Annotated in this window: 51 protein-coding genes and 1 pseudogene (2 of these 52 cut by a window edge); 27 read left to right on the top strand and 25 right to left on the bottom strand. The window is 65.6% G+C overall.

The genetic code is table 11. The features are described from left to right. Window positions 1-1,265, top strand: partial view of an efflux transporter outer membrane subunit gene (locus QM685_RS09635; RefSeq protein ID WP_415115119.1) — the 3' portion only. 250 nt of this gene lie to the left of the window's left edge; the window shows 1,265 of its 1,515 coding nt (coding positions 251-1,515); its start codon lies off the left edge, out of view; the stop codon is at window positions 1,263-1,265. 238 nt (window positions 1,266-1,503) lie between these two features. Here QM685_RS09635 and QM685_RS09630 read toward each other — a convergent pair whose 3' ends face one another. Further along, complete coding sequence (locus QM685_RS09630) at window positions 1,504-2,913, bottom strand: nucleobase:cation symporter-2 family protein (protein WP_415115117.1); 1,410 nt, start codon at window positions 2,911-2,913, stop codon at window positions 1,504-1,506. Between the two features lie 449 nt (window positions 2,914-3,362). Here QM685_RS09630 and QM685_RS09625 point away from each other — a divergent pair, with 449 nt between their 5' ends. After that, the gene (locus QM685_RS09625; RefSeq protein ID WP_415115115.1) at window positions 3,363-4,841 is read left to right on the top strand and encodes a xylulokinase; all 1,479 of its coding nucleotides are present in this window, start codon (window positions 3,363-3,365) and stop codon (window positions 4,839-4,841) included. A 104-nt stretch (window positions 4,842-4,945) separates the two neighbouring features. Then, window positions 4,946-5,797 (top strand): S-formylglutathione hydrolase, encoded by an 852-nt coding sequence (fghA, locus tag QM685_RS09620; RefSeq protein ID WP_415115113.1) that lies wholly within the window; start codon window positions 4,946-4,948, stop codon window positions 5,795-5,797. Window positions 5,798-5,887: 90 nt separating this feature from the next. On the opposite strand, the gene QM685_RS09615 is transcribed toward fghA, so the two are convergent. Genes QM685_RS09615 through QM685_RS09605 form a run of 3 tightly spaced genes read right to left on the bottom strand, consistent with a single transcriptional unit; the run spans window position 5,888 to window position 8,569 of the window. Continuing rightward, window positions 5,888-6,670, bottom strand: coding sequence for a metal ABC transporter permease (locus QM685_RS09615; RefSeq protein WP_415115111.1), 783 nt, complete (start codon window positions 6,668-6,670; stop codon window positions 5,888-5,890). Continuing rightward, window positions 6,663-7,610, bottom strand: coding sequence for an ABC transporter ATP-binding protein (locus QM685_RS09610; RefSeq protein WP_415115109.1), 948 nt, complete (start codon window positions 7,608-7,610; stop codon window positions 6,663-6,665). Before QM685_RS09610 ends, QM685_RS09615 begins: the two co-directional genes overlap by 8 nt. Further along, window positions 7,607-8,569: a metal ABC transporter solute-binding protein gene (locus QM685_RS09605; protein ID WP_415115107.1), complete on the bottom strand. Its 963-nt coding sequence runs from the start codon at window positions 8,567-8,569 to the stop codon at window positions 7,607-7,609. The genes QM685_RS09610 and QM685_RS09605 overlap by 4 nt, the downstream gene beginning before the upstream one ends. Window positions 8,570-8,896: 327 nt before the next feature. Here QM685_RS09605 and QM685_RS09600 point away from each other — a divergent pair, with 327 nt between their 5' ends. The 6 genes from QM685_RS09600 to QM685_RS09575 all read left to right on the top strand — a co-directional run bounded on the left by QM685_RS09600 (window position 8,897) and on the right by QM685_RS09575 (window position 15,132). After that, complete coding sequence (locus tag QM685_RS09600) at window positions 8,897-9,679, top strand: L-iditol 2-dehydrogenase (RefSeq protein ID WP_415115105.1); 783 nt, start codon at window positions 8,897-8,899, stop codon at window positions 9,677-9,679. Window positions 9,680-9,788: 109 nt separating this feature from the next. Then, entirely contained in the window at window positions 9,789-11,111 is a 1,323-nt protein-coding gene (locus tag QM685_RS09595) for an ABC transporter substrate-binding protein (protein WP_415115399.1), read from the top strand. 287 nt (window positions 11,112-11,398) lie between these two features. Next, window positions 11,399-12,334 carry a carbohydrate ABC transporter permease gene (locus tag QM685_RS09590; RefSeq protein ID WP_415115103.1) on the top strand — a complete coding sequence of 312 codons (936 nt, stop codon included), beginning with the start codon at window positions 11,399-11,401 and terminating at the stop codon, window positions 12,332-12,334. Beyond that, window positions 12,331-13,206 carry a carbohydrate ABC transporter permease gene (locus tag QM685_RS09585; protein WP_415115101.1) on the top strand — a complete coding sequence of 292 codons (876 nt, stop codon included), beginning with the start codon at window positions 12,331-12,333 and terminating at the stop codon, window positions 13,204-13,206. Before QM685_RS09590 ends, QM685_RS09585 begins: the two co-directional genes overlap by 4 nt. Beyond that, window positions 13,203-13,916, top strand: a complete 714-nt coding sequence (locus tag QM685_RS09580) for an HAD family hydrolase (protein ID WP_415115099.1) — start codon at window positions 13,203-13,205, stop codon at window positions 13,914-13,916. Before QM685_RS09585 ends, QM685_RS09580 begins: the two co-directional genes overlap by 4 nt. A gap of 106 nt (window positions 13,917-14,022) precedes the next feature. Then, window positions 14,023-15,132 (top strand): ABC transporter ATP-binding protein, encoded by a 1,110-nt coding sequence (locus QM685_RS09575; RefSeq protein ID WP_415115097.1) that lies wholly within the window; start codon window positions 14,023-14,025, stop codon window positions 15,130-15,132. 112 nt (window positions 15,133-15,244) lie between these two features. Here the strand turns inward: QM685_RS09575 and QM685_RS09570 are convergent, their stop codons facing one another. From QM685_RS09570 to dalD, 3 genes are all read right to left on the bottom strand, one after another. Continuing rightward, window positions 15,245-16,192, bottom strand: a complete 948-nt coding sequence (locus QM685_RS09570; protein ID WP_415115095.1) for a sugar-binding transcriptional regulator — start codon at window positions 16,190-16,192, stop codon at window positions 15,245-15,247. A gap of 88 nt (window positions 16,193-16,280) precedes the next feature. Beyond that, on the bottom strand, window positions 16,281-17,762 hold the full coding sequence (xylB, locus tag QM685_RS09565) for a xylulokinase (protein ID WP_415115093.1): 1,482 nt from the start codon (window positions 17,760-17,762) through the stop codon (window positions 16,281-16,283). Between the two features lie 114 nt (window positions 17,763-17,876). Continuing rightward, window positions 17,877-19,289, bottom strand: a complete 1,413-nt coding sequence (gene dalD / locus QM685_RS09560; RefSeq protein WP_415115091.1) for a D-arabinitol 4-dehydrogenase — start codon at window positions 19,287-19,289, stop codon at window positions 17,877-17,879. A 386-nt stretch (window positions 19,290-19,675) separates the two neighbouring features. On the opposite strand from dalD, the gene QM685_RS09555 reads away from it, so the two are divergent. The 7 genes from QM685_RS09555 (at window position 19,676) to QM685_RS09525 (ending at window position 27,770) form a co-directional block, all read left to right on the top strand. Next, window positions 19,676-20,653 (top strand): AraC family transcriptional regulator, encoded by a 978-nt coding sequence (locus tag QM685_RS09555; RefSeq protein WP_415115089.1) that lies wholly within the window; start codon window positions 19,676-19,678, stop codon window positions 20,651-20,653. A 105-nt stretch (window positions 20,654-20,758) separates the two neighbouring features. Continuing rightward, entirely contained in the window at window positions 20,759-21,730 is a 972-nt protein-coding gene (locus QM685_RS09550) for an ABC transporter substrate-binding protein (protein WP_415115087.1), read from the top strand. Between the two features lie 62 nt (window positions 21,731-21,792). Further along, window positions 21,793-23,313 carry a sugar ABC transporter ATP-binding protein gene (locus QM685_RS09545; RefSeq protein WP_415115085.1) on the top strand — a complete coding sequence of 507 codons (1,521 nt, stop codon included), beginning with the start codon at window positions 21,793-21,795 and terminating at the stop codon, window positions 23,311-23,313. Continuing rightward, window positions 23,300-24,304, top strand: a complete 1,005-nt coding sequence (locus QM685_RS09540) for an ABC transporter permease (RefSeq protein ID WP_415115083.1) — start codon at window positions 23,300-23,302, stop codon at window positions 24,302-24,304. Before QM685_RS09545 ends, QM685_RS09540 begins: the two co-directional genes overlap by 14 nt. Before the next feature lie 43 nt (window positions 24,305-24,347). After that, on the top strand, window positions 24,348-25,445 hold the full coding sequence (locus tag QM685_RS09535; protein ID WP_415115081.1) for an alcohol dehydrogenase catalytic domain-containing protein: 1,098 nt from the start codon (window positions 24,348-24,350) through the stop codon (window positions 25,443-25,445). 46 nt (window positions 25,446-25,491) lie between these two features. Next, on the top strand, window positions 25,492-27,036 hold the full coding sequence (locus QM685_RS09530) for an FGGY-family carbohydrate kinase (protein ID WP_415115079.1): 1,545 nt from the start codon (window positions 25,492-25,494) through the stop codon (window positions 27,034-27,036). Continuing rightward, window positions 27,033-27,770 carry an SDR family oxidoreductase gene (locus QM685_RS09525; protein ID WP_415115077.1) on the top strand — a complete coding sequence of 246 codons (738 nt, stop codon included), beginning with the start codon at window positions 27,033-27,035 and terminating at the stop codon, window positions 27,768-27,770. The genes QM685_RS09530 and QM685_RS09525 overlap by 4 nt, the downstream gene beginning before the upstream one ends. A gap of 70 nt (window positions 27,771-27,840) precedes the next feature. On the opposite strand, the gene QM685_RS09520 is transcribed toward QM685_RS09525, so the two are convergent. The 5 genes and pseudogenes from QM685_RS09520 to kynB all read right to left on the bottom strand — a co-directional run bounded on the left by QM685_RS09520 (window position 27,841) and on the right by kynB (window position 32,215). Further along, on the bottom strand, window positions 27,841-28,125 hold the full coding sequence (locus QM685_RS09520) for a contact-dependent growth inhibition system immunity protein (RefSeq protein WP_415115075.1): 285 nt from the start codon (window positions 28,123-28,125) through the stop codon (window positions 27,841-27,843). A gap of 20 nt (window positions 28,126-28,145) precedes the next feature. Beyond that, window positions 28,146-28,975, bottom strand: a pseudogene (locus QM685_RS09515) (RNase A-like domain-containing protein). A gap of 284 nt (window positions 28,976-29,259) precedes the next feature. Then, window positions 29,260-30,210, bottom strand: coding sequence for a tryptophan 2,3-dioxygenase (gene kynA, locus QM685_RS09510; RefSeq protein WP_415115073.1), 951 nt, complete (start codon window positions 30,208-30,210; stop codon window positions 29,260-29,262). Between the two features lie 10 nt (window positions 30,211-30,220). Continuing rightward, complete coding sequence (kynU, locus tag QM685_RS09505; RefSeq protein WP_415115071.1) at window positions 30,221-31,471, bottom strand: kynureninase; 1,251 nt, start codon at window positions 31,469-31,471, stop codon at window positions 30,221-30,223. A gap of 93 nt (window positions 31,472-31,564) precedes the next feature. Beyond that, a complete protein-coding gene (kynB, locus tag QM685_RS09500; RefSeq protein ID WP_415115069.1) occupies window positions 31,565-32,215 on the bottom strand; it encodes an arylformamidase in 651 nt (216 codons plus the stop codon). Window positions 32,216-32,345: 130 nt separating this feature from the next. Between kynB and QM685_RS09495 the strand changes: the two genes are divergently transcribed. Continuing rightward, window positions 32,346-32,858 carry an Lrp/AsnC family transcriptional regulator gene (locus tag QM685_RS09495; RefSeq protein ID WP_415115067.1) on the top strand — a complete coding sequence of 171 codons (513 nt, stop codon included), beginning with the start codon at window positions 32,346-32,348 and terminating at the stop codon, window positions 32,856-32,858. Window positions 32,859-32,918: 60 nt separating this feature from the next. On the opposite strand, the gene QM685_RS09490 is transcribed toward QM685_RS09495, so the two are convergent. The 3 genes from QM685_RS09490 to QM685_RS09480 all read right to left on the bottom strand — a co-directional run bounded on the left by QM685_RS09490 (window position 32,919) and on the right by QM685_RS09480 (window position 35,998). Beyond that, entirely contained in the window at window positions 32,919-33,428 is a 510-nt protein-coding gene (locus tag QM685_RS09490; protein WP_415115065.1) for a flavin reductase family protein, read from the bottom strand. 215 nt (window positions 33,429-33,643) lie between these two features. Next, the gene (locus tag QM685_RS09485) at window positions 33,644-34,606 is read right to left on the bottom strand and encodes a PDR/VanB family oxidoreductase (RefSeq protein WP_415115063.1); all 963 of its coding nucleotides are present in this window, start codon (window positions 34,604-34,606) and stop codon (window positions 33,644-33,646) included. Between the two features lie 6 nt (window positions 34,607-34,612). Next, a complete protein-coding gene (locus QM685_RS09480) occupies window positions 34,613-35,998 on the bottom strand; it encodes a Rieske 2Fe-2S domain-containing protein (RefSeq protein WP_415115061.1) in 1,386 nt (461 codons plus the stop codon). Window positions 35,999-36,420: 422 nt separating this feature from the next. Between QM685_RS09480 and msrA the strand changes: the two genes are divergently transcribed. Further along, window positions 36,421-36,960, top strand: a complete 540-nt coding sequence (gene msrA, locus QM685_RS09475; RefSeq protein WP_415115059.1) for a peptide-methionine (S)-S-oxide reductase MsrA — start codon at window positions 36,421-36,423, stop codon at window positions 36,958-36,960. Here the strand turns inward: msrA and QM685_RS09470 are convergent. The 3 genes from QM685_RS09470 to pdxH form a co-directional block, all read right to left on the bottom strand. After that, window positions 36,947-38,119 (bottom strand): DUF72 domain-containing protein, encoded by a 1,173-nt coding sequence (locus tag QM685_RS09470; RefSeq protein ID WP_415115057.1) that lies wholly within the window; start codon window positions 38,117-38,119, stop codon window positions 36,947-36,949. The genes msrA and QM685_RS09470 overlap by 14 nt on opposite strands. A gap of 70 nt (window positions 38,120-38,189) precedes the next feature. Beyond that, on the bottom strand, window positions 38,190-39,404 hold the full coding sequence (locus tag QM685_RS09465) for a class I SAM-dependent methyltransferase (protein ID WP_415115055.1): 1,215 nt from the start codon (window positions 39,402-39,404) through the stop codon (window positions 38,190-38,192). A gap of 138 nt (window positions 39,405-39,542) precedes the next feature. Then, the gene (gene pdxH, locus QM685_RS09460; protein WP_415115053.1) at window positions 39,543-40,184 is read right to left on the bottom strand and encodes a pyridoxamine 5'-phosphate oxidase; all 642 of its coding nucleotides are present in this window, start codon (window positions 40,182-40,184) and stop codon (window positions 39,543-39,545) included. Between the two features lie 322 nt (window positions 40,185-40,506). Here pdxH and tcdA point away from each other — a divergent pair, with 322 nt between their 5' ends. Beyond that, on the top strand, window positions 40,507-41,364 hold the full coding sequence (tcdA, locus tag QM685_RS09455) for a tRNA cyclic N6-threonylcarbamoyladenosine(37) synthase TcdA (RefSeq protein ID WP_415115051.1): 858 nt from the start codon (window positions 40,507-40,509) through the stop codon (window positions 41,362-41,364). 190 nt (window positions 41,365-41,554) lie between these two features. On the opposite strand, the gene trxA is transcribed toward tcdA, so the two are convergent. Then, window positions 41,555-42,403 (bottom strand): thioredoxin, encoded by an 849-nt coding sequence (trxA, locus tag QM685_RS09450; protein ID WP_415115049.1) that lies wholly within the window; start codon window positions 42,401-42,403, stop codon window positions 41,555-41,557. A gap of 170 nt (window positions 42,404-42,573) precedes the next feature. After that, complete coding sequence (locus QM685_RS09445) at window positions 42,574-43,449, bottom strand: pirin family protein (RefSeq protein ID WP_415115047.1); 876 nt, start codon at window positions 43,447-43,449, stop codon at window positions 42,574-42,576. 246 nt (window positions 43,450-43,695) lie between these two features. Here QM685_RS09445 and QM685_RS09440 point away from each other — a divergent pair, with 246 nt between their 5' ends. Further along, the gene (locus tag QM685_RS09440) at window positions 43,696-44,577 is read left to right on the top strand and encodes an EamA family transporter (protein ID WP_415115045.1); all 882 of its coding nucleotides are present in this window, start codon (window positions 43,696-43,698) and stop codon (window positions 44,575-44,577) included. Between the two features lie 93 nt (window positions 44,578-44,670). Here QM685_RS09440 and QM685_RS09435 read toward each other — a convergent pair whose 3' ends face one another. Both QM685_RS09435 and tsaE read right to left on the bottom strand, forming a co-directional pair. Then, window positions 44,671-46,263: an N-acetylmuramoyl-L-alanine amidase gene (locus tag QM685_RS09435; RefSeq protein WP_415115043.1), complete on the bottom strand. Its 1,593-nt coding sequence runs from the start codon at window positions 46,261-46,263 to the stop codon at window positions 44,671-44,673. Continuing rightward, entirely contained in the window at window positions 46,245-46,829 is a 585-nt protein-coding gene (gene tsaE, locus QM685_RS09430) for a tRNA (adenosine(37)-N6)-threonylcarbamoyltransferase complex ATPase subunit type 1 TsaE (RefSeq protein ID WP_415115041.1), read from the bottom strand. Before tsaE ends, QM685_RS09435 begins: the two co-directional genes overlap by 19 nt. A gap of 17 nt (window positions 46,830-46,846) precedes the next feature. Between tsaE and queG the strand changes: the two genes are divergently transcribed. From queG to xerD, 3 genes are all read left to right on the top strand, one after another. Next, on the top strand, window positions 46,847-48,112 hold the full coding sequence (queG, locus tag QM685_RS09425) for a tRNA epoxyqueuosine(34) reductase QueG (protein WP_415115039.1): 1,266 nt from the start codon (window positions 46,847-46,849) through the stop codon (window positions 48,110-48,112). A 132-nt stretch (window positions 48,113-48,244) separates the two neighbouring features. Next, the gene (locus QM685_RS09420; RefSeq protein ID WP_415115397.1) at window positions 48,245-48,715 is read left to right on the top strand and encodes a methylated-DNA--[protein]-cysteine S-methyltransferase; all 471 of its coding nucleotides are present in this window, start codon (window positions 48,245-48,247) and stop codon (window positions 48,713-48,715) included. Between the two features lie 2 nt (window positions 48,716-48,717). Then, window positions 48,718-49,677 carry a site-specific tyrosine recombinase XerD gene (gene xerD, locus QM685_RS09415; protein ID WP_415115395.1) on the top strand — a complete coding sequence of 320 codons (960 nt, stop codon included), beginning with the start codon at window positions 48,718-48,720 and terminating at the stop codon, window positions 49,675-49,677. Window positions 49,678-49,710: 33 nt separating this feature from the next. On the opposite strand, the gene QM685_RS09410 is transcribed toward xerD, so the two are convergent. Further along, window positions 49,711-51,312: a class I adenylate-forming enzyme family protein gene (locus QM685_RS09410; protein WP_415115037.1), complete on the bottom strand. Its 1,602-nt coding sequence runs from the start codon at window positions 51,310-51,312 to the stop codon at window positions 49,711-49,713. A 99-nt stretch (window positions 51,313-51,411) separates the two neighbouring features. On the opposite strand from QM685_RS09410, the gene ybaK reads away from it, so the two are divergent. Both ybaK and plsY read left to right on the top strand, forming a co-directional pair. Next, window positions 51,412-51,903 (top strand): Cys-tRNA(Pro) deacylase, encoded by a 492-nt coding sequence (gene ybaK, locus QM685_RS09405; RefSeq protein WP_415115035.1) that lies wholly within the window; start codon window positions 51,412-51,414, stop codon window positions 51,901-51,903. 180 nt (window positions 51,904-52,083) lie between these two features. Continuing rightward, window positions 52,084-52,719, top strand: coding sequence for a glycerol-3-phosphate 1-O-acyltransferase PlsY (plsY, locus tag QM685_RS09400; protein ID WP_415115033.1), 636 nt, complete (start codon window positions 52,084-52,086; stop codon window positions 52,717-52,719). A gap of 54 nt (window positions 52,720-52,773) precedes the next feature. Here the strand turns inward: plsY and QM685_RS09395 are convergent, their stop codons facing one another. Further along, entirely contained in the window at window positions 52,774-53,259 is a 486-nt protein-coding gene (locus tag QM685_RS09395; protein ID WP_415115031.1) for a YajQ family cyclic di-GMP-binding protein, read from the bottom strand. A 227-nt stretch (window positions 53,260-53,486) separates the two neighbouring features. On the opposite strand from QM685_RS09395, the gene murB reads away from it, so the two are divergent. Next, complete coding sequence (murB, locus tag QM685_RS09390) at window positions 53,487-54,608, top strand: UDP-N-acetylmuramate dehydrogenase (protein WP_415115029.1); 1,122 nt, start codon at window positions 53,487-53,489, stop codon at window positions 54,606-54,608. Between the two features lie 152 nt (window positions 54,609-54,760). On the opposite strand, the gene argF is transcribed toward murB, so the two are convergent. Beyond that, entirely contained in the window at window positions 54,761-55,690 is a 930-nt protein-coding gene (gene argF, locus QM685_RS09385) for an ornithine carbamoyltransferase (protein ID WP_415115027.1), read from the bottom strand. A 484-nt stretch (window positions 55,691-56,174) separates the two neighbouring features. Between argF and QM685_RS09380 the strand changes: the two genes are divergently transcribed. Then, window positions 56,175-56,240, top strand: partial view of a DUF3579 domain-containing protein gene (locus QM685_RS09380; RefSeq protein WP_415115025.1) — the beginning only. The gene runs 282 nt beyond the window's last position; the window shows 66 of its 348 coding nt (coding positions 1-66); the start codon lies at window positions 56,175-56,177; its stop codon lies beyond the right edge, outside the window.

Genomic DNA, 56,240 nt, shown 5'->3' with positions numbered 1-56,240 from the left:
GCGATCTGCGTGTGTCGGTGCTGAACATGCAGGCGTCGGCGGCGCAGTACCGGATCGTGCGCGCGGGTCTGTTCCCGACGCTCGACGCCGCGGCTTCGCAAAGCAAGTCGCGCACGCCGAAAGACCTGACGTACTTCGGCCAGACGATCTCCAACACGTATTCGGTGGGCTTGAACGCGTCGTGGGAAATCGACTTCTTCGGGCGGATCCAGAGCCTGAAGGATCAGGCGTTGGCGACCTACCTGGGCACCGCGCAGGCGCGCAAGGCCGCGGAAATCTCGCTGGTCTCGCAGGTCGCGAACCAGTACCTGACGCTGCTCGAGCTCGACGACCTGCTGAAGGTCACGCAGGACACATTGACGAATGCGCAGGAGTCGTACCGGATCACGAAGCTCCAGTTCGACAACGGCACGGGCTCGGAGCTCGATCTGCGCCAGGCGCAAACGGTCGTCGAGACCGCCAGCGCGAACCTGCAGGCGCAGGCGCGCTTGCGGGCCCAGGCCGTGAACGCGCTGGTGCTGCTGATCGGCGAGCCGCTGCCCGACGATCTGCCGAACGGTCTGCCGCTGAACGACCAGAACCTGCTCACCGACATTCCGGCGGGTCTGCCGGCCGATCTGCTGACGCGCCGTCCCGACATCATGGAGGCCGAGGAAAATCTGCTCGCGGCCAACGCGAACATCGGCGCGGCGCGCGCGGCGTTCTTCCCGAAGGTCACGCTGACCGGCAGCGCCGGCACGCTGAGTCCGACGCTCGGCGGGCTGTTCAAGCCGGGTTCGGCGGCGTGGAGCTTCGCGCCGTCGATCACGCTGCCGATCTTCGAGGGCGGCCAGAACATCGCCAACCTGAATCTCGCCAACATCGAGAAGAACGTGCAGATCGCCACGTATGAAAAGGCGATCCAGACGGCCTTCCGCGAAGTGGCGGACGGGCTCGCCGCGCGCGGCACTTACGATCAGCAGATCCAGGCGCTCGAGCGCAATACGTCGGCCGAGCAGCGCCGGCTCGATCTGTCGAACCTGCGCTACAAGAACGGCGTCGACAGCTATCTGTCGGTGCTGACCGCGCAGACCGATCTGTACTCGTCGCAGCAATCGCTGATCACCGCGCGCATGCAGCGCCTGCAGAACCTGGTCACGCTGTACCAGGCGCTCGGCGGCGGCTGGATCGAGCACACCGGCGAGCAGCCGCGTCCCGCCGACGCGCCGGTCGACTATGGCGCGGCGAGCGCGCCGGTCGCGGCTTCGGCGGCGACGGCGGGGTAAGCGCGCGAAGTCGATGAAGCGCCGGCTGCGGCGCTCGTGTGAGGCGGCTTCCGGTCGTTCGGGAAAGCTCGCTGCCAGCGCAAGCGCCGCACCGGCGCTGAAATAAACAGAAACGCCACGGCATGCCGTGGCGTTTTTTGTTGAGGCGCGGTGTTCGATGCCGCGCGAACCTGAGTGAACCTTGCGGCACCTTCGTATGAGCGGTGTCGCTCGCCGCATCGACGGCGCCTGAAGAAGCTCAGTGCATATCCGCCGCGCGCAGCATCTCGTTGTGCTGCGGCTCGCTGCCGCCACTTTTATCGAGATCATGCCCGGCACGGCGAATTTCGCGCCGTGCCTTCCTCTCGCTCTTCACGCCGTTGAAGATCAGGTTCAGCACGACCGCCGACACCGACGCGAGCAGAATCCCGCTATGCAGCAGCGGCGACAGCGCCGGCGGCAGTTGCGCGAAGAAGCGCGGCGACACGACCGGCACGAGCCCGAGTCCGATGCTCACCGCGACGATGAACAGGTTGTGGTGATTGCGCACGAAGTCGACTCGCGACAGGACCTTGATGCCGTTCGCCGCCACCATGCCGAACATCACGATACCGGCGCCGCCGAGCACGAACGCCGGTACCGACGCGACCACCTGCGCCATCTTCGGGAACAGGCCGAGCAGCACGAGGATCACGCCGCCCGTCGCGCAGACGAAGCGGCTCTTCACGCCGGTCACGCCGATCAGCCCGACGTTCTGCGAGAACGAGGTATGCGGAAACGAGTTGAAGATGCCGCCGATCAGCGTGCCGAGCCCATCGACGCGCAAGCCGCGCACCAGCGTCTTCTGATCGACCGGACGATCGACCATGTCGCCGACCGCGAGGAACATGCCGGTCGATTCGATGAAGGTGACGAACATCACGGTGACCATCGTCGCGATCGACAGCGGATCGAAGTGCGGCAGGCCGAAGTGGAACGGCATCACGATGCCGACCCACGGCGCGTGCGTGACGCCGTCCATGTTGACGCGGCCGAGCATCAGCGCGATCACGAAGCCCGCGACGATGCCGAGCAGCACCGAGATGTTGGCGATAAAACCTTTCGCAAACTTGTTGATGAGCAGGATCAGCGTGAGCACGACGAGCGACAGACCGAGATAGACCGGATTGCCGTAGTCGGGATTGCCGACGCCGCCGGCCGCCCAGTTGATGCCGACTTCCATCAGCGAGAGGCCGATGACCGAGATCACCACGCCGATCACGACCGGCGGGAAAAAGCGCAGCAGCTTGCCGACCATCGGCGCGAGCAGAATGCCGATCACGCCGGCCGCGATCGTCGAGCCGAAGATATCGAGGATGCCGAGCGAAGGATTGGTGCCGATCGCGACCATCGGGCCGACCGCCGCGAACGTGCAGCCCATGATGACGGGCAGCCGGATGCCGAAGATCCACAGCCCGAGGGTCTGGATCAAGGTGGCGATGCCGCATGAAAACAGATCGGCGCTGATCAGGAACGCGATCTGGTCTTTCGGCAGCTTGAGCGCCGCGCCGATGATCAGCGGTACCGCGACCGCGCCGGCGTACATGACCAGCACGTGCTGGATGCCGAGTGTGAGCAACTGGCCCGCGGGTAGGCGTTCGTCGCACGGGTGAACCGTGTTCGCTTGCATATCGTCTCTCTCCACCATCTCGTTTTGGGATGACTCCAAGGTATCGGGGACGAAAAGGTGCAACAAGACCACTGGAGGCTATTCCGGCATTCCCGGCGACGATATACGGGCGCGCTTTTTGAAAGGCAGATTAAAGGTGCGCGCGCGGCCGATCCCGCCCGGACCGGCGGCGAGCCCCGTGGGGTGGCGAGTGCGGGCGGCGGGCGGCGCGCGTGTCGCGGGTGCGTCGCGCGCGGGGATATGTGTGAGAATCAATAACGTGTATCACGCCTCACGCATAGTCCTGTTTTGGCGCCACTCGCGACATGGCGGGGTTAACCCGCGAATCGGCGTTTTTGGGAACCGTTTGCGAACCGTTCGCGGGCTGTCCGACCGGTTGTGACGCGCCCCTGCTTTTAGCCTCTTTTCTCAAGCTCGTTCCCCCTCCTCATTTCGACGTCCCGGCACCCATGAGTTTTCTCGGCATCGACCTCGGCACCGGCTCCCTGAAAGCGGCAATCGTCGACGAAGATGGCCGCGAGCAGGCGGTGTCGGGCGTCGCTTATGCGCTCGATACGCCGCACGCGGGCTGGGCCGAGATCGACGTGCAAACGTGGTGGCGCGCACTCGTCGATGCGCTGGCGCGTCTGCCGCGCGACTTGCGCGACGGCGTGCGCGCGATCGGCTTGTCCGGGCAGATGCACGGCGTCGTGTTGATCGATGCGTCAGGCGAAGCGGTGCGGCCCGCGATGCTGTGGCCCGATTCGCGCGCGCTCGATCTTCTCGATGCATGGCCCGAACCGCAGCCGAATCCGGTCGCGCCCGGCATGGCCGGTCCGCTGCTGCGCTGGATCGTGCGGCATGAACCGCGGACGGCGCGTCGCACGCGCTGGGCGCTGCAGCCGAAGGACTGGCTGCGCGTCGCGCTCGGCGGCGCGCTGGTGACGGATGCATCCGATGCGTGCGCGACCGCGCTCGCCGATCCCGCTGGCGTGTGGGACACGGTGCTGCTCGAACGGCTCGACATTCCGCGCGAGTGGTTTGCGCCGTTGGCGCCGTCGTATGCGGCGGCGGGCGCGCTATCGCAGCAGGCCGCGCGGGCGCTCGGCCTGCGCGCCGGCACCCTGCTCGCGACCGGCGCGGCGGACACCCCGTGCGCGGCGCTCGGCAGCGGCCTCGCGCACGATGGCGACGCGTTGCTCACCACCGGCACCGGCGGGCAGATCGTCGTGCTTGCCAGCGAGGAGCCGGCGGCGCTGAAAGGCCTGCATCGCTATCGCGCGGCGAGCGATCACTGGTATCGGATGGCGGCGATGCAGAACGTCGGCATTGCGCTGGAGCGGGTGCGCGGGTGGCTGTCGTATGAATGGGCGGATGCTTATCGGGAAGCGTTTGGCGATGCAGCCGGCAAGGCGGGCAACAATGCAACTCACGTAATGCTCAACCCGTCTTCGGGCCTGACCTTTCTCCCCTACCTGAGCGGCGAGCGCACGCCGTGGCTCAACCCGCAAGCGCGCGGCGGCTGGCTGGGTCTGTCGCTCGAACACACGCGTGGCGCGATGATGCGCGCCGCGTTCGAAGGCGTCGCGTTTTCGCTGCGCGCGGGGCTCGACGCGATTCGCGCGAGCGGCGCGCCGGTGGCCGCGCTCAAGCTCGCGGGCGGTGGTTCCGTCGACGCACGCTGGCGACAACTGCTCGCCGATGCGCTCGACGTCGAACTGCACGCGGTCGACTGTCCGAACGCGGCGCCGCGCGGCGCGGCGATACTCGGCGGTCTCGCGTGCGGTCATTGGCAGGCGCGCGATCTCGCCGTGCTGGCGCCCGGCACGACGCGCGTCGCGGGTCCGCGCGGCGATGCGGCGCTAGCCGGACGCTATGCGCGCTTCGTCGATCTGTATGGCCGTGTCGAGCCGTGGTTCGGCGGCACGATGCACCGCGAAGCGCGGTAGCAGGCGCGAGGCGCGGCCACTGTGGACGCCCCGGTCACATACTTTGCAATACCATTCACAACAACCATCTCAACATCGACGATCCGATACAGGAGCCTTTGACGATGCTCGAACTACTTTCGTCGCATGCCTGCCACGGCGGCGAGCAGCGCTTCTACCGGCACGAGTCGCGCACGATCGGCCTGCCGATGCGCTTCTCGGTCTATCTGCCGCCGCAGGCGCTGCAAGGGAATACGAAGGTGCCCGCGCTGTTCTATCTCGCGGGCCTGACCTGCACCGAAGAGACGTTCGCGATCAAGGCCGGCGCGCAGCGTTTTGCCGCACAGCACGGCATCGCGCTGATTTCGCCGGACACGAGCCCGCGCGGCGCGGACGTGCCCGGCGAAAGCGATGCGTGGGACTTCGGCGTCGGCGCGGGCTTTTACATCGACGCGACGCGGCAGCCGTGGGCGAAGCATTACCGCATGTACTCGTACGTGCGCGACGAGCTGCGCGACACGGTGCTCGCGGACCTGCCGGTCGATGGCGCGCGCCTCGGCGTGTTCGGTCATTCGATGGGGGGGCACGGCGCGCTGATGCTCGCGCTGCGCAATCCGGAGATCTATCGGTCGGTGTCGGCGTTCGCGCCGATTGCGGCGCCGATGCGTTGTCCGTGGGGCGAGAAGGCGTTCAGCGGCTATCTCGGCGACGACCGTGAGGCGTGGAAGCAGTACGACGCGAGCGAGCTGGTCGCGCATGCGTCGCGCAAGTTCACGCAAGGGATTCTCGTCGATCAGGGACTCGCGGATCAGTTTCTCGCCGTGCAACTGAATCCGGATGTATTCGAAGCCGCGTGCAAGGCCGCGGGGCAGCCGCTGACGCTGCGCCGTCATGCGGGCTACGACCACGGCTATTACTTCATCTCGACGTTCATCGAGGATCACCTCGCGCATCATGCGAAGGTGTTGCTCGCGTGAAAACGTCGCGGGACGCGAAATGAAAAACGGCGGCACATCAATATGCCGCCGTTTTCACTGGATGAGCGCGTTGAGGTTGGCCGACGCCGCTCAATGCCGCCTGAGCAGACTCCCGCCATACACCAGCGCCGACAGCACGGTAATCCAGAAGCTGGTCGGCCAGTCGGTATAGAACGCGAGCGTCAGACCGAGCCATGCCTGCATGAGCGCGAACACCGCGGCCAGCACCAGGCCGGTGGAGAGCCGCGTGCTCAGGTTCTGCGCGGCGGCGGCCGGCCCGACCATCAGCGTGAACACGAGCAGCACGCCGACGATCTGCGTGCACGCCGCCACCGCCAAAGCGGTGATCGCGAGAAACAGCACCGACACGCGGCGCAGCGACACGCCTTTCGCTTCGGCGAGTTCCGGTTGCAGCGACGCAAACAGCAGCGGCCGCATGATCGCCGCGAGCGCGACGAGGCTGACGGCGCCCAACGCCGCGAGCACGACGAGCGTCGATGCATTCACGCCGAGCACGTTGCCGAACAGCAGCGCCGTGACCTGCGTCGCGTACGCGGTAAAGAAGTGCAGAAACAGCAGACCGAAGCCGAGCGATAAAGACAGCGTCACGCCGATCGCGACATCGCGTCCCGCGAGCCGTTCGCCGAGCGCGCCCATGCCGACGCCCGCCGCGAGCGTGAAGCCGATCATCCCCCAGATCGGCGAGATGCCGATCAGCACCGCGCCGGTCGCGCCGGTGAAACCGACGTGCGAGAGCGCGTGACCGGCGAAGGTCTGTCCGCGCATCACGAGAAAATAGCCGACCACGCCAGCCAGCACCGCGACGATCCCCGACGCCGCGAATGCGTTCACCATGAAATCGTATTCAAACATCGTGTGTGTGTCCGTCGCGTGAGTCGTGCTGGTGTGAGTGGCCGTGCGAATGACTGTGCGAATGACCGTCGTCTTCGTCGTGTTCGTGCTCGTGATCGTGCTTCTCGACCTCGACGCCACCCGACATCACGAAGATGCGGCCATTCACGCGCATCACGTCGATCGGCGAACCGTAGAGCCGCGACAGCACCGGGCGCGTGATCACTTCGTCGACGGTGCCGAGCGCCGCGACGCTGTTGCCGAGATACAGCACGCGATCGAGCGAATTCAGCAGCGGATTCAGCTCATGCGCGGAGAACAGCACCGCGATGTCGAGCTCCTGCTGCACGCGCCGCACCAGCTCGACGACGCTCTTCTGATGATGCGGATCGAGGCTGATCAGCGGTTCGTCGAGCAGCAGCAGCTTCGGGTTGCCGAGCAGGCACTGCGCGAGCAGCAGCCGTTGACGCTCGCCGCCCGACAGTTCCGACAGCGGCCGTAGCGCGAGCTTGCTGCCGCCGACGAGTTCGAGCACCCGGTCGACGTCCGCGCGGGTGTGCGCATCCGCGTGCGGCAGGCCCCAGCGATGCCCGTCGGCGGCCATCGCGACGAAATCACGGCCGCGCACGCGGCGCCCGGCGAGCGCGCTGCGCGTCTGCGGCATATAGCCGATCGATGCGTTGCCGCGCTCGACCGCCCGCCCGAGCACGCGGATCGCGCCTTGCGCGGCCGGCACCAGACCGAGCACCGCGCGCATCAGCGTGGTCTTGCCCGCGCCGTTCGGCCCGAGCACGCCGATGAACTCGCCCTGGTTTACGACGAAGCTCGTATCGCGCAGGATCGCGCGGTCGCCGAGTTCGAGCGTCACGCGCTCGAGTTCGAGTACGGGCGTGCCGCTCCTGGCGGTGCTGGACGCGCCGGTCGGCGCAGCCGCTGGCGCGTGGCGGCCAGTCGAAATCATGGGGTTTTTCCTTTGGCGTCGTTCGCGCCGTTCGTGTCACCCGCGGCGAGCGCCTTCTCCAGCGCGTCGAGCTGCGTGAGCATCCACGTCTGATAGGTCTTGCCGGCCGGCAAGGTTTCGGTGACGCTCATCGTCGGTACTTTCGATTGCTGTGCAAGCTTCAACATGCGTCGGGTCAGCGCCTCGGTTGCCTGGCTGTTATAGATCAGAACGCGCACGCGCCGCTCGCGCAGATCGCGTTCGAATGCGGCGATATCGGCCGCGCTCGCCTCGGTGTCGTTCATCGTCGCGAGCTGGAAACGCTGGTTGCGCATCGCGAGCCCGATCGCGTCCGACATATAGCCGAACACCGGCTCGGTCGCCGTGACCGGCACGCCCGCGTAGCGGCCGTGCAGTTCGGCGACCTTCGCGTCGATCGGCTTCAGCGAATCGAGAAACTTCGCGAGGTTCGCATCGTACGCCGACTTGTGCGCCGGGTCAGCCGCGACGAGCGCGTCGCTGATCGCGCGCGCGACCTTCGGCATCGTCGCCGGGTCATACCACAGGTGCGGATTGTCGCCGCCTTTCCTGCCGGTGAGATCGGCCGCGATGATCACGGTGCGCTGCGTGCTTTTCGACGCGGCCAGCAATTTCGCCATCCACGGATCGTAGTCCGCACCGTTGTACACGATGAGGCTCGCATGCTGCAATGCGCGCGCGGTGGCCGTGCTCGCTTCGAACAGATGCGGGTCCTGGTCCGGGTTGCTGAGGATGCTCGTCACGTTGACGCGCTCGCCGCCGAGCTGCCGCACCACGTCGCCGTAAAAATTCTCCGCGGCGACGACCGGGATTTTCGCGTCGGCGGCAAACGCGCCGTGGCCGAACGCGAGCGCGGCGCCCGCGAGCAGCCAGGCCGGGAGATATTTCGACAGCTTCAGCGCGCGGCGCGCTCCGGTGAACATCGAGCCGATTGTTTTCATCGTCGTTTCCTGCTGCGTGAGAGTTGAATGAACCACCGACGGTGGCGGTGACTGCTATGGATATGGATGGCGCTGCGGGACCCCGATCTCGCGGCACGCGACCACCGCGTGTCGAGGCCGGAATGATATAACGTATCGCGCTTTCCTGTCAGTACGACCGTATCCGGGGACGAGGGAATCCTGCCGCGCTGCACCATCGAAATCTGGCCACGCGCCTTGACATGACCCGGTCCGTATCCGATCATTCGATCACTTACAGAGCAATTGTTCGCGCAATGAGCGTTCGCTCACTACGCGCCAGAATGCAGAACGAACCGGAGACAGGCAGTGGCGGCACGATTGCAGGACAAGGTGGCCATTCTGACGGGCGCGGCCAGCGGTATCGGTGAAGCGGTGGCGCGGCGCTATCTCGACGAAGGCGCGCGCTGCGTGCTGGTCGACGTGAAGCCGGTCGACAGCATCGGCGACACGCTGCGCGCCGCCTACGGCGAGCGCGTGCTGGGCGTGAGCGCCGACGTCAGGCGCCGCGAGGACATCGAACGCATCGTGACGAGCACGCTCGGGTGCTTCGGCCAGATCGACATCCTCTTCAACAATGCGGCGCTGTTCGACATGCGCCCGCTCCTCGACGAATCCTGGGACGTGTTCGACCGCCTCTTCGCGGTCAACGTGAAGGGCATGTTCTTCCTGATGCAGGCCGTCGCGCGGCAGATGGTCGAGCAGGGCCGCGGCGGCAAGATCATCAATATGTCGTCGCAGGCCGGACGGCGCGGCGAGGCGCTCGTTTCCCACTACTGCGCGACCAAGGCGGCCGTGCTGAGCTACACGCAATCGGCGGCGCTCGCGCTGGCGCCGCACCGGATCAACGTGAACGGCATCGCGCCGGGCGTCGTCGATACGCCGATGTGGAACGAAGTCGACGCGCTTTTCGCGCGCTACGAGAACCGGCCGCCCGGCGAGAAGAAGCGGCTCGTCGGCGAGGCGGTGCCGCTCGGCCGCATGGGCGTGCCCGACGATCTGACCGGCGCCGCGCTGTTTCTCGCGTCGGCGGACGCCGACTACATCACCGCGCAGACGCTGAACGTCGACGGCGGCAACTGGATGAGCTGAAGAGTGGGCTGAAAGCGGGCATATCGCCCGCCACCGGTGGCGTGTCATTCCGAACAACGAACGCAGCACGACATAACGCACGAGAAAGGAGACAACGATGAAACCAGCGATGAAACCAGCTTTCAAATTCGCGCTGAAGGCGGCCGGTGCCGGCGCGGCGGCATGCTTTGCGCTGAGCGCGTCGGCGGCGACGGTGACGATCGCGACGCTGAACAATCCGGACATGATCGAGCTGAAGAAGCTTTCGCCCGCATTCGAAAAGGCGAATCCGGACATCAAGCTGAACTGGGTGATTCTCGAGGAAAACGTGCTGCGCCAGCGCGCGACGACCGACATCACGACCGGCAGCGGCCAGTTCGACGTGATGACGATCGGCGCGTATGAAACGCCGCAATGGGGCAAGCGCGGCTGGCTCACGCCGATCACCAACCTGCCGGCGAGCTACGATCTCGACGACGTCGTGAAGACGGCCCGCGACGGCCTGTCCGCGAACGGCCAGCTCTACGCGCTGCCGTTCTACGTCGAAAGCTCGATGACCTATTACCGCAAGGATCTGTTCGACAAGGCCGGTCTGAAGATGCCCGATCAGCCGACCTATGACCAGATCGCGCAATTCGCCGACAAGCTCACCGACAAGTCCAAGGAGCAGTACGGCATCTGTCTGCGCGGCAAGGCGGGCTGGGGCGAGAACATGGCGTACGGCACGACGGTGGTCAACACCTTCGGCGGCCGCTGGTTCGACGAGAAGTGGCATGCGCAGTTGACGTCGCCGGAATGGAAGAAGGCGATGACGTTCTACGTCAATCTGCTGAAGAAAGACGGCCCGCCGGGAGCGAGCTCGAACGGCTTCAACGAAAACCTCACGCTGATGTCGTCGGGCAAGTGCGCGATGTGGATCGACGCGACGGTCGCGGCCGGCATGCTGTACAACAAGCAGCAGTCGCAGATCGCCGACAAGGTCGGCTTCGCCGCCGCGCCGATCGCGGTCACGCCGAAGGGCTCGCACTGGCTGTGGGCGTGGGCGCTCGCGATTCCGAAGTCGTCGAAGCAGGCCGACGCGGCGAAGAAGTTCATCACGTGGGCGACGTCGAAGGAGTACATCGAACTGGTCGCGAAGGATGAGGGCTGGGCCTCGGTGCCTCCCGGTACGCGCCAGTCCACCTACGCGCGCCCCGAGTACAAGCAGGCCGCGCCGTTCGGCGACTTCGTGCTGAACGCGATCAAGACCGCCGACCCGGATCATCCGACGCTGAAACCCGTGCCGTACACCGGCGTGCAGTTCGTCGGCATCCCCGAGTTCCAGTCGTTCGGCACCGTGGTCGGTCAGAGCATCTCCGGCGCGATCGCCGGTCAGATGACGGTCGATCAGGCGCTCGCGGCCGGCAACGCGGCGGCCGATCGCGCGGTGAAGCAGGCCGGCTACCAGAAGTAACCCGGAAGCAACGCGGCGGCAAACGTACGCCGCAAAACGACCGCGGGAAGCAGCGCGGCGCGACCCGATAAAGCAACCCGGGAAGCACCGCGGCCAGTCTCGCGGCAGGCCCGCCGCATCGATCGATGCGGCACGCGCCGGCCGATGCGCATCAACCGATGCGCGCCGGCCGGCTCACGCAGCAGAGCGGGCCGTTCGCCGGCGGCGCGCGTCGCGCGGCAGGTCGTCGCGCGTCACGCGCGCGGCTCGGACGAACGCTCCGCGCATTACCGAACAGGTGGTCCATCATGCGTCCCTTGCGCCTACCTCTCATGCACGCCCATCCCCAGACAGAAAAAGAACGCGAAGCCCGCAAGGCGAATTCGGCCCGTTGGCTCGTCATGCCCTCGGTCTCCGTGCTCGTGCTGTGGATGGTGATTCCGCTCGCGATGACGATCTGGTTTTCGTTCTCGCGCTACAACCTGTTGAACCCCGATCTGCGCGGTTTCGCCGGTCTCGACAACTACCGTTACCTCGCCACCGATCCGTCGTTCGGGCCGTCGATCGCGCACACGATCGAGCTGATCGTATCGGTGCTGGTGATCACGGTGGGTGGCGGCGTGCTGATGGCGGTGCTGTTCGACCGCAAGTTCTACGGTCAGGGCATCGCGCGGCTGCTGGCGATCGCGCCGTTCTTCGTGATGCCGACGGTGAGCGCGCTGATCTGGAAGAACATGATCCTGCACCCGGTGTACGGCCTGATCGCCCAGGGCATGCGCGCGCTGGGCATGCAGCCGATCGACTGGTTCGCCGACTATCCGCTCACCGCGGTCATCATGATCGTCGCGTGGCAGTGGCTGCCGTTCGCGTTCCTGATCCTGTTCACGGCGATCCAGTCGCTCGACCAGGAGCAGAAGGAAGCGGCGCGCATCGACGGCGCAGGACCGTTCTCGATGTTCTTCTACATCACGCTGCCGCACCTGCGACGCGCGATCGCGGTCGTCGTGATGATGGAGACGATTTTCCTGCTGTCGATCTTCGCCGAGATCTATACGACCACCGGCGGCGGTCCGGGCGACGCGACCACCAACCTGTCGTACCTGATCTTCTCGCTGGGCCTGCAACAGTTCGACGTCGGTCTCGCGTCGGCGGGCGGCATTCTCGCGGTCGTGCTGGCCAACATCGTGTCGTTCTTCCTCGTGCGGATGCTCGCGAAGAACCTGAAAGGGGAGTACGAAAAATGAGCCACGTTGCCTCCACTCCGGCGTCGACGACGCAGCCCGTCGCGGTGTCGACGAAATCGCCGTTCGAAACGGTCCGCCGCGGCATTCCCGGCGTGATCGCGTGGCTCGTCGCGCTGCTGCTGTTCTTCCCGATCTTCTGGATGACGATCACCGCGTTCAAGACCGAGCAGCAGGCCTACGCGTCGTCGCTGTTTTTCATCCCGACGCTCGACAGCTTCCGCGAGGTGTTCGCGCGCAGCAACTACTTCGCGTTCGCGTGGAATTCGGTGCTGATCTCGGTCGGCGTCACGCTGCTGTGCCTGATTCTCGCGGTGCCGGCCGCGTACGCGATGGCGTTCTTCCCGACGCGCCGCACGCAGAAGGTGCTGCTGTGGATGCTCTCGACGAAGATGATGCCGTCGGTCGGCGTGCTGGTGCCGATCTATCTGCTGTGGAAAAACAGCGGCCTGCTCGATACGGTGTCGGGTCTCGTCATCGTCTACACGCTGATCAATCTGCCGATCGCGGTGTGGATGGCGTTCACGTATTTCGCCGAGATTCCGCGCGACATTCTCGAAGCCGGACGCATCGACGGCGCCGCGACGTGGCAGGAGATCGTCTACCTGCTGATGCCGATGTCGCTGCCGGGACTCGCGTCGACCGCGCTGCTGCTCGTGATCCTGTCGTGGAACGAAGCGTTCTGGAGCATCAACCTGTCGAGCTCGAACGCGGCGCCGCTGACCGTGTTCATCGCGTCGTATTCGAGCCCCGAGGGGCTGTTCTGGGCCAAGCTGTCCGCCGCGTCGCTGCTCGCGGTCGCGCCGATCCTGATCGTCGGCTGGCTGTCGCAGAAGCAACTGGTGCGCGGTCTCACGTTCGGGGCGGTCAAATGACGGCAGGCGCGGAAATGGTGGCGCCCGCGAACAGGCTGGCGCTGATCTGCGATTGCGACGGCGTGCTGATCGACAGCGAAGCCGTGGCCGCGCGCATGCTCGTGCACGAACTCGAGGCGCGCTGGCCCGGCGCGGACGTCGAACCGGTCGTGCTGCCGCTGCTGGGATTGCGCATCGAGCGCGTGTTGCAGGACGCCGCGACGCAGCTCGGCAAGCAGCTCGGCAGCGACGATATCGCGGCGATTCGCCATGCGGTCGAGGCGGCGGCGCTGCAGGCGCCGGTGGTCGACGGCATCGAGGCCGCGCTGGCTCAGGTGCCGCTCGTCAAGGGTTGCGCGAGCAACAGCTTCCGGCCGTACGTCGAGGCGGTGCTCGCGCGCACGGGTCTCGCGCGCTTTTTCGGCGAGCACCTCTTCTGCGCGGACGCGGTGCCGAATCCGAAGCCGGCACCGGACGTGTATCTCGCGGCGGCGCGCGACTTCGGTCTTGCGCCGGGCGCGTGCCTCGTCGTCGAGGACAGCGTGGCCGGCGTGAGCGCGGCCGCCGCGGCGGGCATGGCGGTGCTAGGCTTTATCGGCGGCGGTCATGCGAGCGATGCGCAGATCGACCGCCTGCACGCGGCCGGCGCGCGTCACGTGTTCGACGACATGCGGGAGTTGCCGGACCTCGTCGCGCAATGGACGCTGAGCGCGACGGCGGCCGCGCCCTGAGCGCACGGCGGATTCGCGCACGAATTCGCGCGGCCCCCGGCAACCCGGGAGCGCGCGCAGCAACAGGCAGTACGCGGTATCGAACAGCATGACACGGAGACACATCATGGCAAGCCTAACCTTGCGCAACATCAGAAAGGCCTATGACGACAACGAGGTGATGCGCGACATCAATCTCGACATCGCGGATGGCGAGTTCGTCGTGTTCGTCGGGCCGAGCGGTTGCGGCAAATCGACCCTGATGCGGATGATCGCGGGTCTCGAGGACATCACGAGCGGCGATCTGAATATCGACGGCGTGCGCATGAACGACGTGCCGCCGGCGAAGCGCGGCATCGCGATGGTGTTTCAGTCGTACGCGCTGTATCCGCACATGACGCTGTACGACAACATGGCGTTCGGGCTGAAGCTCGCCGGCGCGAAGAAGCCGGAGATCGACGCGGCGGTGCGCAACGCGGCGAAGATCCTGCATATCGATCATCTGCTCGACCGCAAGCCGAAGCAGCTCTCCGGCGGTCAGCGCCAGCGCGTCGCGATCGGCCGCGCGATCACGAGAAAGCCGAAGGTGTTCCTGTTCGACGAACCGCTGTCGAATCTCGATGCCGCGCTGCGCGTGAAGATGCGCCTCGAATTCGCGCGTCTGCACGACGAGCTGAAGACGACGATGATCTACGTGACGCACGACCAGGTCGAGGCGATGACGCTCGCCGACAAGATCGTCGTATTGTCGGCGGGCAATCTGGAGCAGGTGGGCACCCCGACGATGCTGTATCACGCGCCCGCGAACCGTTTCGTCGCGGGTTTCATCGGCTCGCCGAAGATGAACTTCATGGAAGGCACCGTGCAGTCGGTGTCGCACGACAGCGTCAGCGTGCGTTATGAGACCGGCGAGACGCAGCGCGTCGGGGTCGATCCGGGCTCGGCGAAGCAGGGCGACAAGGTGACGGTCGGCATTCGCCCCGAGCATCTGCACGTGAGCACGACCGAGGATGGCATCGACGCGCGCACGATGACGGTCGAGTCACTGGGCGACGCGGCGTATCTGTACGCGGAGTCGAGCGTCGCGCCCGATGGCCTGATCGCGCGGATTCCGCCGCTCGAACGGCATGCGAAGGGCAACGTGCAGAAGCTCGGCGCGACGCCCGAGCACTGCCATCTGTTCGATAGCGAAGGCAACGCGTTCCAGCGCAAGATCGTCGAGGTGCTGGCGGCTTGATGAAACGGAAAGCGGCGCCTGGGCGCCGCTTTTCGCGAATGCGCGGCTTTTCGCGCGCTATAGGGTAATAGGGATGAGCCGCGGAACGCGGCGGGCACCACGCCGCCGCAGCTCACGCCTCCAACGCCGCCCGCGCGCACAACTCGTCGGTCACCAGCCCCGAAAGCCAGCCTCCCTTGAGCACCGCGATCAACGCGTCGCGCTTGCGCTGCCCACCCGCGAAGCCGATGGTCGGCCGGCGCGGCGGCGCGTCGAGCGCGATGCTCGTCACGCGCCGGCCGGTCGGCGATTCGACGTGCGCGCCGGCCGCATCGATCGGCAAACCGAGCATTTCGGCGACCGCGCCGTTGTGCATCAGCTCGTTCACCTCCGCCTCCGTGATGAAGCCGTCCTCGTGCAACGGACAGGCCATGCCGATGTTGCCGATGCCGACGAACGCGACATCGGCCTGCGCGGACAGCGACTCGACGATCCGGTACAGCCGGTGATTGCACCACTGCGCGCGCTCGGCCTCGTTATCGGCGAGCAATGGCGCGGGCAGCAGAAAATGCTTGCCGCCGGTCTTTTCGGAAATGTGCAGCGCGACGTCGTAGCGGTTCGAGGAGCCGTCCTGCGCGATTGCCCCGACCATCGATACCAGCCGGTGCTGCGGACGGTCGAGCTGCGCGATCTGATCGACCGCGGCCTTCAGCGTACGGCCGCTGCTGACCGCGACGACCATCGGCTTTTGCTCGTTCAGATAGCGCTCCATCACCTGCGCGCCGGCCACCGCGAGCTTGCGGTCGAGTTGCTCGGGCGTGTCGCCGTCGATCGGCACGATCTCGCACATGCTGAGGCCGTAGCGCTTCGACAGCTGATCGGCGAGCGACAGACAGTCGGCGAGCTTGTGATCGACGCGCACGCGGATCAGGTTCTTTTCGACCGCGAACGCGACGAGCCGCTGCGCGACCGGCCGCGAGACCTGCAGCTTTTCGGCGATTTCGTTTTGCGTATTGCCCGCGACGTAGTAAAGCCACGCGGCGCGCGTCGCGAGATCGAGTTTTTCGGTTGACCTGGGCACGATGACGGTTCGCTCGAGTTTTGCTTGAAGTGTGCCGATGAAAGCGGCCGGCCCCGCGCCTGAGCGAAGGCCGGCCGCGGTTGGGCGCTCAGGCGAGCGGCGCGCGCGCGGGATCGAACAGCGGCCGTACGTGGCGATACAGCGCCCGGTACGCGTCGAGCCGCGTGCGCAGTTCCGCGTGGCGGCGCGGATTCGGCGTGAACTCCTTTTCGACGGGCGGCTTGGTCAGTACCTTGGCCGGATCGCCGCCCGCGGCGAGCCAGCCCAGACGCGCGGCGCCGAGCGCCGCGCCGGTCTCGCCGCCGCCGTGCTTGACCGTGGCGGTGTCGAGCGCGTCGGCGAGCAACTGCGCCCAGTAATCGCTGCGTGCGCCGCCGCCGAGCAGCGACAGCACCTTCGCCTCGGTGCCGGCCGCGCGCAGCGCATCCAGCCCGTCGGTGAGCGCGAGCGTCACGCCTTCGAGCACCGCGTAGCCGAGCAGCGCGCGATCGGTCGCGTGATTCATGCCGAAGAACACGCCTTGTGCGTACGGGTCGTTGTGCGGCGTGCGCTCGCCCGACAGATACGGCAAAAAGAGCGGCGCGGTGGTGAGCGCGTGGGCGGGCAGCGCCTCGATTTCGGCGAGCAGCGTCGGCTCGTCGGTGGACGTGAGCTTGCAGACCCAGCGCAGACAGCTCGCCGCCGACAGCACCACGCTCATCTGATGCCAGCGGTCCGGAATCGCGTGACAGAACGCGTGCACCGCGGAGGCCGGGTTCGGCCGGAAGCTGTCGCCGACCACGCACAGCACGCCCGACGTGCCGAGCGACACGAAGCCGTCGCCCGGCTGCGTCGCGCCGATGCCGATCGCACTGGTCGCGTTGTCGCCGCCGCCGGCCGCGACGATCACGTTCGCGCTCAGGCCGAATTCGCGCGCCACTTCGGGCAGCAGCGTGCCGGCCGGCGCGCTGCCTTCGCGCAGCGCCGGCATCTGCGCGCGCGTCATGTTGCAGGCGGCCAGCAACGAATCGGACCAGTCGCGCTTCGCGACGTCGAGCCACAGCGTGCCGGCCGCGTCCGAGGGATCGGACACCTTGCCGCCCGTCAGTTGCAGGCGCAAATAATCCTTCGGCAGCAGCACGCAGGCGGTGCGCGCAAAAATGTCGGGTTCGTGACGCGCGACCCACAGCAGTTTCGGCGCGGTAAAACCGGGCATCGCCAGATTGCCGGCGACGCCGTGCAGCTCCGGCGCGCGCCCGGTCAGCTCCGCGCATTCCTTGTCGCTGCGCATGTCGTTCCACAGGATCGCGGGCCGCAGCACGCGATTGTCCGCATCGAGCAGCACCGCGCCGTGCATCTGTCCCGACAGGCCGATGCCGCGAATCTGCGCGAATTCGTCCGGATGGCGTGCGCGCAATGCGGCGAGCGCCGCGCGCGTGCCCGCCCACCAGTCCTCGGGATTCTGCTCGGCCCAGCGCTGATGCGGGCGCGAAACGGTAAACGGAGAGCCCGCGGTGCCGATCACGCGTCCGTCGGAGGCGAGCAGCAGAACTTTCACTTCGGACGTGCCGAGGTCGATGCCTAAGTACATGGGCGCGAAACCTTCGTCGTTGGGGATGCGCTACTTTAGCCGCACATCGCGGGCGCTGTCATGAGCATTAAGCCTGGCGGCGCGCGCGAGCCGAGCGGAAACGGAAGGTGCCGGTCAGGCCGCGCCGCGTTTCACGAGCCATGCGTCGACGCGCGCGAGCGCGCCGGCGAGCGCCGCTTCGAGTTCGGGCGTTTGCGCCATGCGGCCCCACAGCAGCTTGTCGGCGGCGAACGCGCGCAGCGGCTCGGGCGCCGTGAAGAAGCCGTGCGCGACGCGCTCGTCCATCACGCCGTCCTGATACGCGTACGGCAGTCTGCCCGTGTGCCAGCGCTCGAGAAAGCGGAAGAACAGCGCGGGCAGCATCGCGGTCGCGGCCGGCGTCCGGCCGCGCTCGAAGCACTCGGCGAGCGTCGGCGCGATGAAGCCGGGCAGCTTCGAGAAGCCGTCGGCGGCGACGCGCTGGTTCGTGTCGAGGATGTGCGGATTGCTGAAACGCTCCAGCACGACGTCGCGATAGCGTTCAAGATCGAGCGGACTTGGCGAGAGACATGGGATCACGTCTTCGGTCACGTAGTCGTACGCGAACTGGCGGATGTCGGCGTCGAGCGTGCCTTCGTGAATGTAGTTCAGTCCCACCAGCGTGCCCGCCCACGCGATGCAGCTATGCGGCGCGTTCAGGATGCGGATTTTCGCTTCCTCGTACGGAAGCACCGAATCGACGAGTTCCGCGCCGACCCTCTCCCAGGCCGGCCGTCCCGCGACGAAGCGGTCCTCGATCACCCACTGGATGAACGCCTCGCCCATCACCGGGCTCGCGTCGTCGACGCCGGTCGCGGCCTTCACGCGCTCGCGCACATCGGGCGTCGGGCGCGGCGTGATGCGATCGACCATCGAGCACGGGCACGACGTGTTGTCGTCGAACCATCGCGCGAGCGCGTCCGCGCCGCGCCGCGCGAGGAATTCGCTCATGCCCGCATGAAAGCGCTCGCCGTTGCTGCGCAGGTTGTCGCAGGTCTGCAGCGTGACGGGACCCGCGCCGCGCTTCATGCGCGCGTCGAGAATCGCCGCGAGCGCGCCGTAGATCGTCGTATGGCCCCCGGCGAGATCGGCGGCGAGATCGGGGTTCGCGGTGTCGAGCCGGTCGTGCTCGTCGAGGTAATAGCCGCCTTCGGTGACGGTGAACGCGATGATCCTGCAGGCCGGATCGGAGCCGGCTTCGATCAGCCCGTCGAGGTTTTCGGTCCACGGCAGCACGCGCTCGATCGAGCGGATCGTCTCGTACGCGCGCTCGCCTTTCGGCGTGACGGTTTCGAGCGTATAGACGCCGTCCTGCGCGGCGAGCGCTTCGAGCACCGGGTTCATATCGCCGCGGATATTGCCGACCGTCAGCGACCAGCGCGGTTCGCCGGGCTGCGTTGCTTCGTTGAGCCGATGCAGATACCACGCCTGATGCGCGCGGTGAAACGATCCCGCGCCGATGTGCAGGATCATGTGTGCGGCCGCGCCGCTGCCTTGCCCGCTGTTCATGTGCGTCTCCTGTGTCGGGCAGAGTTAGCGCGTCAGCGCTTACTCCGGTCCCATGCAACCCGGTTGCAGTTCTCCGCGGCTCGAAGCGCGCGTTTGTGTGCATAGAGCATTTGCTCTGTATGTGAGCGAATGATCGTACCCGGTGAAGCGAAAGTCAAGGCAACGCGCGGGGTTTTCGATCCCCAAGTGCGCCACGCAAGCCGTTTTGCGTTGCATCAAATTTGACCTTGCGCGCGTCGGGACTAACCCGAATGCAAAAAAGTATCGGTCAGTGGTCTCTTTTCGAGTGGTGGTCAGCGCGTTTGGCGGTTACTTTTCGCTTTACAAGACGAAGTTTGGCGGCGCCCGCATCGTTCAAAGCGCGCACCGCTTCATGGAGGCAGACAGTGGAACCCGATCTCGAGATCGTGGCCGTACGCCACGACGAATCGTTCAAGGTGTGGTCGCATGGCTATCCGTATCGCACGGTACGCTGGCACTTTCATCCCGAATACGAGATTCACCTGATCGTCGCGACGACCGGCAAGATGTTCGTCGGCGATCACATCGGCAGCTTCGCGCCCGGCAATCTGGTGCTGATGGGCCCGAACCTGCCGCACAACTGGGTCAGCGACGTGCCGGAAGGCGAGAGCGTCGTGCAGCGCAATCTGGTCGTGCAGTTCGGCCAGGAGTTCGTGTCGAATTGCCTCGAGAGTTTTCCGGAGTGGCGCCAGGTCGAGGCGATGCTCGCCGACGCGCGCCGCGGCCTGTCGTTCGGCATGGAGACCTCGGCGCGGATCCAGCCGCTCTTTCTCGAACTGCTCGCGGCGCGCGGGCTGCGCCGGCTCGTGCTGTTCATGTCGATGCTCGAGATCCTGATGAACGCACAGGACCGCGACACACTCGCGAGTCCCGCGTATCAGGCCGATCCGACCAGCTTCGCGGCGACCCGCATCAATCACGTGCTCGCGTATATCGGCAAGAACTTCGCGAACGAGTTGCGCGAGTCCGAACTCGCGCAGCTTGCCGGTCAGAGCGTCAGCGCGTTTTCGCGCTATTTCCGCCGCCATACCGGGCTGCCGTTCGTGCAGTACGTGAACCGCATGCGCATCAATCTCGCGTGCCAACTGCTCACCGACGACGAGTTGAGCGTGACGGACATCTGCTTCAAGGCGGGCTTCAATAATCTGTCGAATTTCAACCGGCAGTTTCTCGCCGTGAAGGGGATGGCGCCGTCGACGTTTCGCCGTTATCAGCAACTGAACGATGCGAGCCGCGATGCTTCCGAAGAGGCGGCCGCGCACGGCCGGGGCATCGACAACGCTCCGGCGATCGTGATCGCGCCGGGCTTGCCACGTCATGGCGCCGCTTATCCGGTCACGTAGTGCCACCCGGTAGTCCGCTGCTTTAATCCACCCGCGTTTCAACACGCATCGCGCCGTGCTTCCACGGCGCGAGGGGCGTGCTCACTTCAAAAAATGGAGACAACCATGAAGTCACCTGTTTTTCAGCCTCGCTTGCACTCCGCATTGTCGTCGGTTTCGTCGAATGGGCTCGCGCGCCGCGTCGCCGCGCTCGCCTTCGGTCTGTCGCTCGCGGCGGCCTCGGCCGGCGCGCAGGCCGCGCCGCTGAAAATCGGCATGACGTTCCAGGAGCTGAACAACCCGTACTTCGTGACGATGCAGAAGGCGTTGAACGACGCCGCCGCGTCGATCGGCGCGACGGTGGTGATCACCGACGCGCACCACGACGTCAGCAAGCAGGTCAGCGACGTCGAGGACATGCTGCAGAAGAAGATCGACATCCTGCTCGTGAATCCGACCGATTCGACCGGCATCCAGTCGGCGGTGACGTCGGCGAAGAAGGCGGGCGTGGTGGTGGTCGCGGTCGATGCGAACGCAAACGGCCCCGTCGATTCGTTCGTCGGCTCGAAGAATTACGACGCCGGCGTGATGGCCTGCGAATACCTCGCGAAATCGATCGGCGGCAGCGGCGAAGTGGCGATTCTCGACGGCATTCCGGTCGTGCCGATTCTCGAACGCGTGCGCGGCTGCAAGGCGGCGCTCGCGAAGTCGCCGGGCGTGAAACTGGTCGACACGCAGAACGGCAAGCAGGAACGCGCGACCGCGCTGTCCGTCACCGAGAACATGATCCAGGCGCATCCGAATCTGAAGGGCGTGTTCAGCGTGAACGACGGCGGCGCGATGGGCTCGCTGTCGGCGATCGAATCGTCGGGCAAGGACATCAAGCTGACCAGCGTGGACGGCGCGCCCGAAGCGATTGCCGCGATCCAGAAGCCGAATTCGAAATTCGTCGCGACCTCCGCGCAATTCCCGGCCGACCAGGTGCGCATCGCGCTCGGCATCGCGCTCGCGAAGAAGTGGGGCGCCAATGTGCCGAAGGCGATTCCGGTCGACGTGAAGCTGATCGACAAGAGCAACGCGAAGGGCTTTAGCTGGTAATGCAGGCACGGGCCGCCGCATGTATCGATCATGCGCGGCGGCCCGCGGCAGAGGAACACGCGATGGACACGATTCTCAAGCTCGACAACATCAGCAAGAGCTTTCCCGGCGTGAAGGCGCTGCAAGGCATTCACCTCGAGATCGCGCGCGGCGAGATTCATGCGCTGCTCGGCGAGAACGGCGCGGGCAAGTCGACGCTGATGAAGATTCTGTGCGGCATCTATCAGCCTGACGAAGGCACGATCACGCTCGATGGCGAGCAACGCCACTTCGAGAACTATCACGACGCGGTGGCCGCGGGCGTCGGTATCGTGTTTCAGGAGTTCAGCCTGATTCCGTATCTGAACGCGGTGGAGAACATATTTCTCGGCCGCGAGATGAAGAACGGCTGGGGCCTGCTCGAACGCCGCAAAATGCGGCGCGTCGCGTCACAGATTTTCGAGCGGCTCGGCATCGCGATCGATCTGTCGGTGCCGATTCGCGAACTGTCGGTCGCGCAGCAGCAGTTCGTCGAAATCGGCAAGGCATTGTCGCTCGATGCGCGCGTGCTGATTCTCGACGAGCCGACCGCGACGCTGACGCCCGCCGAAGCCGCGCATCTGTTCACGATCATGCGCGAGCTGAAGCAGCAGGGCGTCGCGATGATCTTCATCTCGCACCACCTCGAAGAGATCTTCGAGGTGTGCGACCGCATTACGGTGCTGCGCGACGGCCAGTACGTCGGCATGACCGAGGTCGCGCAATCCGACGTGAGCCGCCTCGTGCAGATGATGGTGGGGCGCCGCATCGAGAGCAGCTTTCCGCCGAAGCCGCCACCGCGCGCCGGCGCGAAGGTCGTGCTCGACGTCGTGCGCCTGCAGTTGTTCAAGGACAGTCCGGAGTTGAGCTTCACGCTGCGCGAGGGCGAGATTCTCGGTTTCGCCGGACTGGTCGGCTCGGGGCGCACCGAGACCGCGCTTGCGGTGATCGGCGCGGATCGGGCCTACGTGAAGGAGATCCGCGTGAACGGCGCGGCCGCGAAACTCGCCGATCCGGCCGATGCGTTGCGCGCGGGCGTCGGCATTCTGCCGGAGAGCCGCAAGACCGAAGGGCTCATCACCGACTTCTCGATCAAGCAGAACATCTCGATCAACAACCTCGGCAAGTATCGCTCGCTGCGCTTCTTTATCGACCAGCGCAACGAGGCGCGCGCGACCGCCGACATCATGAAGCGCGTCGGCGTGAAGGCGCCGACGATGCACACCGAGGTCGCGACGCTGTCGGGCGGCAACCAGCAGAAGGTCGTGATCGCGCGCTGGCTCAATCACCACACGAACATCCTGATCTTCGACGAACCGACGCGCGGCATCGACGTCGGCGCGAAGTCCGAAATCTATCTGCTGATGCGCGAACTCACCGCGCGCGGCTACTCGATCATCATGATCTCGTCCGAGCTGCCGGAGATCGTCGGCATGTGCGACCGCGTCGCCGTGTTCCGGCAGGGCCGCATCGAAGCGCTGCTCGAAGGCGACGCGATCGAGTCGAACGCCGTGATGACCTATGCGACCGCCGGTTCGCTCGGAGCTAATCATGAACACGCCTGATTCTTCTTCGCCGAAAACTTCCACCGTCGCGAGCGATACGCCGGGCGCGCCGGTGCGCTTCACATGGGCCGCGCTGAAACGCTCGACGCTGTTCTATCCGTTCGTCGGCCTGCTGCTGGTCTGCATCGTGATGGTGTTCGCGAGCGACAGTTTTCTTTCCGCCGCGAACATCGAGAACGTGCTGCGCCAGGTGTCGATCAACGCGATCATCGCGGTCGGCATGACCTGCGTGATCCTGACGGGCGGCATCGATCTGTCGGTGGGCTCGGTGATGGCATTGGCGGGCACGCTCGCGGCCGGGTTGATGGTCGCCGGCATGAACGCGGTTGCCGCGCTCGCGATCGGCATCGCGGTCGGTCTCGGCTTCGGCGCGGCCAACGGCTTTTTCGTCGCGTTCGCCGGCATGCCGCCGATCATCGTCACGCTCGCGACGATGGGCATCGCGCGCGGTCTCGCGCTGATCTACACCGGCGGCTATCCGATCGACGGCCTGCCCGACTGGGTCGGCTTTTTCGGCAGCGGCAAGATCCTCGGCATCCAGGCGCCGGTCGTCATCATGGCCGTGATCTACGTGATCGCATGGGTACTGCTCGAACGCATGCCGTTCGGGCGCTACGTGTACGCGATCGGCGGCAACGAACAGGCGACGCGCCTGTCGGGCGTGCGCGTCGCGCGCGTGAAGCTGATCGTCTACACGATCGCCGGCTTGACGTCCGCGTTCGCCGCGATCGTGCTGACCGCGCGCCTGATGAGCGGCCAGCCGAACGCGGGCGTCGGCTTCGAACTCGACGCGATCGCCGCCGTCGTGATGGGCGGCACGTCGATCTCGGGCGGACGCGGCTCGATCATCGGCACGCTGATCGGCGCGCTGCTGCTGGGCGTGCTGAACAACGGCCTGAACATGGTCGGCGTGAATCCATACGTGCAGAACGTGATCAAGGGCGGAATCATTCTGCTCGCGATCTACATCAGCCGCGACCGCAGAAAGTGATGCTCTTTTCCCCAACACACTCTCTATCTGGCAGGACCATGCAATGACGACTCCATCCAATCCATCCGATCGGCAAGACATGACCGCGATCGTCTGTCATGCGCCGAAAGACTATCGCGTCGAACAGGTGAAAAAGCCGGCCGCCCGCGCGCATGAGCTGGTAATCCGCATCGCCGCGTGCGGCATCTGCGCGAGCGACTGCAAATGCCATTCAGGCGCGAAGATGTTCTGGGGCGGCCCGAGCCCGTGGGTGAAAGCACCGGTGATTCCGGGCCACGAATTCTTCGGCTATGTCGAAGAACTCGGCGAGGGCGCGGCCGAGCATTTCGGCGTGAAAAAGGGCGACCGCGTGATCGCCGAGCAGATCGTGCCGTGCGGCAAGTGCCGCTATTGCAAATCCGGCCAGTACTGGATGTGCGAAGTGCACAACATCTTCGGCTTTCAGCGCGAAGTCGCGGACGGCGGCATGGCCGAATACATGCGCATTCCGCCGACCGCGATCGTCCACAAGATTCCCGACGGCATCTCGCTCGAAGACGCCGCGATCATCGAGCCGCTGGCCTGCGCGATCCACACGGTCAATCGCGGCGATCTGCAACTGGATGACGTGGTCGTGATCGCGGGCGCGGGTCCGCTCGGTCTGATGATGACGCAGATCGCGCATCTGAAGACGCCGAAGAAGCTCGTCGTGATCGATCTGGTGGAAGAACGCCTCGCGCTCGCGCGCGAATACGGCGCGGACGTGACGATCAATCCGCGGGAGGACGACGCGCTCGCGATCATCCATTCGCTCACTGACGGATACGGCTGCGACGTCTATATTGAAACGACCGGCGCGCCGATCGGCGTGAACCAGGGGATGGACCTGATCCGCAAGCTCGGACGCTTCGTCGAATTCTCGGTGTTCGGCGCCGATACGACGCTCGACTGGTCGGTGATCGGCGATCGCAAGGAGCTCGACGTGCGCGGCGCGCACCTTGGGCCCTACTGCTATCCGATCGCGATCGATCTGCTGGCGCGCGGGCTCGTCACGTCGAAGGGCATCGTCACGCACGGCTTTTCATTGGAAGAATGGGACGAAGCGATCCGGGTCGCGAACTCGCTCGACTCGATCAAGGTGCTGATGAAGCCGCGCGCGTGAGCGTCGTGCGCGCGAGTTTCGCGCGCGGCCTGTCAACGGAGACTCTATGAACTACGTCATCGGCGTCGATATCGGCACGCAGAGCACGAAGGCGCTGCTCGTCGATCAGCACGGCGCGATCGTCGCGCAGCACGCGTCGAGCTACCAGCCCGATACGCCGAAACCGCTGTGGGCCGAGCAGTGGCCCGCGGTGTGGCTGAAAGCGGTGATCGAATGCGTGGCCGCCTGCGTGCGCGACGCGAAGGCGGCCGGCGTCGCCGCGAGTTCGATCAAGGCGCTGTGCGTGAGCAGCCTGTATGGCGGCTCCGGTATTGCGGTCGACAGCGACATGCGGCCGCTCGCGCCGTGCCTGATCTGGATGGACCGGCGCGCGACCGCGCAGGTCGACTGGGTGCGCGATAACGTCGATCTCGAACGGCTCCATACGATCACCGGCAACGGCGTGGACAGCTACTACGGCTACACGAAGATGCTGTGGCTGCGCGAAAACGAGCCGGACGTATGGGCGCATACGCGCTATTTCCTTCCGCCGAACGCGTACGTGATCTACATGCTGACCGGCGAGGTCGCCGTCGATCACAGCTCGGCCGGCAACATCGGCGGCGTCTACGACATCGCGAAGCGCGACTGGTCGGACGAAGCGCTCGACATGCTCGGCATTCCGGCGACGATGATGCCGGATCGCCTCGTCGAATCGTCGGAAGTCGTGGGCGGGCTGCTGTCGCAATGGAGCGCGCAGCTCGGGCTCGACCCGGGCACGGCGATCGTCGCGGGCGGCGTTGATGCGGCGATGGCGACGTTCGCGGCCGGCGTCACGCGCGCGGGTCAGCATGTCGCGATGATCGGCACGAGCATGTGCTGGGGCTATATCAATCAGCGCGTCGACGCGCGGCATGGGCTGGTCAGCATGCCGCATGTCTTCAACGGGCAGCACGATATCTACGTGTTCGGCGGCGCGATCACCGCGGGTGCGTCGGTCACGTGGTATCGCGAGCAGTTCTGTCATGCGGAGAGCGAGGCCGCGCGCGCGACGCCGCATGGCGATCCGCATCGGCTGCTCGAAGAGTCGGCCGCGCAAGTGCCGGCCGGCGCCGACGGCGTGCTGTTCCTGCCGTATCTGATGGGCGAGCGCAGTCCCGTGTGGGATGCGAAGGCGAGCGGCGCGTTCGTCGGTTTGAGCCTTTTCCATACGCGCGCGCATCTGTATCGCGCGGTGCTGGAAGGCGTGTCGTTCGCGCTGCAGCACAACATCGAGGCAGGGCGTAAAGGCGCGCCGTCGCTCGACGACAAGCTGATCGTGGTCGGCGGCGCCGCGCATTCGGACCTGTGGATGCGGATCATCGCCGACGTCACCGGCTATCCGGTCTACACGATCGAACAGGACGTCGAGGCCGCGATGGGCGCCGCGCTGCTCGCGGCGCTCGGCGTCGGGCTCGTCTCGCGCGAGGTGGCGCAAGGCGGCTGGGTCACGCTGATCGAGCGCGCGCAGCCCGACGCACAGCGCGTGGCGTTATACGAAGAGCGCTTTGGCGTGTACAAGGATCTCTATCCGGCGTTGAAGCCGGTCATGCATCGGTTGCAATCATCATGAACGCCACTTTCGATTTTTCCGGCCGCTCGATTCTCGTGACGGGCGCGTCGAGCGGTATCGGCCGCGCGACGGTCGAGGCGTTGTGCGCGAGCGGCGCCGCGGTCGTCGCGGCGGCGCGCAACGTGAACGAGCTCGCGCGGCTCGCCGAGGAAACGGGCTGCGAACCGCTGACGCTCGACGTTCGCGACGAATCGGCGATCGACGAAGCGTTCGATGCGCTCGATCCGTTCGATGGTCTCGTCAATTGCGCGGGCATCGCGTTGCTCGAACGCGCGGTCGATACGACGGCCGCGAGCTTCGATCGCGTGATGGCGGTGAATACGCGCGGCGCGGTACTGGTCGCGAAACACGTCGCGCGCGCGATGATCGATGCGCGCCGCGCGGGCAGCATCGTCAACGTATCGAGCCAGGCGGCGCTCGTCGCGCTCGACGATCATCTGAGCTATTCGGCGTCGAAGGCCGCGCTCGATGCGGTCACGCGCGCGCTGTGCATCGAGCTGGGGCCGCATGGCATCCGCGTGAACAGCGTGAACCCGACCGTCACGCTGACGCCGATGGCGGTGCAGGCCTGGAGCGATCCCGCGAAACGCGACCCGGCGCTGGCCGCGATTCCGCTCAGGCGTTTCGCCGAATCCGCCGAGGTCGCCGCGCCGATCCTGTTTTTGCTGAGCGATGCGGCGTCGATGATCAGCGGCGTGTGCCTGCCGATCGATGGGGGGTATACGGCGCGCTAGAGGGGGCTGGTACTGTTGGCCGGAGGCCCTGTCAGACGGTGTGGGGCCATCCGGTGCGAGGAAGCGCGGACTACTCGCTCAGAAGAAGACGCTTCAGTTCGTCAAGAAAAGACTCCGCTGTATGTCCCCACAGTGTCGGGTCGAACTGCCTGCCAAAATTCTCCTCAAAGGCTGCGTCAAGATTTCCAGCATGATCGCTCTTGAATTGGTCTATCTCGGCCACCGTCGCGTTAATCATTTCTGGCGTGCTGGCGCTTGCACAAGCCCGAACCAACTCTTCAATTGTGTTCCCCCAGTAGTCGAAATCTTCATTGAAGTAAACACCGATCAATTGATCCAGATTAAAGTACTTCATATATCAATATCCACGCGAAATCAGTCACTGAGCATAGCCGTGAGAATATAGTACGGCATCCCGTTATACGCTTCGTACTTCAAGACAATCTCACCTTACTGCTATCCACCAAGGTGTCGGTCTTCTTGACCAATGCGTAACCCACTTTTTTTCCAACGTCCTTCTCCAGCCTCAGAGGCCACTTCGGCGCTTTTGTCCATGCATTAATCAGCAAGGCATTTGCGCGCATCGTTTCCGATATAGCCCACTCCGCCTCCTCACGATTTACGAAAGACGATACTACGCGCTTCCCCGGCTCCAATCTGAGCCTCTCCCGCAACTGCGCTTCAGTCCTCCCGACATGTTTCAAAATCGTATGCCCACCGATCCGGCTGCCCGCCTTCGCCTCATGCATGTCCAGTTTGATCCGGCCCGTCGTGACTCGCATCGCGCGTGCCGCCCTGATCGAGCCAGCAAAGCCGAATGGCACGGCGATATCGACGGAGAGGCCGATGTTGTCCGCCATGTCAGGGCTCACCCTCATCGCTTCAGCGAGTTTCGTCGTGCCCTGCCGGGTCAGTGTGACCGTGTCCTGACCAGTCCAGATCTGCCGCAGGCCCGCCGCCGCCGAATCCGAGCCATGTACCCCGAACACGACACACCCGGCTTTGCTCGCCATCGTCGGCTCCGGCAAAACGCACAACGCACCCGCACCGACCATTTCCAGCACGCCGCCGATGACCTGCAATCCGCCCCAAAGCCGATTGGTCGTCATTTCCGTCTGGCTGATCGACTGGCGGGATAGCACGGCCGCGAGTTGCGGAGCACTCAGTACAACCTTCACTCCTTCCGTGTTATCGGCACCTGACATATCGAAACCCTCTGACGTTTTTTATGGGGTTCCGATGCTGCCATGCTGACCATCTCTCAAAATTCGGATAACTCCGAATTTCGCGTATTCCGATGCACAGTGCCTGTTCTGCATCAAGTGGGAATAGCCGCGAGCATTACGCTCGCTGGGACTCTCCGGCCATATCCTGTCCTGCATGACCGCCACGAAAATCACAACCTGTATTTTCCATCGGTTGTGTCGTCGCGCCGCGCCGGATACGGGATGCCAGGTTTGTCGGGGAAGCGCCTTACACGCGCTAACCGTTACAACAACGTCCGCACATGCCAAAGCTCAGGGAACAGTACGACGTCGAGCATCTTGCGCAGATACGGCGCGCCGCTCGTGCCGCCAGTGCCCTGCTTGAAGCCGATGATGCGCTCGACCGTCGTCACGTGCCGGAAGCGCCATTGCCGGAATGCATCCTCGAGATCGACGAGTTCCTCGGCCATCTCGTACAGCTCCCAATGCTCGGACGGATTGCGATACACCTCGAGCCACGCCGCCTCGACCGACGCATCGTGTTCGGTCGGCTTGGTCCAGTCGCGTTCGAGCCGCGCCGGCGAAATCGCGAAGCCGCGCCGCGCGAGCAGGCGCACCACCTCGTCGTAGAACGACGGCGCCTCGAGCGTGGCCTTCACGTCGGCGTACACGTCGGCGTGATGCGCGTGCGGCTTGAGCATCTGCTCGTTCTTGTTGCCGAGCAGAAACTCGATCTGCCGGTACTGGTACGACTGGAAGCCCGACGAGCTGCCGAGGTACGGCCGCATCGCCGTATATTCGGACGGCGTCATCGTCGCGAGCACGTTCCACGCCTGCACCAGTTGCTCCATGATGCGCGACACGCGCGCGAGCATCTTGAACGCGGGCGGCAGTTCGTCGCGATGCACCGCCTTCAGCGCCGCGCGCAGTTCATATAGCGCGAGCTTCATCCACAGTTCGCTGGTCTGATGCTGGATGATGAACAGCATCTCGTTGTGATCCGGCGACAACGGATGCTGCGCATCCAGCACCTTGCCGAGCGACAGATAATCGCCGTAGCTCATCGACTCCGAGAAGTCGAGCTGCGCGCCGTGCCAGCCGCTGTCGGCGCCGCCGGGCGAAGCGGCCGCGTGGGGCGTCGCCGGCGTAGCTGGCGGCGGCTGCCCATACCCGAACGGGCAGCCTCGTGCCGCCGGTTCTTCCGGCAAGCCCGGCGTGTCCATGTGATCGGTCATTCTGGTTTCCTCAGGTTACGGCGCCGCGCGCGGCGAATTCTCGAGCCCGCCAGGTCTCCTGCGTGAGCACGTCGCGCAGCATTTCGACGGCGTCCCACACATCGACGAAGCGCGTGTAAAGCGGCGTGAAGCCGAAGCGCAGCACATGAGGCTCACGATAGTCGCCGATCACGCCGCGCGCGATCAGTGCCTGCATCACCTCGTAGCCGTGCGGATGTTCGAAGCTCGCGTGCGAGCCGCGCCGCGCGTGTTCGCGCGGTGTCACGAGCTTGAGCGGAAACTCGCCGCAACGCGTTTCGACCAGTTCGATGAACAGATCGGTCAGCGCGAGCGACTTCGCGCGGATGGCCTGCATGTCGGTTTGCAGGAACACGTCGAGTCCGCACTCGACGAGCGCCATCGACACGATCGGCTGCGTGCCGCACAGGTAGCGGGCGATGCCCGCGTCCGGCTGATACGACGGGTTCATGTCGAACGGCGCGCGATGACCCCACCAGCCCGACAGTGGCTGCGCGAATTCGCCCTGATGGCGCTTCGGCACCCATACGAAGGCGGGCGAACCAGGGCCGCCGTTCAGATACTTGTACGTGCAGCCGACCGCGTAGTCCGCGCCGACGCCGTTCAGATCGACCGGCACCGCGCCCGCCGAGTGCGCGAGATCCCACAGCGCGAGCGCGCCCTTGTCGTGGATCAGCTTCGTCAGCGCGGCCATGTCGTGCATGTAGCCGGTGCGGTAGTTCACGTGCGTGATCATCGCGATCGCGGTGTCGTCGCCGATCGCGGCGGGCAGTTCGGAAGGATCGTCGACGAGACGCAATTCGTAGCCGCGGTCGAGCTGTTCGATCAACCCCTGCGCGATATACAGATCGCTCGGAAAATTCGAGCGCTCGGAGACGATCACGCGGCGCTTCGGATCGCGCGCATTCGCGAGCCGCACCGCGGCCGATAGCAGCTTGAACAGATTGATCGAAATCGTGTCGGTGATCACGACTTCGTCCTCGGCCGCGCCGATCAGCGGCGCGAGCTTGTTGCCGAGGCGGCGCGGCAGCGCGAACCAGCCGGCGCTGTTCCAGCTACGGATCAGGCCCTCGCCCCATTCGGCGCCGATCACGGTCTGCGCGCGCTGCGCGGCGGCGGCCGGCGGCACGCCGAGTGAGTTGCCGTCGAGATAGATGATGTTCGGCGACAGCGCGAACTGGCCGCGCAGCGCGGCGAGCGGGTCGGCGTTGTCGAGCGCCAGAGCTTCGTCACGATGATTCATGGTAGGTCAGTAGGTCCTTGGGTCCGATCGGTATGGTTGGTGTGGCCGGGGGTCGTTCCGGGATGTCGATGCGTTGCCGATGCGTGTTGCCGATCAATGCGCGGACGACGGCGCGGCCGGCAGCGCGCGCAGCACCGCGCGCACCGGGCTCGCATCGAGCGTGGTCAGCTTCAGCGGCAGCGCGATCAGCTCGTAGTCGCCGGGCTCGACCGCGTCGAGCACGATGCCTTCGAGAATCGCCATGCGGTGCGCGCGGATCCGGTGATGCGCGTCCATCGTCTTCGATTCCTGCGGATCGAGCGACGGCGTGTCGATGCCGAGCAGCCTTACGCCGTGCGCGGCGAGCAGATCGACGGTCTCCGGCGCGACCGCGCAGAACCCGCTGTCCCACTCGCGTGTCGGCGCGTTTCTGTAAGTGCGCAGTAAGACTCGCGGCGGCAGATCGTCGAGCGAGCCGGCGAGGTGTTGTGGCGTCACAACAGGCGACGCGCCGATGCAATGAATCACCCGGCATAAACCGAGATACGTATCGAGCGGCACGTTGCCGATCGCGGCGCCATCGGCGTCGTAATGGAGCGGTGCGTCGGTGTGCGCGCCGGTGTGCGGCGAGAGCGTCAGCCGCGCGACGTTGACCGGCGAGCCCGCTTCCATGCGCCATACGCGCTCGATGCCGACCGGTGTATCGCCCGGCCAGACGGGTGTGGCGGTGTCGACGGCGGGGGTGATGTCCCAAAGGGTTCGCATGGCGGCTTCGGCAGAAAGTGTCTATAGGAAGATGATAGTTGCCGGGCCACGAAATGTGATTGCGAAAAAATCTCCTTCTTCGCGGTGTCTTGGAACATAATTTGAGTCAAACGGGAAAGGGAGACCGAATATGAGCGCGATCTCACTCGACGCCACCGATTGCCGTATCTTGACGGTACTTCAGCAGGAAGGACGAATCAGCAATCTCGACCTCGCGGAGCGCATCTCGCTGTCGCCATCGGCCTGTCTGCGACGCCTGCGTCTGCTCGAGGAGCAGGGCGTCATCGAACACTACAGGGCGTGTCTGAATCGCGAGGTATTGGGGTTCGAGCTCGAAGCATTCGTGCAGGTGTCGATGCGCAACGATCAGGAGAACTGGCACGAGCACTTTGCCGCGGCGTTGCGCGACTGGCCCGAAGTGGTCGGCGCATTCGTCGTGACCGGCGAGACCCATTACCTGCTGCGGGTCCTCGCGCACAACCTCAAACACTATTCGGATTTCGTGCTCAACCGCCTGTACAAGGCGCCGGGCGTAATGGACATCCGCTCGAACATCGTGCTCGAGACGCTGAAGGAAGATTCGGGCGTGCCGGTTTCGCTCGTGAAAAAGAACGGGCACGGCGCCGCGCATAGCGAACGGTGAGGGCGGGTGGCAGGGGCCGGGCTCCGTCGAGGGCCGCGTCCCGCGGACGCGGCGCCACGCTCAAAGCGGCTTGAGGCCGTGGAACCGACCGCTCTGGAACACCAGCGGCGTGATCTCCCCGGTGTTTTCATGCACGCCGCAGCGCTCCACTTCGCCGACGAAAATCACGTGGTCGCCTTCCTCGTAGCGGCTGCGGTTATGGCACTCGAACCACGCGATCGCGCCGTCGAGCACCGGCATGCCGGTATCGCCCGCCGCGTGCGACACGCCTTCGAAGCGGTCGCCCTTGACGGTCGCGAAGCGCTTGCACAGATCCAACTGCGACGCGGCCAGCACGTTGACCACGTAGTGACTATTGGCGCGGAACACCGGCATCGATGCCGAGCGCGTCGCGAGACTCCACAGCACGAGCGGCGGATCGAGCGATACCGAGTTGAACGAACTGGCCGTGATGCCGATCAGTTGGCCGGACGCCGCGCGCGTCGTGATGACGGTGACGCCGGTCGCGAACTGGCTGAGCGCCTGCCTGAAGGCGTTCTGATCGAAGTTGGGTGGGCTCGCGCGTTTCATCGGGACAGGGTCGCGGGCGCGCGCTGGGTGGAAGCCGGGTGCGGGCGCGGCCACGCGCGGCGGGTAGCGGATGATTCGACAGTCATGGTGGAAATCGTGGATTTCCACCGATTTTAACTGCAATCGATGCACATGCCGCAGCGCAGTGCCGGCTGGAGCGTCAAGCCGTCACGAAGCCGCTCATGCCACGCTTCGAGACGCGCTTGAAAACGTGTTCACAGGTCGAGCACGAGCCGGCCGCCGTTTTTCGCGCCGGATACGCAGATCATCATGCTCCGGGCCGCCGCTTTTTCCGCTTCGCTGAGCACGCAATCGCGATGCTCGGGCTCGCCGTCGAGCACGGTCGTCTCGCAGGCGCCGCAGATGCCTTCGCGGCAACTGTAGTCGCAGTTCACGCCGGCTGCGAGCAGGGTGTCGAGCAGGCGTTCACCGTCCGGCACTTTGATCGTGCGATCGCTGCGCTTCAGGTAGACGACGTAACCGCTCGTCGGCGCGCGCGTGACGGCCGGGTCGGCCGCGAAACGCTCGACGTGCACGTTCGCGATGCCGCTCGCCGCGCAGGCCGCCTCGAACGCGGCGAGCATCGGCAGCGGACCGCAGCAGTACGCGTGCACGTGCTTCGGCTGCGCGGCGAGGTACGACGCGAGATCGAACGGCTGGCCGCCGTGTTCGTCGTCGAACCATAGCGCGACGTCGCCGCCGAGCGCGGCGAATTCGTCGAGAAACGCGGCCTGTTTGCGCGAGCGCGCGCAATAGACGACGCGCGCGGCTTTGCGTTGCGCGCGCAATTGTCGGTACATGCAGAGGATCGGCGTCACGCCGATGCCGCCCGCGATCAGCACGCTTTCATCCGCGTGTTGCGCCAGTTCGAAGTTGTTGCGCGGCGCGCTGATCGGCAGCACCGTCGCGCAGCGCAGGCTTTCGTGCACGAAGCGCGAGCCGCCGCGGCTCTTCGGATCGAACAGCACACCCAGCACGTAGCGGTCGGGCTCGCCGGTCGAATTGAGCAGCGAGTAGCTGCGCGTGACACCGTTCGGCAGATGCAGATCCACGTGCGAGCCCGCGGTGAAGGCGGGGAAATGCGCGCCGTCGGCGGGCACGAGCTCGACGCTCAGCACGCCGTCGGCTTCGTCGCGCAGCATGCGCACGCGGGCTTGCAGCAGAGGGGAGTGCGTCATGACGGTTTAGCGGCTGGCCGACGGGCGGTTGCGCTCGCCGGCGGCCGGCTCGCTGTGCGGCGCCTTCGCGCTCCCGACGTCCGCTTGCGCGTCGGGCGCGGCCGTTGCGCCGTGCACGACGAAAAACTTCGCGCGCTGCGTCTTTTGCCCGATCGCCTTTTCGTAGTCGAGGCGTACCTGTTCCGGCTGTCCCGCCTGCCCGATGAAATCGCGCAGATACGGTCCCAGCAGCGGATGCCGGTCGAGCTCCGCGCGCGGCAGGCCGTCGAGCATTTCGGCGCGGCACGCGGACGGCAGCGGCACGTTGCGGTTGGCCGCCGGGTCGCGGATCAGGCCTTTCGGTTCGGCACCGGCGGCGACCGCGTCGAGCTCGTCGAAGAAGCGCTTGCGCAGCATCACGATGCCGCGATCGCTCGCGCCGAGCGTTTCCTTCGTGCGATCGGTGATACGTCCCTGGCCGACCCATGCGGCGAAATCCTGATTCGCGACGTGACTCGTGATCCACGCGCCGTTCTCGTCGTACAGCGGGCCGTACCAGGACGGAATACGCTCCTGCACGTACGGCTCCTGCTCGCGCGGCACGCGGCTGAACACCCACAGCACGCTCAGCGTGTTCTCGTCGTCGATCGGCACGCGCCATTCGAAGTGATGTCCGAGATAGAACGCATTCGGCCACAGCGTGACGCGGCCGATCGTCCACATCGGATTCTGCTCGGTCTCGGCCGCGCGCAGCCGCTTGTAGACGAAGCCGTAGTCGAACTCCTCGTATTGCGTTTTCAGATGCGTGGGCACGTAGGCCGCGTGGCGATCATGCAGACGCGCGGTCCAGTTGTTGTGCGTCCATTCGAAGTGAATCGGGTCGATCGAATTTTCCTGGCACTGGAACCAGTTGCACGGCAGTTCGGCAAAAACTGCCTGCGCGAAGCCGTTTTCGAAGTTGAAGAGTTCCCAGTCGGGCAGCTCCGGCGCCGGCGCGGGGCCCATATACGCCCACAGCATGCCGGCCTTCTCGCGCACTTCGTAGGCCTTGACCGCGGTCTTCCTGCGCAGGCGCGCGTCGGTGTCGACGATTTCCTCGTACGGCTGATGCAGGCACTGGCCGCTCGCGCCGAATTCCCAGCCGTGATACGCGCAGCGCAGACCGTCCTGCTCGACGAAGCCGAACGCGAGATCGGCGTTGCGGTGCGGGCAGCGGCGCTGGATCAGGCCGTATTGGCCGGACAGGCTCCTGAACAGCACGAGGTCTTCGCCGAACAGGCGAATCGGCCGCACTGCCTTGTCGTCGAATTCGCTGGCGCCGGCCACCGGGTGCCAGTAGCGGCGTAGATATTCGCCCATCGGCGTGCCGGGGCCCACCTGGGTCAGCAACTGATTCTTTTCCGCGCTTAGCAAGTCCGTTCTCCTCGTGGCATGGATGCGGCGCCGGTCTCCGTCTGGTCCGGTGTGTGCATTCCGTTGCTGGAATTTTTGGCCGAACGTCGGGGCCGCACAACTTCCGCGGGCACCAGAAAAGTTGCCGATCGTCCCGCATTGCGACGGGAGCGCCTGAGATTTCGCGCGTACCGCATGCCTGTTCGTCCGTCGCGCGCTGGCGTTCCCCCCTATACTCGGAAGTCTGTACGGCGCGAACTGGCAGGAATGCCGGGAGAGGCCGCGAGAGGGCGGCGAAGCGGTAATTGAGAGTGGCAAAGCCGCGCGTCCGGAACCTTTTCAGACGCGTTTCCGGCCATATATTCAGACACGGTGGCGGACACGGCGGCGGTGTGAAAACCGGCGGCCGATCATTTTTTGTATCTGATTCTGGGGTGAACCATATGAACGAGACGGCAACGCTCGGTGGCGGATGTTTCTGGTGTCTCGAAGCGGTGTATCTGGGCGTCGAAGGCGTCACCGCGGTGGAGTCGGGCTACGCGGGCGGTCATACGCGCAATCCGACCTACGAGCAGGTGTGCGACGGCGAGACCGGTCATGCGGAAGTGGTCAAGGTCGACTTCGATACGGCGAAGATCAGCTATCGCGAGATTCTCGACATCTTCTTCGCGATCCACGATCCGACCCAGTTGAACCGGCAGGGCAACGATGTCGGCACGCAATACCGCTCGGCGATCTTCACGCATTCCGATGCGCAGCGCGAGACCGCGTTGCAGGCGATCCGCGAGATCGCGGAGCAGCGGATCTACGACGGCAGGATCGTGACCGAGGTGCTGCCGCTCGACGGCAATTACTGGCCCGCCGAGGCGTATCACCAGAACTACTTCGCGCAGCATCCGAATCAGGGCTACTGTTCGTTCGTGGTTGCACCGAAGGTCGCGAAATTCCGGCAGAAGTTCGCGCACCGGATCAAGGCGGGGTAACGGAAGCGGGCTGAGCGAGGCGCGCGCAGGCCTCGGCAATCTCCCGCGCGAGCTTCACGCAGCTCAGCGGCGCCGATCCCTCCGCCTTGTTGTTGACCGCGATTACGACCGGCTGGCCGGCCAGCGCGTAGCGCGCGGCCAGTTCGGCGAGCGACGCGCGCGTCGCCGGGTCTTCGTCGACGAGCCGGTTGAACGGCGCGTACTTCGCCTTCGCCTGCTCGTACCTGAAGCCGCCATGCAGGCTCCAGCGCACGATCAGCGGGCCGGCCGGCTCGCCGTCGAGCAACGCGAGCGCCGCGGCTTGACGCAGCGGATCCGGCATCCGCGCATGAATCCCGACGCAGTACCGCACCCCCGCCGCTTTCAGCATACGGATGAAGCGCGGCGTGAGCAGACTCGCGTCGCGAATCTCGACCGCGTAGCAACTGCCGTCGGGCAGCGCCGGCAGCGCGGCGAAAAATTCACCGAGACGTTCGATGAAAACCGCCGGCTGCGCGAGCATCTGGTCCGGCAGCGGTGAGAACTGGAACACGAGCGCGCCGGCTTTCGCGCCGAGTCCTTCGACGCACGGCGTGACGAAGTCGTCGATCGCCATTTGCGCGTTCAGGAAACACGGGTTCAGCGATACCGGCTCGCCGCGCTCAGCGCGCACGGTCGCGTCGGTGATCGTCATCGGCGCCTTGACGATGAAGCGGAAGTGCTCGGGCACCTGCTGCGCGTAGCGCAGGTATTCGGTGACCGTGAGCGCCTGGTAGAACGAGCGGTCGATGCTGACCGTCTTCAGCAGCGGATGCGCGCCGTATGCGGTGAGGCCTTCGCGCGACAGTTTGCTGTTGCTGTAGTCGTCGCCGTAGACGATGCCGTTCCAGCCCGGAAACGACCACGTCGACGTGCCGAGGTGAACCTGCGGCGGCAGTTGGGCCGCGAGCGCGAGCAGTTCGGGCGACGGCGGCGCGGCCAGCACGTCGCGGCTACGGCGTTTTTTCGGCGTGTCGGGGATGTCGGGGGCGGACGACGCGGCGTCGGCGGCCGCTTCCGCTACCGCCTCCACCGGCACGCCGAACAGATCGAACTGCCCGGCGTGGCTCGCCGGGTTATCCGCGTTGCCGGCGCCGCCGTTCACCGGCTCTTCAACGTCACTCGTCCCGCTCTGGTCCATCGATGTACGGCCTGCTGTTCAGAATTGCGCCGCGGCGTCCGCTGCTGCACGCCGCCGCGGCGCAAACACGTCACAGCGGTTTTTCGTACATGTAGCGGCGCGACCACGGCAGGGTTTTCGCGCTGCGGCCGGCTTTGCGGCACACCACCTGGAAGATCGATACGTCGTCGTTTTCGAATGCATACGCGCAGCCGGCGAGATACACGCGCCAGATGCGGAATTTTTCGTCGTCGACGAGCTTGCGCGCTTCGTCCGCATGGGCTTCGAAATTTTCCGCCCAGATGTCGAGCGTGTGCGCATAGTGACGGCGCAGGCTTTCGACGTCAACCGGTTCGAGGCCGCCGCGCTGCATCGATTCGAGCGCGAGGCTGATGTGCGGCAGCTCGCCGTCCGGGAACACGTAGCGGTCGATGAACTCGCCGCCGCCGAGCGCGGTTTCGCCGCTGTCGGCGTCGCTCGACGTGATGCCGTGGTTCATCGCGATGCCGTCGTCGGCGAGCAGCTCGTGCATCTTCTGGAAGTAGCCGGGCAGGTTCTTGCGGCCGACATGCTCGAACATGCCGACGCTCGTGATGCGATCGAACTGTCCCTCCACGTCGCGATAATCCTGCAGGCGAATCTCGATCTGGTTTTCGAGGCCCGCCGCTTTCACGCGCGCGGTGGCGAGATCGAACTGATTCTGCGACAGCGTGACGCCCACGCATTGCGCGCCGAACTTCTGCGCCGCGCGCAGCACGAGCGCGCCCCAGCCGCAGCCGATATCGAGCAGACGCTGGCCGGGCTGCACCTGGATCTTGGTGAGAATGTGATCGATCTTCTTGATCTGCGCGGTCGCGAGATCTTCGGTGCCGGTCTCGAAGTACGCGCACGAGTAGACCATGTTCTCGTCGAGCCACAGCTTGTAGAACTCGTTCGAGACGTCGTAGTGATACTGGATCGCTTTCTTGTCCGACGCCTTCGAGTGATTGAAGTAGCGCCGCACGCGCGCGAGCTTGCTCGCGCTGGTCACGGTGCTGCGCGCGAGCTCGTAACCGATATTGATGATATCCGACAGCTTGCCTTCGATGTCGATCTTGCCCTTCACGTAGGCCTCGCCGAGATTGTCGAGGCTCGGTTCGAGCAGATAGGGCAGCGCGGTTGCGCTCTTTACGTGCAGCGTGACCTGCGGCGCGGCGAACTGCCCGAAGTCATGTTGCTGACCGTCCCAGAGCACGAGGCGTGCAGGGAGGTTAGCGTTGGTCTTCACATCTTCAACCCACTGCGCCAGCTTTTTCTCCCAGAACATGTGATCTCTCCGTGTTCGTTGATTTAAAGCAAAGCTTCTGTGGATCGCGACAGCGCGCGGCGCATTCCGCGGGCCGCGCAACGCAATCCGGCCGGTCCGCGTCTGCTTGTGCGGCGCGCGCCGGCATCATCGTTCGGATCAGGGCGACAGTCGGGCGATCTGCCAGTTGCCGCCTGCGTCCGCGCGTGTAAAGAGCAGACGGTCGTGCAGACGGGACGGGCGCCCCTGCCAGAATTCGATCGCGTCGGGCACGAGACGATAGCCACCCCAGTGCGGCGGACGCGGAGGATTGTCGCCGTATTGCAGGCTGATTTCGCGTTCGCGTACCTCGAGCTGCGAACGGCTTTCAATTACCTGACTCTGATTCGACGCCCACGCGCCGATGCGTGAACCGAGCGGACGCGACGCGAAATACGCATCGCTTTCTTCCGCATTGGTTTTGACGACGCGCCCCTCGATGCGCACCTGGCGCTCGAGTTCGATCCAGTGAAACAACAGGCTCGCGTGGGGATTCGCGTCCAGCTCGCGGCCCTTGCGGCTCTCGTAATTGGTGAAGAACACGAAGCCGCGCTCGTCGACTCCCTTGATCAGCACGATGCGCGCCGAGGGCCGGCCGCGCGAGTCGACCGTGGCCAACGTCATCGCATTCGGCTCGGGAAGCTTGGCGTCGATCGCCTGCCGGAACCACGTGTCGAATTGACGGAACGGATCGTGGTCGACGTCGGCAACGTCCAGAAAGCCCAGCGAATAATTTTTTCGAAGCTCGGCGAGTGAGATCATGTTGTTATGCGAACGCTACAGTCAGGCAAGTATAGCTAAGCAGCCAGTTTTTTGCGCGCGGGCAGACCGCCGTGTCGCGCGGCGAACATTGCGCCAGCGCAAGCATGCAACGTTGCGTCGCTGCCCGTGACCTTGCGCGGCTGGCGCGCGACCGGCGCGGCCGCTGTGGCTGTTGCGTCGGCCATGCGGTTCCGGGTGCTCAGGTAGGGCGTTCAGGCAGAATACAGGCTGCGCGCGGGTGTGTTCACGGCTGTGTTCATCAGCGCGCCACCGTTTTTCCCGCCGCTTTTCCGTTCCGTCTGCGTTTTCGAGCCCTGCCATCATGTCCAGCACCACCGCGCAATCCGATCTTACTACCAGCGTCGACACGAATGAAACCGCCGACCGCGCGCGGCGCTTCGGCGGCATCGCGCGCCTGTACGGCGCCGGCGCGCTCGCCGCGTTCGAGGGCGCGCACGTCGCGGTGATCGGTATCGGCGGGGTGGGATCGTGGGTCGCGGAGGCGCTGGCGCGCAGCGCGCTCGGCACGCTGACGCTGATCGATCTCGACAACGTCGCCGAAAGCAACACGAACCGGCAGATCCACGCGCTCGACGGCAACTACGGCAAACCGAAGGTCGAGGCGATGGCCGAGCGCATCGCGGCAATCAATCCGTATTGCGACGTGCGCCTGATCGAAGACTTCGTCGAGCCGGACAATTTCGGCGCCACGCTCGGCGGCGGCTTCGATTATGTGATCGACGCGATCGACAGCGTGCGCACGAAGACCGCGCTGATCGCGTGGTGCGTCGAGCGCGGGCAGCCGCTGATTACCGTGGGCGGCGCGGGTGGTCAGCTCGACCCGACGCGCATCCGCATCGACGATCTCGCGCTGACGATCCAGGATCCGCTGCTGTCGAAGGTGCGCGGGCAGTTGCGCAAACAGCATGGCTTTCCGCGCGGGCCGAAAGCGAAGTTCAAGGTGAGCGCGGTGTATTCGGACGAGCCGCTGATCTATCCGGAAGCCGCCGTGTGCGATATCGATGACGAGGCCGAACACGTGAGCACGTCGCCGGGGCACACCGGGCCGGTCGGTTTGAATTGCGCGGGATTTGGGTCGAGCGTGTGCGTGACCGCGAGCTTCGGTTTCGCGGCGGCTGCGCATGTGCTGCGCGAGCTGGCGAAACGGGCGGTGGGTTGAGGCAGGGGGGGGCGAGCGTGGCCGCCTGATGCGTTGAAGGAGCAGGTTGGCGGCGGCCGGCGGCTGGCTGCCTGACAGATGGCTGACGACGGCGGGTTCAGGCGCGCGGGACATCGTCTTTCATCGTCTTTACTCCGCGCTACACCCGCGCTAGACCTATACCCGCCGCCGGGCGGAACAACCAGAAAGATCAATACAGCGACGCGCTCAGCTTACGCCGCCACTGCGCCACGAGCTCCGGCTGATGCGCGGCCAGATCGAACACCGACAACATCGTCTTGCGGCCGATATCGTCGCGGAACGAGCGGTCGCGCTGCACGATCGCCAGCAGATGCTCGAGCGCGCCCGCGTACTTGCGGCGCGCGATCAGCGCACTCGCCAGATCGAAGCGCGCTTCGAGATCGTCGGGGTTGCCGGCGACGCGTGCTTCGAGCGCATCGGTGGGCGGCAGGTCCGCGGCGGCATCCACCGCGTCGAGCCGCGTCTTGATCGCGTTAAAGCGTGCGTCGATGCCTTGCGTCGTTTTCGGCGACAACAGATCGACTTCGTTGCGCGCTTCGTCGATACGGTTGTCCTCGAGCAGCATTTCGATGCGGTCCATGCGCGCGTCGTCGAAACCGGGGTCGTACGCGAGCGCCGCCTGCAGCAGATCGTATGCGTCGTCGCGGCGGCCCTCGGCGAGCGCGGTCTGCGCTTCGATGCGCGCGGCCGGCGCGCCCTGCGGCACGAGCCGTTCGATGAACTGGCGCAGCTCCCCTTCCGGCAGCACGCCGACGAACTGATCGACCGGCTGGCCATCCGCGAATGCCATGACATGCGGAATGCTGCGCACCTGGAAGTGCGCGGCCAGCTCGTGATTCTCGTCCACGTTGACCTTCACGAGCTTCCATTTGCCGGCGGCTTCGGCTTCGAGCTTTTCCAGCATCGGGCCGAGACTCTTGCACGGGCCGCACCACGGCGCCCAGAAATCGACCAGCACGGGGGCGAGCGTCGACGCCGCGAGAACGTCCTGTTCGAAAGTGGCCAGAGTAGTGTCCATTGCGTCCTCGTCGATAAAAACAGTTTGTTATCAGTTGGGGCCGAACCGCGTGAATTCAATGCGGGGCAGCCTGGCCGCGCGCGCTTTACGGTGCTCGCCGTGCGGCCCTCGCTGTCGTTTTTTACGCTGCCGGTTCGCGCCACCCGTTCACGTCTGCCGTCCGTCCGCGTTCACTTGTGCTGCGGCAGCGGAATCCATTCGGTTTCGCCGGGCACGTGGCCCATTTCCTGATTCGTCCATGCGAGCTTCGCGGCCTCGATCTTCTCGCGCGAGCTGGCGACGAAATTCCATTCGATAAAGCGCTCGCCGTCGAGCTTCTCGCCACCGAGCAGCATCGCGCGTGCCCCGTGCGTGCTCGCGAGCGTGACCGTCTCGTCGAGCGCGAGCACCGCCATCTGGCCGGTTTCGAGCGGCACGCCGTCGATCTCGAGATCGCCTTCCACCAGATACACGCCGCGTTCCTCGTGTTCCGGTTCGAGCGCGAATGCGCTGCCCGGCGTGAAATCGGCGGCCACGTACAGCGTGCCGGAGAAGGTGCTGACCGGCGAGGCCGCGCCGAATGCCGTGCCCGCGATCACGCGCAGCGCCACGCCGTTGCGCTCGACGACGGGCAGCGTCGCGGCCGCGTGATGCGCGAACGACGGCTCGGCGTCTTCATCGTCGAGCGGCAGCGCGACCCAGGTCTGGATGCCGTGAATCGTCTGGCCGCGCGCGCGATCCTCGGCCGGCGTGCGCTCCGAGTGGACGATGCCGCGCCCGGCCGTCATCCAGTTGACGTCGCCGGGGACGATCTTCTGCTCGGAGCCGAGGCTGTCGCGATGCATGATCGCGCCGTCGAACAGATAGGTGACGGTCGCGAGGCCGATGTGCGGATGCGGGCGCACGTCGAGGCCGCTGCCGGGTGCGAGGGTCGCGGGACCCATGTGGTCGAAGAAGATGAACGGGCCGATCAGGCGCGCCGCCAGCGCCGGCAGCACACGCCGCACGGTCAGATTGCCGATGTCGCGTAAATGCGGTTTGAGGACGGCTTTGATCGAGGAAGTCATGGGCGGGCTCGACGGAAAAGTGGAAGGAGAGGATGTTCAATGGACGATTCTACTGCGCGTCGCGCGCGGCCGACGGGATGGGGGCGAGGGCGCGGCGAGCACACGTAAGGGCGGGTTCGACGAGCGCGCGCAGCCAGCGGAACCCGCGGCCGGCCCGCATCCGACCTGCCCGCGCTTGCGACCGACCACGCCGCGCCGCGGGCTCCGCTACACTGCCGGATTAAACATCACATTGGAGTGACCGGGATGTCGCCCAGGGATCTGCTGCTCGCGCTGGTTGTGGTGATCGCGTGGGGTGTCAATTTCGTCGTGATCAAGGTGGGCCTGCATGGCGTGCCGCCGATGCTGCTCGGCGCGCTGCGCTTCACGCTCGCCGCGGTGCCGGCGGTGTTTTTCGTCAAGCGGCCACAGATGCCGTGGCGGTGGCTGTTCGCGTACGGCGCGACGATCTCGTTCGGGCAGTTCGCGTTCCTGTTCTCGGCGATGTACGTCGGCATGCCGGCGGGGCTCGCATCGCTGGTCCTGCAGGCGCAGGCGTTTTTCACGCTGATCTTCGCGGCGCTGTTCCTGCATGAGCGCTTCCGTTTGCCGAACGTCGCGGGTCTGCTGATCGCGGCGACCGGGCTCGCCGTAATCGGACTGCAAGGCGGTCACACGATGTCGCTCGCCGGCTTCGTGCTCACGCTGTGCGCGGCGTGCATGTGGGCGCTCGGCAATATCGTCACGAAGAAGGTCGGCAAGGTCGATCTGGTCGGGCTCGTCGTGTGGGGCAGCCTGATTCCGCCGCTGCCGTTTTTCGCCGCGTCGTTCGTGTTCGAGGGGCCGCGCGAGATCGCCGCCGCGCTGACCGGCATCAGCGCGCTGTCGATTTTCGCGATCGTCTATCTCGCCTTTATCGCGACGCTGGTCGGCTATGGCTTGTGGAGCCGGTTGCTGTCGCGCTACCCGGCGAGCCAGGTCGCGCCGTTTTCGCTGCTGGTGCCGATCGTCGGGCTCGCGTCGGCGTCGCTGCTGCTCGACGAACAACTGTCGGCGATCCAGGTTGCCGGCGCGCTGCTCGTGATGGCGGGGCTCGCGGTGAACGTGTTCGGCGGCTGGGTCGCGCAGCGCCTGATGCTGGCGCGGTGAATGCCGGCCGCGCGACGACGTATTTCGAGCATGAATAAAAAAACGGCCGCGAGGCCGTTTTTTTATTGCACCGTGAGTCGCATCACGTTCGCATCACGTCATGCGATTCTTCGCGAGCGGCGGGTTTGCCGCGAAATAACGCTTGATGCCGGTCATGATCGCGCCGGCCATCCTGTCGCGATACGCGTCGTCGTTCAGGCGCCGCTCCTCGTCCGGGTTGCTGATGAACGCGGTCTCGACGAGGATCGACGGAATGTCGGGCGCCTTCAGCACCGCGAAGCCGGCCTGCTCGACCGAGCCCTTGTGCAGCTTGTTGATGTCGCCGATTTCCTTCAGCACGAAGTTGCCGTAGCGCATCGAGTCGCGAATCTGCGCGGTGGTCGACATATCGAACAGCGCGCGGTTGACGGCCGCGTCGGCGGACTTGATGTTGATGCCGCCGATCTGGTCCGACGAGTTTTCCTTGTTCGCCATCCAGCGCGCGGCCGCGCTCGACGCGCCGTGCTCGGATAGCGCGAACACCGACGAGCCCTTCGCCTCGGGCGTCGTGAACGCGTCCGCGTGGATCGACACGAACAGGTCCGCGCCGACGCGGCGGGCCTTCTGCACGCGCACGTTTAGCGGCACGAAGAAGTCGGCGTCGCGCGTCATCATCGCGCGCATGTTCGGCTGCGCGTCGATCTTCGCGCGCAGCTTCTTCGCGATGTCGAGCGCGATGTGCTTCTCGTACGTGCCCGCGCCACCGATGGCGCCGGGGTCCTCGCCGCCGTGACCCGGATCGATCGCGACGGTCAGCAGGCGCACGGTATTGCTGCGGCTCGACTTCGGCGTGCTGAACGCGTAGGTGTCGTCGTTGCCGCCGAGGTCGTCGCCGCCCGGGCTGCGCGTGGTGTTGCCTTTATTGCGAGCGATTGCGGTGGGCGGCGCGGACGGCGCCGCGGGAGTCGCCTGCTTGCCCGCGATGAGCGGCGGTACACCCGGCGGCGCGCCATGCGCGGGCGGATGCGGCACGCCGGGCGCCGCGCCGCTGCCGGCGTTGTCGCCGCCGTTTTGCGCATAACGCTCGAAGAACGCGTCGCTGTTGTCGGCGGGCGGCGTCGTGCCGGGGCCGGCGAGCGTCGCCGGCGGCGCGCTGTTTTCCTCGTTCAGCGCCTCCTGCTTGCGCTCGCTCTGCGCGAGCAGCTCCATCAGCGGATCGGGCGCGACGGCCGGGTACAGGTCGAACACGAGCCGGTACCTGTACGTGCCGACCGGCGACAGCGCAAACACCTGCGGCTTCACCGATCCTTTCAGGTCGAACACCATGCGCACCACGTGCGGCTGATATTGCCCGACCCGCACCGACGAGATCTGCGGATCGTTCGGCGTGATTTTCGAGACGAGATCCTTGAGCGCCTGGTCGAGATCGAGGCCGTTCAGATCGACGACGAGCCGGTCCGGTCCCTGCAGCAACTGCTGCGTGTTCTGCAGCGGCTGGTCGGACTCGATCGTCACGCGCGTGTAGTCGCGCGCGGGCCACACGCGCACGCCGAGCACCGAGCTTGCCAACGCGAGCCGCGGCGCGACGAGGCCGAGCACGAGCGTCGACGCGCCCGCGCGGAGAATCTGTCGGCGCCGCCAGTTATGCGTGGCGCCCGCCGCCGATTCGATCGAGTGGAACGGTTTGATCAACATCTTTCGAGGCATGCCTTTCCTGATTCGCTATAAGCCCGTGCGACGAGTCTGCGTGCGTCCGCGTCGCCGTCGAGCCCGAGCGAGAAAACGAGATCCGGCACGCCGAGCAGCGTGCCCGCGCGTTGCGGCCATTCGACGAGGCAGACCGCGCCGCTGTCGAAATATTCGCGAAAGCCCGCGTCGGCCCATTCGGCCGGATCGGTGAATCTGTACAGATCGAAGTGATAGAGCGCGAGTTCCCCAGCGGGCCGCTCAAGCACATAAGGTTCGACGAGCGTGTAGGTGGGACTGCGCACGCGGCCGGTGTGGCCGAGGCCGCGCAAGGTCGCGCGCACGAGCGTGGTTTTGCCGGCCCCGAGGTCGCCGATGAGTTGCACCTGCAGGCCGTGAAATGCGTCCCCGCTTGCCGGGCCGGCTGCTGCTGCCTGCGTCTGCGCCTGTTCCGACATTGCGCGCACGCCTTCGATCGCCCGCGCGAAGCGCTCGCCGAACGCATGCGTGGCGGCTTCGTCCGCGAGCGCGAAGGTGCGTTCGAGCAGGACGGGAGCGGAGGGCAGGTGCGCGTGATCGACAGGCATTCTCGTAAAATGGCGTGATGAACCGAAGTCCGACGTCCCCTGTTTCCTGCACGCCAGCATCGACTGATGCCGCGCCTCGTTTCGACGAAGCGGCGTTGCATGCGCTCGCGCTCGACATCAAGACGTGGGGCCGCGAACTCGGTTTCGGGGCGATCGGCATCAGCGATACCGATCTCCGTGCCGCTGAAGCGCCGCTCGCAGCATGGCTCGAAGCGGGTTGCCACGGCGAGATGGATTATATGGCCAAACACGGGATGAAACGCGCGCGGCCGGCCGAGCTTGTGGCCGGCACGCGACGCGTGATCACCGCGCGCATCGCCTATTTGCCCGCGCGGACGCTGGCTGGCCACGTGTCTGAGCGTACGCCGGAAAGCGCGCCTGAAAGCGCGCCGCAAGACACGCGGCAAGACATACCGCACACACGCGACTGGCGCGCGGCCGAGCATGCGCGGCTTGCCGACCCGGCAACGGCGGTGGTGTCGATCTATGCGCGCGGCCGCGACTATCACAAGGTGATGCGTAATCGGCTGCAACATCTGGCTGACAGAATCGAAGCGGCGATCGGGCCGTTCGGCTATCGCGTGTTTACCGATTCGGCGCCCGTGCTCGAAGTCGAGCTCGCGCAGAAGGCGGGCATCGGCTGGCGCGGCAAGCACACGCTGCTGTTGCAGCGCGATGCCGGCTCGCTGTTTTTCCTCGGCGAAATCTATGTCGACATTGCGCTGCCGACCGACGCCGAAACCTCGCCCGAGGCCGCGCCCGAAACGCCGGGCTCGCATTGCGGCAGTTGCGCGCGCTGTCTGGGCGCCTGTCCGACCGGCGCGATCGTCGCGCCTTACAAGGTCGATGCGCGCCGCTGCATCTCGTATCTGACGATCGAATTGAAGGGCAGTATTCCCCTGGACATGCGTCCGCTGATCGGCAATCGTGTTTACGGCTGCGACGATTGTCAACTCGTATGCCCGTGGAACAAGTTCGCGCAGGCCGCGCCGGTCGACGATTTCGACGTGCGGCACGGGCTCGATCGCGCGTCGCTCGTCGAGCTGTTCGCGTGGAGCGCGGACGAGTTCGACACGCGCATGCAGGGCAGCGCGATTCGCCGCATCGGTTACGAGAGCTGGCTGCGCAATCTCGCGGTCGGCATGGGTAACGCGCTGCGCGCCGCGCCCGCGAGTCTCGCGGTCGACGCGCGCGCGGCGATCGTGCAGGCGTTGAGGCAGCGCGCCGGCGACCCGTCGGCCGTCGTGCGCGAGCATGTGGAGTGGGCGCTGGAAGCGGCGTAAAGTAGCGGCAATTCGCGGCGGCCGGGGTTGCCGTCGTGGCGTGCCCGCACCGCCGTGCAGGGACGCTACCCGGCGAACGTGCAAGGCAAATCCGCGGCGTTTTCGAGCCGCGTGACCGAGGAGCAGGCAATCATGTTCAACGCAGTGATCGATGCGCCGTTCGGCAAGGTCGGCATTCGTCTCGAAGGCGAGGCCGTGCGCGAGATCGTTTATCTGCCCGAGTCGACGCGCAACGTCGAGCCCGATACGCCGCTCGCGCGGCAGGCGGCCGAGCAGATCGAGCGTTATTTCGAGCGCGCGTCGACGAAGTTCGAACTGCCGCTCGCCGACGTCGGCACCCCTTTTCAGCGGCGCGTGTGGCAGGCGATCAGCGACATTCCGCCGGGTGTCGTGCTCACTTACGGGCAGATCGCGAAGCAACTGGGTAGCGTGCCGCGCGCGGTCGGACAGGCGTGCGGTTCGAACTTCTTTCCGATCGTGATTCCGTGCCATCGCGTGGTGAGTTCGAGCGGCATCGGCGGCTTCGCGCATCATGGCGGCGAGGGCTTCTTTCGCAACGTGAAGCGCTGGCTGCTCGCGCATGAGGGTGTGCCGTACGCATGAGCATGACCGCTATCACCGATAACTCTGATCGGGCCGATGACGCAGCCATTGCAGCCGCTGCATCGCCGCTGCTGTTGACCAGCTCGGCGTCGATCGACGCATTCTGCGACGCGCTATGGCTCGAACACGGCCTGTCGCGCAACACGCTCGACGCGTATCGCCGCGACCTGCGGCTCTTCTGCGAATGGCTCGCGCACACGCGCAACGCGTCACTCGATACCGCGAGCGAGGCGGATCTCACTGCCTACAGCGCGGCGCGGCAAAAGGACAAGGCGACCTCGGCGAACCGGCGGCTGTCGGTGTTTCGCCGCTACTACGCGTGGGCGGTGCGCGAGCATCGCGCGGCAGCCGATCCGACGCTGCGCATCCGCTCGGCGAAGCAGGCGCCGCGGTTTCCGTCGACACTCAGCGAGGCGCAGGTCGAAGCGCTGCTCGGCGCGCCCGACATCGACACGCCGCTGGGCCTGCGCGATCGCACGATGCTCGAGCTGATGTATGCGAGCGGTCTGCGCGTCACTGAACTGGTCACGCTGAAGACCGTCGAGGTCGGGCTCAACGAGGGCGTGGTGCGCGTCACCGGCAAGGGCTCGAAGGAGCGGCTGATTCCGTTCGGCGAAGAGGCGCACGCGTGGATCGGGCGCTATCTGCGCGACGCGCGCCCGGCGCTGCTCGGCGCGCGCGGGGCCGACGCGCTGTTCGTGACGGCGCGCGCGGAAGGCATGACGCGCCAGCAGTTCTGGAACATCATCAAGCGGCACGCGGCGGCGGCCGGCGTGCACGCGCCGTTGTCGCCGCATACGCTGCGGCACGCGTTCGCGACGCATCTGCTCAATCACGGCGCGGACCTGCGCGTCGTGCAACTGCTGCTCGGCCATACCGATATTTCGACCACGCAGATTTATACGCACGTCGCGCGCGAGCGGTTGAAGTCGCTGCACGCGCAGCATCATCCGCGCGGATGAGGGGGGACGCAGGCGTGACGCGCTCGCCGCGGCTCAGACCAGTTCGCGCAACCGGTGCTTGAGAATCTTCCCGGTCGACGCAGCCGGCAGCGCTTCGAGCACCTTCAATTCGGCCGGCCGCTTGTACGGCGCGAGCCGTTCGCCGCACCACGCGATCAACTCGGCGGCCGTCACCGTCGCGCCCGAGATCAGCTCGACGAACGCGACCACTTCCTCGTTACCCTCGACCGCGCGCCCGATCACCGCCGACTGCACGACCTGCGGATGCGCGTTCAGCACATGCTCGACCTCGGCCGGGTACACGTTGAAGCCCGAGCGGATGATCAGCTCCTTGCTGCGCCCGACGATATGCAGCGCGCCGTCCGGGTCCTGTCGCGCGAGGTCGCCGGTCTTGAGCCAGCCGTCCTCGGTCACGGCCGCGCGTGTCTGCCCGGGACTGCGGTAGTAGCCGAGCATCACGTTCGGCCCGCGCACCCACAGCTCACCGATCTCGCCAGGCGCCGCTTCGACGCCGTCGAGCCCGACGAATTTCACCTCGACACCCGGAATGATCTCGCCGACCGAACAATCGGCGCGCGGCGCGTCGAGCATCGTGTGCGCCACGGTCGGGCTGCTTTCGGTCATCCCGTAACCGTTATGCAGCGGCAGACCATAGACCGCTTCGGCTTGGGCCTTCAGCGCGGCGTCGAGCGGCGAGCCGCCCGAGTAGGCGAAGCGCAGTCGCGGCGCGGACCATGGATGGCCGTGCGTGCGCAGATGTTCGAGCAGCTTCGCGTGCATTGCCGGCACGCCCTGAAAGATCGACACGCGCTCGTCGGCGAGCGCGCGCCGCACCGCCTCCGGCACGAAGCGCGGCGCGAGCCGCAGCGTCGCGCCCGCGTGCAGACTGCCGAGGCACACCGACGCGAAGCCGTACACGTGCGAGATCGGCAGCACCGCATACACGACGTCGTCGGGCCCGACCTTGCGCAGACTGCTCGACACCGCCGCGATGTAGAGCAGGTTGCGATGCGACAGCATTACGCCCTTCGGCGCGCCGGTCGTGCCCGTCGTATAGATCAGCGCCGCGCATTGACGGTCGTTCGCGGCTTCGACCGGCTTGGCCTGGACCGCATCGTCTAGCGCGTACGACCACGCGCCGATATCCGGCGTGAGCGTCGGCGCGCTCGACGCCTGATGCCGCTGCGCATGCTGGCGCGCGTCGGACGAACTTTCCACCGCGTACGCGACGACGCGCGGCTGCGCATGCGCGCGGATCGAATCGAGTTCGGCCGCGGACAGGCGCGCGTTCGATACCACCGCCCACGCATCGAGCTTCGCGGTTGCGAACAGCAGCACGATCTGCGCGATGCTGTTCTCCGCGACGATCATCACGCGATCGCCGCCGCGCACGCCCCATTCGCGCAGCAGCGCGGCGGCGGTATCGACGGCCTGCGGCAGTTGCGCGTTGGTGAGGCGGCGCGCGTCTTCGATCAGCGCGACGTGCTCTGGATCGCGCGCGGCGGCGAGCGCCGGAATTTCGCTGATGCGCGCGGGCAGGGCGGCCAGCAGCGCGGGGATGTCAATCGTGGAACGGACGGGTGAGGCTGAATTCAACGCTGTCTCCTGAAACGATTCGCCACCGGCGCATGGCATGCCAGCGCATTTCCGAACGATCGTGCCACAACCCCCAGACCCGCACAATTGGCCGTTCGGCAAATAGCCGTTGCGCGAACTCGCCATTACAATGCGCCGATGAGCAAATCCAGACACGTCTCCGAAACGCCCGCCACGCAGTTGCTGCGCCGCCATGGCGTCGCGTTCGGCGAGCATCCTTACGACTACGTCGAGCACGGCGGCACCGCGGAATCATCGCGCCAGCTCGGCGTGGACGAGCATCATGTCGTAAAGACGCTCGTGATGGAAGACGAGCACGCGAAGCCGCTGATCGTGCTGATGCACGGCGACCGCACCGTCAGCACGAAGAACCTCGCGCGGCAGATCGGCGCGAAGCGCGTCGAGCCGTGCAAGCCCGAGGTCGCGAACCGGCATTCGGGTTATCTGATCGGCGGCACGTCGCCATTCGGCACGCGCAGGCAGATGCCGGTGTACGTCGAGTCGAGCATTCTCGAGATGGAGCGGATCTGGCTGAACGGCGGCCGGCGCGGCTTTCTCGTCAGCATCGAGCCGAAGGTGCTGACCGAACTGCTTGCGGCGAAGCCGGTGCAATGCGCGAGCGTCGATTGACCTTCGCTTCGATGCGCGCGTCGGGGTTGGCACGGGGTGCGTTGAGCGTGTGTAGACGTTTGCCTCAATGTTTTTCGCGCGCATGCGTTCGGTAGAATATGCGCCGCCCTGTTTCGAGTGGCATGCCCTGATGCGGTTGGGGTGTCGAGTGTCAGACCGCGATTCTTATAAGAGTCCCCGATGCAAAACCTGATCGTCGCCGTCGTTGCCTATCTGATCGGTTCGTTGTCGTTTGCCGTGATCGTGAGCGCGCTGATGGGTCTCGACGACCCTCGCTCGTATGGCTCGGGCAACCCGGGTGCCACCAACGTGCTGCGCAGCGGCAGCAAGAAGGCGGCGATTCTCACGCTGATCGGCGATGCCTTCAAGGGCTGGCTGCCGGTGTGGCTGGTCGCGCATTTCGGCGCGCGCTACGGGCTCGACGACCGGTCGATCGCGATCGCGTCGATTGCCGTGTTTCTCGGCCACCTGTATCCGGTGTTCTTCCGCTTCAAGGGCGGCAAGGGCGTCGCGACCGCCGCGGGCGTGCTGCTCGCGATCAACCCGACGCTGGGTGTCGCCACGTTGCTGACCTGGTTGATCGTTGCGTTCTTCACGCGTTATTCGTCGCTCGCGGCACTGTGTTCCGCGCTGTTCGCACCGCTCTTTTACGTGTTCCTGTTCGGGCCGCGCATCGTCGCGCTGGCGATTCTCGTGATGAGCCTGCTGCTCGTGTGGCGGCATCGCGGCAATATTACGAAGCTGATGCGCGGGCAGGAGAGCCATATCGGCGACAAGAAGAAGGTCGCGAGTCCGGCGGCCGGCAACGATCTTTGAGGGGAAGGGTTTCGCGCGAGGCTGCGTCGACAGCCCCGCGCGCGGCACGACGGCTTAGTCGCGGAAATTATTGAAATCGAGCGGCGTGTCCGTCACGTCCTTGCGCAGCAGCGCGATCACGCTTTGCAGATCGTCCCGCTTGGCGCCGGTGATGCGCACCGCGTCGCCCTGGATGCTCGCCTGAACCTTGATCTTGCTGTCCTTCACGATGCGCACGATTTTCTTCGAGAGATCGCCGGACACGCCCTTCTTGATCTTGATGACCTGCTTGACCTTGTCGCCGCCGATCTTCTCGATCTTGCCATGGTCGAGGAAGCGCACGTCGACATTGCGCCTGGCCATTTTCGACAGCAGCACGTCCTTGACCTGGCCGAGCTTGAAGTCGTCGTCGGCATAGGCGGTGAGTTCGTTTTCCTTTTGTTCGACGCGCGCGTCGGACCCCTTGAAGTCGAAGCGCGTGGAAATTTCCTTGTTGGACTGCTCGATCGCGTTCTTCACTTCGATCATGTTTGCTTCGCAGACGACGTCAAACGATGGCATTGCATTCTCCCAATAGTGCGGCGATGCGCGGCGCGGCCGGTCGGCTGCCCGCGGGGCACTCGCTATAATCACGGACCGGACGTCATTTTACCGACGCCACTCCCTTTTGCCCAAGGCCGCCGCGCAGTATCGCGAAGGCGGACGGTCCGGCGCCGGGCGGCACTGCGTTGCCGTCATTCGTCGCCATGCGTTGTTTTCCTGTTCCCGTTCCGATGTCCCAGTCCGCGATGTCCCAATCCGATTCCGCCGCCGGTTCCGATCACTGCGCTTCTTCCCCCGCGCTTTCCCTCGTTGCCGGTTATCCGTTGAAGGCGCGCAACACGTTCGGCTTCGACGTGCGCGCGCAGTTTGCGTGCCTGATCGAGCGTGAAGACCAGTTGCTGGCCGCGGTGCGCGATCCGCGCGTCGCTGGCCTGCCGCGCCTCGTGCTCGGCGGCGGCAGCAACGTCGTGTTGAGCGGCGATTTCGCCGGGCTCGTGCTACTGGTGGCGCTGAGGGGCCGCCGCGTCGTGCGCGAGGACCGGGATGCGTGGTACGTCGAGGTGGCCGGCGGCGAAGCGTGGCACGACTTCGTCGCGTGGACGTTGGCGCAAGGGCTGCCCGGTCTCGAAAATCTCGCGCTGATTCCGGGTACGGTCGGTGCGGCGCCGATCCAGAACATCGGCGCGTACGGGCTCGAGATGTCCGAGCGCTTCGCGTCGTTGCGGGCGATCGAGCTGGCGACCGGCGAGGCAGTCGAGCTGGACGCGCAGGCGTGCCGGTTCGGCTACCGCGACAGCTTTTTCAAGCGGGAAGGGCGCGAGCGTTTCGTGATCACGTCGGTGACGTTCCGTCTGCCGAAGGCGTGGCAGCCGCGCGCCGGGTATGCGGATCTCGCGCGTGAGCTGGCGGCGCGCGGCTATGCGGCGAGCGCGGGGCAAGTCGATGGCGCTGACGGCGTGGATGGCACGGCGAAGCAGCCGACCGCGCAGGCGATTTTCGAGGCCGTGGTGGCGGTACGGCGCGCGAAGCTGCCCGATCCGCTGGAGCTCGGCAACGCGGGGAGCTTCTTCAAGAATCCGGTGATCGACGCCGCGCGGTTCGATACGCTGAAGCACCGCGAGCCGGACATCGTGTCCTATCCGCAGCCGGACGGCTGCGTGAAGCTGGCCGCGGGCTGGCTGATCGACCGATGCGGCTGGAAAGGCCGCGCGATGGGCGCGGCGGCCGTGCATGACCGGCAGGCGCTGGTGCTCGTGAATCGTGGCGGCGCGAGCGGCGCGGAAGTGCTGGCGCTCGCGAAGGCCATTCAGCGCGACGTGCTTGAAAGATTTGGTGTGGAGCTGGAGACGGAGCCGGTTTGCCTGTAGGGGGCGCCGGTTTTCTGCGCCGAGGAATGGAAAAAGGCGCTGGGAGTTTCCTCCCAGCGCCTTTTTTTGTTCCGGTGCCGGTTTGCCTCGTAGTCGTCAAGGCCCCGTTGCCCTTCACGCAGATGTTGCCGCGCTATTTACCGATGGTCCGCTCAGTGATTCAGCTTGCCGAGCAGCAGGTATTCCATCAGTGCCTTCTGCACGTGCAGGCGGTTTTCCGCTTCGTCCCACACGACGCTTTGCGGCCCGTCGATCACTTCCGCGCTGACTTCCTCGCCACGATGGGCTGGCAGGCAGTGCATGAAGAGTGCGTCCGGATTCGCGCGCGCCATCATCTCGGCATCGACGCACCAGTCCGCGAACGCCTTTTTGCGCGCTTCGTTCTCGGCCTCGAAGCCCATGCTGGTCCATACGTCGGTGGTGACGAGATCGGCGCCCGCGCAGGCTTCGTTCGGGTCGTCGAATTCCTCGTAGAACGGCGCGCTTTCCGCCGCGACGAGCGCGCGGTCGAGCTTGTAGCCGGGCGGCGTGGACAGCCGCAGCCTGAAGCCGAGGATTTGCGCGGCTTCGATCCACGTGTACAGCATGTTGTTCGCGTCGCCGACCCACGCGACCGTCTTGTCGCGGATCGGGCCGCGATGCTCGAAGTACGTGAAGATGTCCGCGAGCACCTGGCACGGGTGATATTCGTTGGTGAGCCCGTTGATCACCGGCACGCGCGAATTCTCGGCGAAGCGCTGGATGATGTCCTGGCCGAACGTGCGGATCATGATGATGTCGACCATGCGCGAGATCACCTGCGCGGCGTCTTCGATCGGCTCGCCGCGGCCGAGCTGCGTGTCGCGCGTACTCATGAAGACGGCATGGCCGCCCAGCTGGAAGATGCCGGCTTCGAACGACAGACGCGTGCGCGTCGAATTCTTTTCGAAGATCATCGCCAGCGTGCGATCGTGCAGCGGGTGATAGGTCTCGTAATTCTTGAATTTGCGTTTCAGGATGCGCGCGCGTTCGAGCACGTACTCGTAGTCTTCCAGCGAGAAATCCTTGAACTGCAGGTAGTGGCGAATTTTCTTGGCGGTCATGAAACAAATACGGCGGTCTCACCCGGCAGGATTGCCGGACGGCGCCGCCGTCGTGTGTGGTAACTCAACCCAGCATAAAGGATTTCGCCCTGTTTGACGAGTCGGTGAAAAGGCGGGGAAAGCTGTCTGAAAGCGTTGCGGGGTGTCGGAAAGCGCTTGTGTGCGCTGCGGAAAAAGGACCGCTGCGCTATAATCTGCGGGTTATTCCAAAGCCCGGCAGGCCGGCGTTTCGCATACGAAAACGCGGCTCGCGCGGCGCGGAAAGCCTGCCACGGCGTGGCCGTCATGGCAGGTGCAAGACGGTTCAGCCGGTTTCCCGCAGCAGTTCTCGTGGTGTGGTTCGTCATTGTTGCGTCAGCGTCAGCCTTACCGGTTGCCGGCGGTCGCAAGCGTTTGCCCATGCCCTCTGCGCGAGTCCTGGCGCCTGGCCGGTGCGTTGCCGGTTTGCCGTCATTCCGCCGGGCAGTCACACAGGTATTCCTACATGGCCGAAGCAGCTCCAATCGAATATTTCATTCAGGGCATCACGTCGACCGGAAAAAAATTTCGA

Source organism: Paraburkholderia sp., from assembly GCF_047605525.1.
GTDB lineage: Bacteria > Pseudomonadota > Gammaproteobacteria > Burkholderiales > Burkholderiaceae > Paraburkholderia.
The sequence above is the reverse complement of the archived record's forward strand: the minus strand, read 5'-3'. Positions and strand labels throughout refer to the sequence as shown.

What these genes read in the sequence shown, in the direction of transcription:
- QM685_RS09625 (WP_415115115.1), top strand. Translation starts at nt 3,363, where the DNA reads ATGAGTTTTCTCGGCATCGACCTCGGCACCGGCTCCCTGAAAGCGGCA.
- QM685_RS09535 (WP_415115081.1), top strand. Translation starts at nt 24,348, where the DNA reads ATGACGACTCCATCCAATCCATCCGATCGGCAAGACATGACCGCGATC.
- ybaK (WP_415115035.1), top strand. Translation starts at nt 51,412, where the DNA reads ATGAGCAAATCCAGACACGTCTCCGAAACGCCCGCCACGCAGTTGCTG.
- QM685_RS09630 (WP_415115117.1), bottom strand. Translation starts at nt 2,913, where the DNA reads ATGCAAGCGAACACGGTTCACCCGTGCGACGAACGCCTACCCGCGGGC.
- QM685_RS09410 (WP_415115037.1), bottom strand. Translation starts at nt 51,312, where the DNA reads ATGCCATGCGCCGGTGGCGAATCGTTTCAGGAGACAGCGTTGAATTCA.
- QM685_RS09580 (WP_415115099.1), top strand. Translation starts at nt 13,203, where the DNA reads ATGACGGCAGGCGCGGAAATGGTGGCGCCCGCGAACAGGCTGGCGCTG.
- murB (WP_415115029.1), top strand. Translation starts at nt 53,487, where the DNA reads ATGTCCCAATCCGATTCCGCCGCCGGTTCCGATCACTGCGCTTCTTCC.
- msrA (WP_415115059.1), top strand. Translation starts at nt 36,421, where the DNA reads ATGAACGAGACGGCAACGCTCGGTGGCGGATGTTTCTGGTGTCTCGAA.
- QM685_RS09615 (WP_415115111.1), bottom strand. Translation starts at nt 6,670, where the DNA reads ATGTTTGAATACGATTTCATGGTGAACGCATTCGCGGCGTCGGGGATC.
- QM685_RS09445 (WP_415115047.1), bottom strand. Translation starts at nt 43,449, where the DNA reads ATGACTTCCTCGATCAAAGCCGTCCTCAAACCGCATTTACGCGACATC.
- pdxH (WP_415115053.1), bottom strand. Translation starts at nt 40,184, where the DNA reads ATGATCTCACTCGCCGAGCTTCGAAAAAATTATTCGCTGGGCTTTCTG.
- QM685_RS09610 (WP_415115109.1), bottom strand. Translation starts at nt 7,610, where the DNA reads ATGATTTCGACTGGCCGCCACGCGCCAGCGGCTGCGCCGACCGGCGCG.
- xylB (WP_415115093.1), bottom strand. Translation starts at nt 17,762, where the DNA reads ATGTACTTAGGCATCGACCTCGGCACGTCCGAAGTGAAAGTTCTGCTG.
- QM685_RS09420 (WP_415115397.1), top strand. Translation starts at nt 48,245, where the DNA reads ATGTTCAACGCAGTGATCGATGCGCCGTTCGGCAAGGTCGGCATTCGT.
- queG (WP_415115039.1), top strand. Translation starts at nt 46,847, where the DNA reads ATGAACCGAAGTCCGACGTCCCCTGTTTCCTGCACGCCAGCATCGACT.
- dalD (WP_415115091.1), bottom strand. Translation starts at nt 19,289, where the DNA reads ATGAACAGCGGGCAAGGCAGCGGCGCGGCCGCACACATGATCCTGCAC.
- QM685_RS09545 (WP_415115085.1), top strand. Translation starts at nt 21,793, where the DNA reads ATGGACACGATTCTCAAGCTCGACAACATCAGCAAGAGCTTTCCCGGC.
- QM685_RS09575 (WP_415115097.1), top strand. Translation starts at nt 14,023, where the DNA reads ATGGCAAGCCTAACCTTGCGCAACATCAGAAAGGCCTATGACGACAAC.
- xerD (WP_415115395.1), top strand. Translation starts at nt 48,718, where the DNA reads ATGACCGCTATCACCGATAACTCTGATCGGGCCGATGACGCAGCCATT.
- QM685_RS09490 (WP_415115065.1), bottom strand. Translation starts at nt 33,428, where the DNA reads ATGAAACGCGCGAGCCCACCCAACTTCGATCAGAACGCCTTCAGGCAG.
- tsaE (WP_415115041.1), bottom strand. Translation starts at nt 46,829, where the DNA reads ATGCCTGTCGATCACGCGCACCTGCCCTCCGCTCCCGTCCTGCTCGAA.
- QM685_RS09495 (WP_415115067.1), top strand. Translation starts at nt 32,346, where the DNA reads ATGAGCGCGATCTCACTCGACGCCACCGATTGCCGTATCTTGACGGTA.
- trxA (WP_415115049.1), bottom strand. Translation starts at nt 42,403, where the DNA reads ATGGACACTACTCTGGCCACTTTCGAACAGGACGTTCTCGCGGCGTCG.
- QM685_RS09595 (WP_415115399.1), top strand. Translation starts at nt 9,789, where the DNA reads ATGAAACCAGCTTTCAAATTCGCGCTGAAGGCGGCCGGTGCCGGCGCG.
- kynB (WP_415115069.1), bottom strand. Translation starts at nt 32,215, where the DNA reads ATGCGAACCCTTTGGGACATCACCCCCGCCGTCGACACCGCCACACCC.
- QM685_RS09605 (WP_415115107.1), bottom strand. Translation starts at nt 8,569, where the DNA reads ATGAAAACAATCGGCTCGATGTTCACCGGAGCGCGCCGCGCGCTGAAG.
- QM685_RS09435 (WP_415115043.1), bottom strand. Translation starts at nt 46,263, where the DNA reads ATGCCTCGAAAGATGTTGATCAAACCGTTCCACTCGATCGAATCGGCG.
- QM685_RS09520 (WP_415115075.1), bottom strand. Translation starts at nt 28,125, where the DNA reads ATGAAGTACTTTAATCTGGATCAATTGATCGGTGTTTACTTCAATGAA.
- QM685_RS09470 (WP_415115057.1), bottom strand. Translation starts at nt 38,119, where the DNA reads ATGGACCAGAGCGGGACGAGTGACGTTGAAGAGCCGGTGAACGGCGGC.
- QM685_RS09465 (WP_415115055.1), bottom strand. Translation starts at nt 39,404, where the DNA reads ATGTTCTGGGAGAAAAAGCTGGCGCAGTGGGTTGAAGATGTGAAGACC.
- QM685_RS09590 (WP_415115103.1), top strand. Translation starts at nt 11,399, where the DNA reads ATGCGTCCCTTGCGCCTACCTCTCATGCACGCCCATCCCCAGACAGAA.
- fghA (WP_415115113.1), top strand. Translation starts at nt 4,946, where the DNA reads ATGCTCGAACTACTTTCGTCGCATGCCTGCCACGGCGGCGAGCAGCGC.
- QM685_RS09585 (WP_415115101.1), top strand. Translation starts at nt 12,331, where the DNA reads ATGAGCCACGTTGCCTCCACTCCGGCGTCGACGACGCAGCCCGTCGCG.
- QM685_RS09530 (WP_415115079.1), top strand. Translation starts at nt 25,492, where the DNA reads ATGAACTACGTCATCGGCGTCGATATCGGCACGCAGAGCACGAAGGCG.
- QM685_RS09395 (WP_415115031.1), bottom strand. Translation starts at nt 53,259, where the DNA reads ATGCCATCGTTTGACGTCGTCTGCGAAGCAAACATGATCGAAGTGAAG.
- QM685_RS09485 (WP_415115063.1), bottom strand. Translation starts at nt 34,606, where the DNA reads ATGACGCACTCCCCTCTGCTGCAAGCCCGCGTGCGCATGCTGCGCGAC.
- plsY (WP_415115033.1), top strand. Translation starts at nt 52,084, where the DNA reads ATGCAAAACCTGATCGTCGCCGTCGTTGCCTATCTGATCGGTTCGTTG.
- QM685_RS09525 (WP_415115077.1), top strand. Translation starts at nt 27,033, where the DNA reads ATGAACGCCACTTTCGATTTTTCCGGCCGCTCGATTCTCGTGACGGGC.
- QM685_RS09540 (WP_415115083.1), top strand. Translation starts at nt 23,300, where the DNA reads ATGAACACGCCTGATTCTTCTTCGCCGAAAACTTCCACCGTCGCGAGC.
- argF (WP_415115027.1), bottom strand. Translation starts at nt 55,690, where the DNA reads ATGACCGCCAAGAAAATTCGCCACTACCTGCAGTTCAAGGATTTCTCG.
- tcdA (WP_415115051.1), top strand. Translation starts at nt 40,507, where the DNA reads ATGTCCAGCACCACCGCGCAATCCGATCTTACTACCAGCGTCGACACG.
- kynA (WP_415115073.1), bottom strand. Translation starts at nt 30,210, where the DNA reads ATGACCGATCACATGGACACGCCGGGCTTGCCGGAAGAACCGGCGGCA.
- QM685_RS09550 (WP_415115087.1), top strand. Translation starts at nt 20,759, where the DNA reads ATGAAGTCACCTGTTTTTCAGCCTCGCTTGCACTCCGCATTGTCGTCG.
- kynU (WP_415115071.1), bottom strand. Translation starts at nt 31,471, where the DNA reads ATGAATCATCGTGACGAAGCTCTGGCGCTCGACAACGCCGACCCGCTC.
- QM685_RS09440 (WP_415115045.1), top strand. Translation starts at nt 43,696, where the DNA reads ATGTCGCCCAGGGATCTGCTGCTCGCGCTGGTTGTGGTGATCGCGTGG.